Origin of the sequence: Bartonella sp. AA168HLJHH, from assembly GCF_042197365.1 — a bacterium.
GTDB lineage: Bacteria > Pseudomonadota > Alphaproteobacteria > Rhizobiales > Rhizobiaceae > Bartonella.
Window position 1 is genome coordinate 1 of record NZ_JBHIRS010000009.1, and the last position, 57,671, is coordinate 57,671.

The 57,671-nt window shown below is 37.5% G+C and carries 49 protein-coding genes, 1 tRNA gene and 4 pseudogenes (1 of these 54 running past the window's edge); 18 read left to right on the top strand and 36 right to left on the bottom strand.

From position 1 onward, the window contains the following. The 4 genes and pseudogenes from ACFINM_RS06485 to ACFINM_RS06500 all read left to right on the top strand — a co-directional run. Window positions 1-285: hypothetical protein (locus tag ACFINM_RS06485; protein WP_375640936.1), on the top strand; the 285-nt coding region annotated here is incomplete at its 5' end. A 71-nt stretch (window positions 286-356) separates the two neighbouring features. Further along, window positions 357-803: pseudogene (locus ACFINM_RS06490) on the top strand (DUF488 family protein). 103 nt (window positions 804-906) lie between these two features. Further along, window positions 907-1,074, top strand: coding sequence for a hypothetical protein (locus ACFINM_RS06495; RefSeq protein ID WP_375621083.1), 168 nt, complete (start codon window positions 907-909; stop codon window positions 1,072-1,074). 135 nt (window positions 1,075-1,209) lie between these two features. Continuing rightward, window positions 1,210-2,112: pseudogene (locus ACFINM_RS06500) on the top strand (tyrosine-type recombinase/integrase); the annotation flags it as partial. A 56-nt stretch (window positions 2,113-2,168) separates the two neighbouring features. Here the strand turns inward: ACFINM_RS06500 and ACFINM_RS06505 are convergent. The 6 genes and pseudogenes from ACFINM_RS06505 to ACFINM_RS06530 all read right to left on the bottom strand — a co-directional run bounded on the left by ACFINM_RS06505 (window position 2,169) and on the right by ACFINM_RS06530 (window position 6,780). Next, complete coding sequence (locus tag ACFINM_RS06505) at window positions 2,169-2,468, bottom strand: HigA family addiction module antitoxin (protein WP_375621084.1); 300 nt, start codon at window positions 2,466-2,468, stop codon at window positions 2,169-2,171. Between the two features lie 17 nt (window positions 2,469-2,485). Beyond that, window positions 2,486-2,766: pseudogene (locus tag ACFINM_RS06510) on the bottom strand (type II toxin-antitoxin system RelE/ParE family toxin). Window positions 2,767-2,971: 205 nt separating this feature from the next. Beyond that, window positions 2,972-3,607: a ribonuclease HII gene (locus tag ACFINM_RS06515; protein ID WP_375640937.1), complete on the bottom strand. Its 636-nt coding sequence runs from the start codon at window positions 3,605-3,607 to the stop codon at window positions 2,972-2,974. A 198-nt stretch (window positions 3,608-3,805) separates the two neighbouring features. Further along, window positions 3,806-4,714 (bottom strand): 4-(cytidine 5'-diphospho)-2-C-methyl-D-erythritol kinase, encoded by a 909-nt coding sequence (locus ACFINM_RS06520; RefSeq protein ID WP_375640938.1) that lies wholly within the window; start codon window positions 4,712-4,714, stop codon window positions 3,806-3,808. Window positions 4,715-4,951: 237 nt separating this feature from the next. After that, window positions 4,952-5,800, bottom strand: coding sequence for a S49 family peptidase (locus ACFINM_RS06525; protein WP_375612095.1), 849 nt, complete (start codon window positions 5,798-5,800; stop codon window positions 4,952-4,954). 191 nt (window positions 5,801-5,991) lie between these two features. Beyond that, a complete protein-coding gene (locus ACFINM_RS06530; protein ID WP_375629548.1) occupies window positions 5,992-6,780 on the bottom strand; it encodes a tRNA1(Val) (adenine(37)-N6)-methyltransferase in 789 nt (262 codons plus the stop codon). A gap of 179 nt (window positions 6,781-6,959) precedes the next feature. Between ACFINM_RS06530 and ACFINM_RS06535 the strand changes: the two genes are divergently transcribed. The 4 genes from ACFINM_RS06535 (at window position 6,960) to glyS (ending at window position 13,081) form a co-directional block, all read left to right on the top strand. Continuing rightward, on the top strand, window positions 6,960-8,036 hold the full coding sequence (locus ACFINM_RS06535) for a polyprenyl synthetase family protein (protein ID WP_375621088.1): 1,077 nt from the start codon (window positions 6,960-6,962) through the stop codon (window positions 8,034-8,036). Window positions 8,037-8,131: 95 nt separating this feature from the next. Continuing rightward, window positions 8,132-9,826, top strand: coding sequence for a tetratricopeptide repeat protein (locus ACFINM_RS06540; protein ID WP_375612092.1), 1,695 nt, complete (start codon window positions 8,132-8,134; stop codon window positions 9,824-9,826). A 91-nt stretch (window positions 9,827-9,917) separates the two neighbouring features. Beyond that, the gene (locus ACFINM_RS06545; protein ID WP_375621090.1) at window positions 9,918-10,859 is read left to right on the top strand and encodes a glycine--tRNA ligase subunit alpha; all 942 of its coding nucleotides are present in this window, start codon (window positions 9,918-9,920) and stop codon (window positions 10,857-10,859) included. After that, window positions 10,859-13,081: a glycine--tRNA ligase subunit beta gene (gene glyS, locus ACFINM_RS06550; protein ID WP_375621091.1), complete on the top strand. Its 2,223-nt coding sequence runs from the start codon at window positions 10,859-10,861 to the stop codon at window positions 13,079-13,081. The genes ACFINM_RS06545 and glyS overlap by 1 nt, the downstream gene beginning before the upstream one ends. Window positions 13,082-13,205: 124 nt before the next feature. Here glyS and ACFINM_RS06555 read toward each other — a convergent pair whose 3' ends face one another. The 8 genes from ACFINM_RS06555 to ACFINM_RS06590 all read right to left on the bottom strand — a co-directional run bounded on the left by ACFINM_RS06555 (window position 13,206) and on the right by ACFINM_RS06590 (window position 21,394). Further along, complete coding sequence (locus ACFINM_RS06555) at window positions 13,206-13,700, bottom strand: F0F1 ATP synthase subunit B (RefSeq protein WP_375629554.1); 495 nt, start codon at window positions 13,698-13,700, stop codon at window positions 13,206-13,208. Window positions 13,701-13,711: 11 nt separating this feature from the next. After that, a complete protein-coding gene (locus ACFINM_RS06560; RefSeq protein WP_375621093.1) occupies window positions 13,712-14,278 on the bottom strand; it encodes a F0F1 ATP synthase subunit B in 567 nt (188 codons plus the stop codon). A gap of 142 nt (window positions 14,279-14,420) precedes the next feature. Beyond that, a complete protein-coding gene (locus tag ACFINM_RS06565) occupies window positions 14,421-14,651 on the bottom strand; it encodes a F0F1 ATP synthase subunit C (RefSeq protein WP_005773968.1) in 231 nt (76 codons plus the stop codon). 54 nt (window positions 14,652-14,705) lie between these two features. Further along, a complete protein-coding gene (locus tag ACFINM_RS06570; RefSeq protein ID WP_375606478.1) occupies window positions 14,706-15,464 on the bottom strand; it encodes a F0F1 ATP synthase subunit A in 759 nt (252 codons plus the stop codon). 7 nt (window positions 15,465-15,471) lie between these two features. Beyond that, window positions 15,472-15,906: an AtpZ/AtpI family protein gene (locus tag ACFINM_RS06575; RefSeq protein ID WP_375640939.1), complete on the bottom strand. Its 435-nt coding sequence runs from the start codon at window positions 15,904-15,906 to the stop codon at window positions 15,472-15,474. A 1,040-nt stretch (window positions 15,907-16,946) separates the two neighbouring features. After that, window positions 16,947-18,371: a ribosome biogenesis GTPase Der gene (gene der, locus ACFINM_RS06580; protein WP_375640940.1), complete on the bottom strand. Its 1,425-nt coding sequence runs from the start codon at window positions 18,369-18,371 to the stop codon at window positions 16,947-16,949. 4 nt (window positions 18,372-18,375) lie between these two features. Next, entirely contained in the window at window positions 18,376-19,047 is a 672-nt protein-coding gene (locus ACFINM_RS06585; protein WP_375621095.1) for a tetratricopeptide repeat protein, read from the bottom strand. Between the two features lie 574 nt (window positions 19,048-19,621). Continuing rightward, entirely contained in the window at window positions 19,622-21,394 is a 1,773-nt protein-coding gene (locus ACFINM_RS06590; protein WP_375621096.1) for an SLC13 family permease, read from the bottom strand. A gap of 353 nt (window positions 21,395-21,747) precedes the next feature. Between ACFINM_RS06590 and ACFINM_RS06595 the strand changes: the two genes are divergently transcribed. From ACFINM_RS06595 to ACFINM_RS06605, 3 genes are all read left to right on the top strand, one after another. Next, complete coding sequence (locus tag ACFINM_RS06595; RefSeq protein WP_375621097.1) at window positions 21,748-23,454, top strand: hypothetical protein; 1,707 nt, start codon at window positions 21,748-21,750, stop codon at window positions 23,452-23,454. A 146-nt stretch (window positions 23,455-23,600) separates the two neighbouring features. After that, window positions 23,601-24,959, top strand: a complete 1,359-nt coding sequence (gene nhaA / locus ACFINM_RS06600) for a Na+/H+ antiporter NhaA (protein ID WP_375613536.1) — start codon at window positions 23,601-23,603, stop codon at window positions 24,957-24,959. Between the two features lie 961 nt (window positions 24,960-25,920). Beyond that, window positions 25,921-26,169: a hypothetical protein gene (locus tag ACFINM_RS06605; protein WP_375629565.1), complete on the top strand. Its 249-nt coding sequence runs from the start codon at window positions 25,921-25,923 to the stop codon at window positions 26,167-26,169. A 1,396-nt stretch (window positions 26,170-27,565) separates the two neighbouring features. Here the strand turns inward: ACFINM_RS06605 and ACFINM_RS06610 are convergent. Then, window positions 27,566-28,822 (bottom strand): aspartate kinase, encoded by a 1,257-nt coding sequence (locus tag ACFINM_RS06610; RefSeq protein WP_375612083.1) that lies wholly within the window; start codon window positions 28,820-28,822, stop codon window positions 27,566-27,568. A gap of 188 nt (window positions 28,823-29,010) precedes the next feature. Between ACFINM_RS06610 and ubiG the strand changes: the two genes are divergently transcribed. Further along, complete coding sequence (ubiG, locus tag ACFINM_RS06615) at window positions 29,011-29,754, top strand: bifunctional 2-polyprenyl-6-hydroxyphenol methylase/3-demethylubiquinol 3-O-methyltransferase UbiG (RefSeq protein WP_375629567.1); 744 nt, start codon at window positions 29,011-29,013, stop codon at window positions 29,752-29,754. Between the two features lie 20 nt (window positions 29,755-29,774). Here ubiG and grxC read toward each other — a convergent pair whose 3' ends face one another. Both grxC and ACFINM_RS06625 read right to left on the bottom strand, forming a co-directional pair. Next, window positions 29,775-30,029, bottom strand: a complete 255-nt coding sequence (grxC, locus tag ACFINM_RS06620; protein WP_375612081.1) for a glutaredoxin 3 — start codon at window positions 30,027-30,029, stop codon at window positions 29,775-29,777. Window positions 30,030-30,076: 47 nt separating this feature from the next. Further along, a complete protein-coding gene (locus ACFINM_RS06625) occupies window positions 30,077-30,862 on the bottom strand; it encodes a ComF family protein (RefSeq protein WP_375613539.1) in 786 nt (261 codons plus the stop codon). A 196-nt stretch (window positions 30,863-31,058) separates the two neighbouring features. Here ACFINM_RS06625 and ACFINM_RS06630 point away from each other — a divergent pair, with 196 nt between their 5' ends. Continuing rightward, complete coding sequence (locus tag ACFINM_RS06630) at window positions 31,059-31,937, top strand: methyltransferase (protein ID WP_375621101.1); 879 nt, start codon at window positions 31,059-31,061, stop codon at window positions 31,935-31,937. 7 nt (window positions 31,938-31,944) lie between these two features. On the opposite strand, the gene ACFINM_RS06635 is transcribed toward ACFINM_RS06630, so the two are convergent. Next, window positions 31,945-33,300: an L-cystine transporter gene (locus ACFINM_RS06635; protein WP_375640941.1), complete on the bottom strand. Its 1,356-nt coding sequence runs from the start codon at window positions 33,298-33,300 to the stop codon at window positions 31,945-31,947. A gap of 828 nt (window positions 33,301-34,128) precedes the next feature. Between ACFINM_RS06635 and ACFINM_RS06640 the strand changes: the two genes are divergently transcribed. After that, window positions 34,129-34,566, top strand: a complete 438-nt coding sequence (locus ACFINM_RS06640) for a type ISP restriction/modification enzyme (RefSeq protein WP_375640942.1) — start codon at window positions 34,129-34,131, stop codon at window positions 34,564-34,566. 1,128 nt (window positions 34,567-35,694) lie between these two features. On the opposite strand, the gene ACFINM_RS06645 is transcribed toward ACFINM_RS06640, so the two are convergent. Together ACFINM_RS06645 and ACFINM_RS06650 are read right to left on the bottom strand one after the other, a co-directional pair. After that, window positions 35,695-37,068: a glutamate--cysteine ligase gene (locus tag ACFINM_RS06645; protein ID WP_375621104.1), complete on the bottom strand. Its 1,374-nt coding sequence runs from the start codon at window positions 37,066-37,068 to the stop codon at window positions 35,695-35,697. Window positions 37,069-37,136: 68 nt separating this feature from the next. Next, window positions 37,137-37,880, bottom strand: coding sequence for a 16S rRNA (uracil(1498)-N(3))-methyltransferase (locus ACFINM_RS06650; protein ID WP_375621105.1), 744 nt, complete (start codon window positions 37,878-37,880; stop codon window positions 37,137-37,139). A 235-nt stretch (window positions 37,881-38,115) separates the two neighbouring features. Between ACFINM_RS06650 and ACFINM_RS06655 the strand changes: the two genes are divergently transcribed. Continuing rightward, complete coding sequence (locus ACFINM_RS06655) at window positions 38,116-38,259, top strand: hypothetical protein (protein ID WP_273790383.1); 144 nt, start codon at window positions 38,116-38,118, stop codon at window positions 38,257-38,259. A gap of 315 nt (window positions 38,260-38,574) precedes the next feature. Here the strand turns inward: ACFINM_RS06655 and ACFINM_RS06660 are convergent, their stop codons facing one another. Then, window positions 38,575-40,455, bottom strand: a complete 1,881-nt coding sequence (locus ACFINM_RS06660; protein ID WP_375621106.1) for an AsmA family protein — start codon at window positions 40,453-40,455, stop codon at window positions 38,575-38,577. Between the two features lie 315 nt (window positions 40,456-40,770). On the opposite strand from ACFINM_RS06660, the gene folD reads away from it, so the two are divergent. Next, a complete protein-coding gene (gene folD, locus ACFINM_RS06665; RefSeq protein ID WP_375640943.1) occupies window positions 40,771-41,670 on the top strand; it encodes a bifunctional methylenetetrahydrofolate dehydrogenase/methenyltetrahydrofolate cyclohydrolase FolD in 900 nt (299 codons plus the stop codon). A 66-nt stretch (window positions 41,671-41,736) separates the two neighbouring features. Here folD and edd read toward each other — a convergent pair whose 3' ends face one another. From edd to ACFINM_RS06700, 7 genes are all read right to left on the bottom strand, one after another. Further along, window positions 41,737-43,560, bottom strand: coding sequence for a phosphogluconate dehydratase (gene edd / locus ACFINM_RS06670; RefSeq protein ID WP_375640944.1), 1,824 nt, complete (start codon window positions 43,558-43,560; stop codon window positions 41,737-41,739). Window positions 43,561-43,616: 56 nt separating this feature from the next. Next, window positions 43,617-44,369, bottom strand: coding sequence for a 6-phosphogluconolactonase (gene pgl, locus ACFINM_RS06675; protein WP_375640945.1), 753 nt, complete (start codon window positions 44,367-44,369; stop codon window positions 43,617-43,619). Window positions 44,370-44,379: 10 nt separating this feature from the next. Further along, complete coding sequence (zwf, locus tag ACFINM_RS06680) at window positions 44,380-45,852, bottom strand: glucose-6-phosphate dehydrogenase (RefSeq protein ID WP_375640946.1); 1,473 nt, start codon at window positions 45,850-45,852, stop codon at window positions 44,380-44,382. A gap of 120 nt (window positions 45,853-45,972) precedes the next feature. Next, the gene (locus tag ACFINM_RS06685) at window positions 45,973-47,256 is read right to left on the bottom strand and encodes an NAD(P)/FAD-dependent oxidoreductase (RefSeq protein WP_375629621.1); all 1,284 of its coding nucleotides are present in this window, start codon (window positions 47,254-47,256) and stop codon (window positions 45,973-45,975) included. 11 nt (window positions 47,257-47,267) lie between these two features. Further along, entirely contained in the window at window positions 47,268-48,695 is a 1,428-nt protein-coding gene (locus ACFINM_RS06690) for a glutamine synthetase family protein (protein WP_375618430.1), read from the bottom strand. Window positions 48,696-49,153: 458 nt separating this feature from the next. After that, window positions 49,154-49,450, bottom strand: coding sequence for a class I SAM-dependent methyltransferase (locus ACFINM_RS06695; RefSeq protein ID WP_375621148.1), 297 nt, complete (start codon window positions 49,448-49,450; stop codon window positions 49,154-49,156). Between the two features lie 155 nt (window positions 49,451-49,605). Further along, window positions 49,606-50,172 carry a hypothetical protein gene (locus ACFINM_RS06700; RefSeq protein WP_375621149.1) on the bottom strand — a complete coding sequence of 189 codons (567 nt, stop codon included), beginning with the start codon at window positions 50,170-50,172 and terminating at the stop codon, window positions 49,606-49,608. A gap of 449 nt (window positions 50,173-50,621) precedes the next feature. Here ACFINM_RS06700 and ACFINM_RS06705 point away from each other — a divergent pair, with 449 nt between their 5' ends. Both ACFINM_RS06705 and ACFINM_RS06710 read left to right on the top strand, forming a co-directional pair. Continuing rightward, entirely contained in the window at window positions 50,622-52,043 is a 1,422-nt protein-coding gene (locus ACFINM_RS06705) for a coproporphyrinogen-III oxidase family protein (RefSeq protein WP_375640947.1), read from the top strand. 10 nt (window positions 52,044-52,053) lie between these two features. Further along, complete coding sequence (locus ACFINM_RS06710) at window positions 52,054-53,274, top strand: MFS transporter (protein ID WP_375621112.1); 1,221 nt, start codon at window positions 52,054-52,056, stop codon at window positions 53,272-53,274. 975 nt (window positions 53,275-54,249) lie between these two features. Here ACFINM_RS06710 and ACFINM_RS06715 read toward each other — a convergent pair. From ACFINM_RS06715 to ACFINM_RS06750, 8 genes and pseudogenes are all read right to left on the bottom strand, one after another. Then, window positions 54,250-54,399: a hypothetical protein gene (locus ACFINM_RS06715; RefSeq protein WP_375640948.1), complete on the bottom strand. Its 150-nt coding sequence runs from the start codon at window positions 54,397-54,399 to the stop codon at window positions 54,250-54,252. A 65-nt stretch (window positions 54,400-54,464) separates the two neighbouring features. Then, on the bottom strand, window positions 54,465-54,638 hold the full coding sequence (locus tag ACFINM_RS06720) for a hypothetical protein (RefSeq protein WP_375640949.1): 174 nt from the start codon (window positions 54,636-54,638) through the stop codon (window positions 54,465-54,467). A gap of 424 nt (window positions 54,639-55,062) precedes the next feature. Beyond that, window positions 55,063-55,248 carry a hypothetical protein gene (locus ACFINM_RS06725; protein WP_375640956.1) on the bottom strand — a complete coding sequence of 62 codons (186 nt, stop codon included), beginning with the start codon at window positions 55,246-55,248 and terminating at the stop codon, window positions 55,063-55,065. Window positions 55,249-55,319: 71 nt separating this feature from the next. Further along, window positions 55,320-55,526: pseudogene (locus tag ACFINM_RS06730) on the bottom strand (NAD(P)H-dependent oxidoreductase); the annotation flags it as partial. Window positions 55,527-55,774: 248 nt separating this feature from the next. Next, a complete protein-coding gene (locus ACFINM_RS06735) occupies window positions 55,775-57,118 on the bottom strand; it encodes an MATE family efflux transporter (RefSeq protein WP_375640950.1) in 1,344 nt (447 codons plus the stop codon). 122 nt (window positions 57,119-57,240) lie between these two features. Then, entirely contained in the window at window positions 57,241-57,396 is a 156-nt protein-coding gene (locus ACFINM_RS06740; protein WP_375640951.1) for a hypothetical protein, read from the bottom strand. Window positions 57,397-57,406: 10 nt separating this feature from the next. Continuing rightward, window positions 57,407-57,483 (bottom strand) — tRNA-His (locus ACFINM_RS06745). A gap of 139 nt (window positions 57,484-57,622) precedes the next feature. Further along, window positions 57,623-57,671 carry the 3' end of a quinone-dependent dihydroorotate dehydrogenase gene (locus ACFINM_RS06750; protein WP_375640952.1) on the bottom strand. 1,034 nt of this gene lie beyond the right edge of the window, so the window shows 49 of its 1,083 coding nt (coding positions 1,035-1,083); the start codon falls outside the window, past its right edge; its stop codon occupies window positions 57,623-57,625.

Consider the following 57,671-nt stretch of genomic DNA (forward strand, 5'->3'; position numbering starts at 1 on the left):
AACATTCTTGGCAATGTTTTTTATCGTGTCATTCCCAGAAAGGCTAAACCCATGGCTGCTGGCTTTAGCATGGGCACCGTTGCTGATATCACTGGTGCTAATGCTTCCAGTGGTCAGGCTGTTTTTATCTGCCGGCGCGGTGCTGGCAATGATGCCTCCGGTCAGCGTTGTTTTGTCTTTAACAATGATATTAAAGCCGCCATCACCCGCTTTGATGCCCGATTGCTCCACAACACTATGATAATCGCTAGAGGATTTATCCCTTTTGGAAAGAGGCGCTCATAGAGCTCCCACCTATTTACTAAGGAAATTAAACGTGTGTAACATCAAACATATCATCATACAGCCTGCTAAAGATGAGAGCTTTGTTTTTTACCATTGGCTATGAAAGAAAATCCTTTGAGGACTATTTCAATCAACTTATCAAAAATAATATTAAACTTTTGTATGATATTCGTAAAAATCCAATAAGCAGAAAATACGGATTTTCAAAAAGACAATTAGAGAAAGTTGTAAACAACATTGATATTGAATATATGGCATATGCCTGAACTTGGAATTGCCTCTGAAAAACGAAGAAATTTGAAAACACAAAAGATTATGATCGCCTTTTTGAAGATTATCAAAATACAACTCTCAAGGATAATTCTTGTGCAATAAACAAATTATATCAAATTTTTTTAAACAAAAAGCGCGTTGCAATCACCTGTTTTGAAGCTAATGTATGCATGTGTCATAGAGGACAACTCGCATTAGCTCTCATTCCATTGCCTGATTGGAAATATGAAATTAAGCACATCTAAAAAAATAAATTTGCATATTTTTAAAAAATGGGAGTGCCCATATGCCTCCCAGCCCCCTACCCATTCCTAATAACTTTTAAGTGATGCATGATTCACGCTACGGGTGAATTCTGCGCAAATCAAGGAAAAGAAATATGAACTGACTGATGAAACAATTGAGGTTGGTGGATACATTACACTTTACTGCATCCGTGCTTTGAGAGACTTTGGAGATGTAAAGGCAGGTGATCTTGGCGCTTTTATACAAAAAGAAGACAATCTAAGTCGATAGCAATTGCTGGATAAGTGATGATGCAAAAGTCTATGGTTATGCCAAAGTTTTTGGGGATGCACAAGTTTTCGGTGGTACATTTATTAGTGGAAAAGCTAAAATTTATGACAGTCCATTGATTTCCATCAGAGCAAATATACGCTGGCTATTAAACAAGCGCAAAATGGCATCTCCAAGAAAATAAACAGACTTACAAAAGGCTCTTTCGATTGGTTATTGCATCAGTATTTACAAAGCATGCAATGGCATAATCAATTAGAAACTACTAAAAAATTAAGTATAGAATTCTGAACAATGTTTCTAAAAATATTGCTGATCGTGCACATAAAAGCATAGAAAAACACCACATCCTTGACGCCGTAGACAGAAGGCGAGCTACTCTCGCAGCGGCAAAATATTTTTTGACCTCTTTAAACAATCTCTTTAATTGGACGGTTGATAATGCCCTTTTAAATAGAAATCCTGCCTTTAATATAAAAGCACCAAAATCTTTAAACAGTGGGGGATTGCTGCCATAGCTAGAAGAGGACATAGACAAATATTATCACCATTGGTCACACGGTACACATGAACGCGTCTGGATTGATGTTCTTCTTTCACAGGCTTGCGTGCGCGCGCCGTGATGACACCGTTCGTATCAGCTGGAAAGACGTCAAAGATAATATCATTTATCTCAAAACAGAAAAGAGCCAATTTAAAACAGATGTTTTTCTTCCTATTTTACCAAAACTAGAGGAAACCCTTAAAATTGGTCCCATAGGTGATGAAACATTCATTTGTGGTAAAGGTGGAAATAAGCTTGTCAAAGAAAGTTTTGGCAACCTCTTTCGTGAAGCATGTAATGCGGCGGGTATTAAAAAATCAGCGCACGGATTGCGAAAATTAGCAGCAACACGTGCAGCCAATGCTGGTGCGACAGTTTCGCAAATGAAAGCGCTTTTTGGCTGGACCGAAGATAAAATGGCATCCCTTTGTACCAAAACAGCCGATAGAAAACGACTTGCAATAGAAGCAATCAAAAAGCTACAAAAAAGCTAGAGCAACGGGCGGAAGCTAAAAAACAAACCAAAGCACCATCAAAATTATTAACGAAGTCAAAGCGGCGTTTGAGGTGTATCAGAAACAAGAAGAGAAATAGGTGGTTGTGCCTGTTGCTTTGTTTGCCATAAATTATAGTTTGTTTGCATATCCAACCAAAATTTTGCTTTACTAAAACCAGCTAATTCTAATTTCACTGCAAGTTCGGTACTTATAGAAGCATGTCCGTTAATCACTCTTGATAAAGAAGCTCTTGTCATATGGAGATGATCAGCTAATTTTTGTATTGTTATCCCCATTTCTTCTAAGAAAGCTACTTTCAGAACTTCACCGGGATGTGCGGGGTTATGCGTCATTTTTTTCATTCCTCTCATCAATGGTAATCTTGATAATCAACAAGCTCCACATCTGTTCCTATAAAGCGAAAAGTAACACGCCAATTTCCATTCATCCATATATAATAGTACCCTGTAAGAGCACCTTTAAGAGGGTGGATTTTAAAGGCAGGCGCTCTCAACATTTCAGGCGTAGTAGCACTTGTTAAAGCCGTTAAGATAACGCGTAATTTTTTAAGTGATCTGATCAAATAGCCTTTGTGGAACCTGTTGTATAAAATAATTTTAAGCCCTTATATTTAAAACTAACAATTGCCATTACCGCCCCTTATCGTATATCGTTGCTATACGGTTAATAACAATAAGAGTCAAGCCCATGTTAGAAATATCTAATTCTATATCTGGAAAAAATGGATGGGAATAAGTGATAAAAAAGCTTCAAAAAGGTTAGGGATAGACACCCAAAAAAACATAACAGAATCAATGATTATAAAATCCCTTACTCTTGTAATAAATTATTGATTTTAATTGCCTTTTTTACACTCTTTTAGTGGTGCAAAACTATAACGATGTAATCCTATAACTGGTCCATATTTATCAAGAGCTGTACGATGCGCTAGCGTTGCATAACCTACATGCTTCTCTAAACCATACCCTTTATAAACTTGTCCTGCACATTCCATCATCTGGTCACGCGTTACTTTCGCAATAATGGATGCGGCTGCAATTGAAACCGAACGCTGATCGCCCTTAATCAACGCCATTGCAGGACAGGACAACTCAGAAGGAATATCACGCCCATCAACAAGGACATAGTGGACTGGAATGACTAATCCTATAATACAGCGACGCATTGCTTCTAAAGTTGCTTTTCTAATATTGGATTGATCAATTGTACGAGCACAAAGACTGGCGACTGAAACCGCTAATGCACTTTGCAAAATTTCATGATAAAGTCTATTTCGTTGGAGAAAAGAAAGTTTTTTTGAATCATTTAACCCATTAGGAATACAATCTTTATCCAAGATAACCGCTGCTGTTACCACAGGTCCAGCGAGAGGCCCCCGTCCTACTTCATCAACACCTGCTATATGACAAAAACCCTGTTTTTGCAAATCCAATTCGCACGAAAAATTTGGTTGAAGCGGCAAATTAAACATCTTTGATACATCACAAATACAACAAACATACATCTATTTCTGTAGCCTGATCATTTTTTGCAAGCATTACAGTTTTAAATGGCTCTTCAAACATTCCACGAATTCTTGCACAAAAAATAAAAAACACATTTCTTTGGTTACCCTCTTTCATTATGTATAATAAAATCATGATGAAATAAAAGCTTTTATATTTATTTATCAAATATTTCCTAAAGTCATGATAGGTTTTACAAACCAATTTGGGTGCATTGATTTGATAAAAAGAGCTGCTTGTTGCGCCGTTTGTTTATTTTTAAAAATGCCAAAGCAAGTTGCTCCCGTTCCAGACATACGGGAAAAAAGAGCCCCACATTCATCTAATATAGATAACACTTCAGCTAACTGAGGTGCTATTTTTAATGCAGGAGAAAAAAGATCATTACGCGTTTCTTGTAAAGCTTCAACCAATAAATCAACATTTTTTAAAGCCTCTGTATTAATTTTTAAAGAAGGATTATGACGCTTCTCTAACGCTTTAAAAACAGCTTGTGTTGAAATCTCTTGTCCATGATTAACCAATACCATTGCTAATGAACAAGCTTCTTTTAGTCGTATCATCTCTTGACCAATTCCTTTAACCAAAAGCGGCTGCTGATATTCTAATGCACAAAGGCACATGGGAACATCAGCACCAAGAACTAAGCTCTTTTTTGCTAATTCTTCGTAAGGACAATCAAGATTCCACTGTTGACGCAACATGCTGATAACCCCAGCTGCATCACCTGAGCCGCCACCAATGCCTGAAGCAACAGGTAATGTTTTTACAAGCCGAAAAAAAGCAGGTTGAGCACATTCCGGAAAAGTCTTATGCATAAAGTCCCGTGCGCGAATAACCAAATTGTCTAAATGGGAAACAAGTCCTTTTGCAAACCACCCCGTCAAAACAAACTGATTATTTTCACAAGGTGCATAGTGTAGACAATCACCACTAAGACTAAAATAAACCAAACTTTCTATTAAATGATACCCATCAGCACGTTGCCCCACAACATGTAAAGCTAAATTCAATTTAATAGGTGTAAATAAATAGGAATGTCTTTGGAACGAAGTTTGTACATTTGATATCATATGACCTAATATTCACTTACATAGGGTTCTTTTAAAAATTCCCCCCTTTTACCCATACTTTTAGCACGAGCCCTATAAACAGCTTGGAATATTCTTAATCGTTTTCTAAAAAAACAATAAATATAAAGAGTTCTCATACAAAATAAATGACATGTTCTCATTCGTATCATTGCAAGCCTTTTTCCTTCTAGCATCTGTTTTTAGATAAAATCTCTCTGGCTTGAATGATCCTTTCCATCACAAACCATAACGCTGCCAAAGAGCTCGCTCTTCTGCTGCCATCAATGCACTATCAACGACTGTATAAACCGTATGTGCCGTCACTCCTGAAGGCGTTTTAGGTCCTAAAAAACTTTTTGGAGGCATAATAAGTCGAAGTTTTGCATCATTACCAAAGCGCTCCTTAATAACAGAACGTACATCATTCAATCCATCAACCAGACCAAGCCCAACGCTTTGTTTTCCACTCCAAAACATTCCTGTAAAGAGATTCGAATCATCTGATAATTTTTCAGCACGCCGTTCTTTAACCAAATCGATAAAAGTTTGATGCACTTCAAGTTGGAGAGATTTCAAATGCTCAATATCCGCCTTTTTTTCTGGCTGAAATGGATCTAATGTAACTTTGTTCTTTCCTGCTGTGTAGACACGCCGTTCGATACCAATTTTCTTCAAAAGTTCCGGAAAACCAAAGGAAGCTGAAACCACTCCAATGGAACCAACAATTGAAGAAGGATCTGCAAAAATTTCATCCCCTGCACAAGCAATCATATAACCACCAGATGCTGCAATATCTTCAATAAACACAAGAACCTTTTTATTTTTTTCTTCTGCCAAGTCACGAATGCGCTTGAAGATAAAACGCGATTGTACAGGTGAACCACCAGGAGAATTAATAATAAGTGCAACAACCGGTGACTTTTTGTGTGCGAAAGCCTTCTCTAAAAGATTTGCACACCTACTGAGGGAAAGGGTACGAGATATAGATGCTGATGAATCCATAATTGCTCCTTGAAGGCGCACCACAGGAATTTCAAGTTTATCGGAAGAAAAACGGCGTGGAATAAAACTTTTAATAAAATCCATCAAAACAAAATCTCCTTATAAATTAAGAACAATTAAATAGGCAAGGACAACAAAAAGGAAGAACGCGATAACATCCAAAAGCGCCAATCAATCCCCACATTACAAGCAGAAATATAATTTCACCCAAAGTCAAACCTCCCTAACAACAAAGTGTAGACTTTAAATAATAAACTAAAAAACACAAGATACTATTAGAAAAGTTCCCACAAGCTTATATATCCATTATTAATTGCATCAACTCGGGGTGAAAAAGTATGGTCATTACCTTCATGTATAACCAATGCCGGTAAAATAGATAAAGCTGCTCGGCTTCCTCGTTTTGCGTAAAATAAAAGACGAATTGCTGCTGTTTTCGCACGAGCATGCACAGGAATTATACAAATACCACCAAAACGCCCTTCTAAAGCACGCAAGATATCTGACAGCGATTGTGGACGCGCAATGAGCCCTAAGTATCCACCTGGCTTAACAATAGCTGCTGCACTCCGCAACCAGTTATCAAACATTGCTTCAGACATAACATGTGCTTCAGATTTTTGTTTATCAGGTGTCTTACGATCGGTGGGATTATTAAAAGGCGGATTCATAATCGCAAAATCAAAGCTATTATCTATCAAACCTGCTTTTATACGGGCAATCCCTTTGAAGGTAACATCTGCTTCTAGCAAACAAATTCGGCTAGCAAATTGTTTATTTTGTTTTAGCATAAGCGTTTTTTGAGCGTAAGATACCATAAAAGCTGAACGTTCAACTAAGGTAACATGAACTTTCAGACAACGCGAAGCAACAGCCAAACCCGCAGCTCCAGCACCTGCACCTAAATCAACAACCTTGCCCTTTAAATCACTTGGAACCAAACTAGCTAATAACATCGCATCCATTCCAGAACGATGACCATATTTATGGGGTTGAACCAAATAAAATTTCCCGCGGTGAAAACTGTCAATTGTTTCACCACTCTGATTCGCTGCTTTATCCATTTAAAAGCCTAATGCTCACCTTTATAAACTGCATTTTTGCCATTCAGCTGCTATTTTAAATTTTTTATTATTTCATAACAATAAAATTACACTCGCTAAAGAACATTTCTTGCCAATAACATTCCAAGCTAACACTTTTAAACGACATCAAAAGCTTGAGTCAAAACCAAACCCCCTTTATGCTAATGAATAAAGTAAATTTTATATATGTCCATTGCAATACTCTAGGAGTAAACACATTGAGTGCAGCTATCAAACCAAAACAAATAAGAAATAATCAAATTTCTCTTCAATCTCTTGTCAATCTTACTCAAAAAGATATGGATTGCGTAAATCAATTTATTCTCTCTATGGCAAAATCAGAGGTTGAGATGATTCCTGAAATTTCTAACCATCTTATTTCATCAGGTGGAAAGCGATTACGCCCAATGATTACGCTCGCTTCTGCTCATATGTTCGGTTATCAAAGTGACGGGCATATAAAACTCGCAACAGCTGTTGAATTTATGCATACAGCAACATTACTACACGATGATGTGATTGATGAAAGTAATTTACGACGTGGAAAATCTACAGCACGGATGATTTGGGGGAATCAAGCAAGTGTACTTGTTGGTGATTTCCTATTGGGCCAGGCCTTTAAAATGATGGTCGATGTCGGTTCCATAGAAGCGCTCTCTGTCCTAGCCAACGCTGCTGCAATTATTGCTGAAGGAGAAGTTATGCAACTTTCTGCCGCAAAAAATATAAAAACCAGCCCTTCAGAATATCTCAAAATCATCAATGCAAAAACAGCAGCACTTTTTTCAGCAGCCGCTGAAGTAGGACCCATTATTGCTGGCTATGGAAATAAAGAGCGTTCTTCATTACGTGAATATGGAACATCCTTAGGTTTAGCTTTCCAATTAATTGATGATGCACTTGACTATAGCGGTAGTGCTCAAAACTTAGGAAAAAATATAGGGGATGATTTTAGAGAAGGAAAAATCACAATGCCTGTTATTCTGGCATATGAGCGTGGGAATATGGTAGAAAAAGATTTCTGGAAAAAAGCGCTTGAAGATGGCAATAATAATGATGAATCCTTCGCACACGCGCAACACTTAATGGAAAAGTATGATAGTATCACAGATACAATAGAACAAGCACGCATCTATGGAAAATATGCAATTGATGCTCTTGTTCCCATGAATGAAAATCTTGCTTATAATGCTCTCGTTGAGACTGTTGAATTTTGTATTGCGCGCGTAAACTGAATTCTTTGCAAGAATCGCAGTATTTCTCAACACAGTAATGAGATATGATCTATAAACAACACCATCAATTGATTATCTTGAAAAGGATTAGCTCCATGTGCTCTGCAACGGTATCTCGACTTTTTGCCCTCTTTATCGTGGGTATCATGCTGATGCCATCCCTCACCTACAGTAAAATAAGTGCAGCAACTCATACAAGCTCATTTACAGGTGCTTATTTAGCTGGAAGGGTTGCAAATCATGAAAATAAAACAGAACTTGCTATCAATTATTTTAAACAAGCACTGGTTTATCAACCTGATAACATTGAAACACAAAAAGAGCTCCTTGAAGCTATGCTCTCGGTCGGAAACTTTAAAGAAGCTGTCCAACAAGCCCAAAAACTCAAAGAGAACGATGTTATAACTCCCTTTGTTTCCTTAACTTTGTCAGTAGAAAGTCTCATCAAAAAAGATTATAAGAATGCCAAGGCTCTTCTGAAATTAAAGGAACTTCCTACGTCCAATAATCCAATACCTGAACTCATCGGCGCTTGGATTACATTTGGATCTGGACAAAAATCTCAGGCAATCGATGATCTTAAGAAACTCAAAGGTCCTGTCTGGTATGATCTTTTTATATCTTATCATCTAGCACTTATGAGCGACCTTGCAGAACGGCCAAAGGATGCAAAAAAATATTTCATTAAAGCACTGAGTAACAAACAGGGAACTCTTATCGCTCCTAATACTTATGAGCGTATTATCATAGCCTATGCCTCATTCCAATTGCGCCATAATATGCGCAACCAAGCTCTTCAAACAATCCAGCATGGCGAACAAATGTTGTCAGGTCGAGAAGTCCTTAAAAACTTTCAAGAAAAAATTGAAAAAAATTCTTTCTTAGAGAGAGTTATTAAAACACCTCAACAAGGAGCAGCCGAGGTATTATATAATTTTGGAACAGCCCTCAACTACAAAAACTCGGGGCGAATTGCACGTATTTTTAAGCAATTATCTTTCGCATTATACCCTCAAAATGACGCAACACTGTTTCAGCTCGCACACATTTCTGCTAAATTGAACGATCCACATCAAGCAATTAAACTTTATCGCGCTTTATCCCCTAAATCTCCTTATTATAAAGATGGACAACTTCATCTTGCATTCCTTCTTGCCAATAACAACAATTACAAAGAAGCAATAAAATTACTCACATTGTTAAATAAAAAATTTCCCAATGATCGTAATATTTTGATAACGCTCGTTGCTTTTTATATGCAGGATAATAAATTTCTTGAGGCCATTAAAACTCTAGACTACGCTATTACAAAGATAAAAAACTTTCAGCAGGACGATTGGAAACTCTTTTATCAGCGTGGTATTGCTTTTGAACGTTTAAAGCAATGGCCAAAAGCAGAACTTGACTTGCGAAAATCACTTGAATTTTTCCCAAATCAACCGCAGGTTCTTAATTATTTAGCCTATTCCCTTGTGGAACGTGGTGAGAAGCTTGAAGAATCGCTCCGTATGCTACAAAAAGCCTCTGCTTTACAAGCTCACAACAGTCATATTCTCGATTCTTTAGGGTGGGCTTATTATAAACTAAAAGAATATAATAAAGCAGTGCAAATATTAGAAAATGCTGTCAGATTACAACCTGAGGACCCAACACTAAATGATCATTTAGGGGATGCCTATTGGAAAGTTGGGCGTAAACGTGAAGCAATCTTTCAATGGAACCACGCAATTGACGGAAAACCAGAAAATTCTGAACAAATTCAAGAAAAGTTGAAATTTGGTTTGCAATAAACGATGCTTAACCATAAACCACATGAAATAATAAATAGAGAAACTAAAATTACTTTGTTTTTTGTTTAGTTCAATATAAAGAGTATAAAGCGTGAAACTGCCTGAACATCTTAACCCCAAACGTTCTTTTCAGGGACTAATCTTAACTTTGCAAAATTATTGGGCACACTATGGGTGTGCAATTTTGCAACCTTACGATATGGAAGTCGGAGCTGGGACTTTTCATCCAGCAACAACATTACGCTCTCTAGGACCACGCCCTTGGAAAGTTGCTTATGTCCAACCCTCTCGACGTCCAACAGATGGCCGATATGGTAAGAATCCAAATCGTTTACAACACTATTATCAATTCCAAGTGCTTCTCAAACCCTCTCCGCTCAATCTACAAGAACTTTATATAAAGTCGCTACAAGCTATCGGGCTTGATACAAAACTGCATGATATTCGCTTTGTTGAAGATGATTGGGAAAGTCCCACTCTTGGTGCTTGGGGGCTTGGATGGGAATGTTGGTGCGATGGAATGGAAGTCTCTCAATTTACTTATTTTCAACAAGTGTGCGGCATTGAATGCACTCCTGTTTCAGGGGAACTCACATACGGTCTTGAGCGTCTAGCGATGTATATCCAAGGGGTTGATAACGTCTATGACCTTAACTTTAATGGTTTGGAGGGAGAAAACAAAATAAGTTATAGAGATATTTTTTTACAAGCAGAACAGGAATACTCATATTATAACTTCGAATTTGCTGATACAAAACTGCTCCATCAGCACTTTATCGATGCAGAACGCGAATGCAGCGCACTTCTTGATGCTGGAAAACCAAATAAAGAAAATGTATTCCATCGCTGTGTTTTTCCTGCCTATGATCAATGTATTAAAGCGAGCCATATCTTTAATCTTTTGCAAGCACGTGGCGTTATTTCTGTAACCGAACGACAAAATTACATTCTTCGCGTTCGTAATCTTGCGCGCCGTTGTGGGGAAGCCTTCTTACTCACAGAAGCTGGACAAATATATACTGGAGAAGCCTAATGTCTGATCTTCTTCTTGAACTTTTCAGTGAAGAAATCCCCGCACGTATGCAACGAAAAGCTGCTGCTGATCTTAAGAAATCTGTTACAGATCAACTTGTGAATGCTGGATTGATCTATGAAGCTGCTCGTGAATATTGGACACCTCGTCGGCTAACATTGGACATACGCGGACTTTCCACACGCTCCAAAGATGTCCATGAAGAACGCAAAGGTCCCAGTATAAAATCACCACAGCATGTAATTGATGGTTTTCTACGTGCAACAGGATTAAATGATGTTTCTGAAGCGCATATTGGACATGATGATAAAAAAGGTCATTTTTATATTGCTAAAATTGTTAAAAAAGGTCGAGCTGCAGAAGAAATTATTGCCGATATTTTACCGGATATTATCCGCAACTTTCCATGGCCGAAATCTATGCGTTGGGGAAAAGATTCAGCACAAAGTGGTACTTTGAAGTGGATTAGACCTTTACAAAACATTCTTTGCATCTTCGGACCAGAAATTGGTGAAACACATGTTATTCCGTTTACAATTGGTTCTCTTAAAAGCAATAATTTAACTTATGGTCATCGTTTCTTAAGTGATGGAGAGCCATTTCAAGTGCGCCGCTTTGATGACTATGTTACTCAACTTGAAACCCATAAAGTCATTCTGGATGCCGAAAGACGAAAGAATATTATTTTAGCTGATGCCCAAAATCTCTGCTTTGCAAACGGTTTAGAATTGGTTCAAGATAATCCCCTCCTAGAAGAAGTTGCTGGTCTTGTTGAATGGCCTGTTATCCTGATGGGTGATTTTGACAAATCATTCCTTGATATTCCTCCAGAAATTATTCGTTTGACCATTAGAGCCAATCAAAAATGTTTTGTCACCCGTAAACAAGGAGAAAAAGTAAAACTTTCTCATCATTTTATTCTCGTTTCTAATATTCTTGCAAATGATGAAGGCAAAGAAATTTCGAAAGGAAATAGTAAGGTTGTCCGTGCCCGTCTTTCTGATGCACTTCATTTTTGGCAAACCGATCAGCGTGATTTGCCTGATCTTCAACAATTGGAATCTTCTATAAAAAAATTTCAACTTGATATAAAAAAACCTCTCGATCAAAGAATGGCGCGACTTGATCATTTGAATGTAACTTTTCATGCTAAATTAGGTACACAAGGAGCAAGGGTAGAACGCATTGCTGCACTCGCACAAGAAATTGCCCCTTTGATACAAACAGATCCTCTTTTAGCAAAACGTGCAGCCATCCTTGCAAAAGCTGATTTGCAAACAGAAATTGTCGGAGAATTTCCTGAACTACAAGGTGTTATGGGGCAAAAATACGCCCTTCTTCAAGGGGAAGATCCTCGCGTAGCTGTAGCAATCGAAGACCATTATAGACCTCAAGGACCAACAGATCGTCTTCCACAAGAACCACTTGCTATAACCGTTATGCTCTCCGACAAAATTGACATGCTCGTTGGCTTTTGGCTCATTAATGAAAAACCAACGGGCTCAAAAGATCCCTATGCGTTAAGACGAGCAGCATTGGGAATTATTAGGCTTGTACTTTCGCGAGATTGGAAAATCAATCTTATGCCGCTGTTCCAGTTAGCAACGAATCTTTTCTTACAACAAAAAAATAAATATGAAATCTCTCAAAGAGAAAATTCACAATTGCAGAATCTGATTCCAGAAAAAACAGAATATATTTTATCAGATCTGTTATTCTTTTTTCATGACCGTCTGAAAATCTATCTAAAAGAGGAAGGCGCTCGTTACGATGCCCTTGAAGCCGTTTTAAATAAAGATTCTGATGATTTTTTATTGGTTGCACGTCGTGTCGAATCCCTTATCGCTTTTATCAACACCCATGATGGAATGAACTTTGTAGCCTCTGTAAAACGTACTGCCAATATTCTTGAAAATGAATTTCAAAAAAGCACAACAATAGCGAATGTAATTAATCCTGAGCTCTTTGTCGAGAAAGAAGAAAAGCAGCTCTATCATGCAATCTGTGAAGTAGAAAGAAAGGTTCTTGCTCCCATCAATGCAACAAATTTATCATTTGCACTCAGTGTGCTAGCGCCACTTGGAAAATTGATTGATATATTTTTTGAAAAAGTATTGGTGAATGATAAAAAACCTGATGTTCGTGCTAACCGTCTTGCTCTTCTCAAACGCACTCACATTGTTACACAATCGGTTGCAGACTTCTCAAAACTTGTCATTTAAAATCAAAATACCCTATTAACTGATAAAAATAATGAAGATAGTTTTTTCTTTTTTATGACTTTTATTAATTAATATTGAGAAAATTATGCAACCAAAGAGACTGTTCTTTATCTCTCAAATATCATTAATTAAGATATGTTTTCATTTTGATAAATGATTCTTTCTCAAGAGACTCTTTGATAAGTTCATCTGCCTTATTAGAATCTATTTCCCTTGCAATAAGGGTACGTGCTGTAGAAATTGCCAAATCAATCGCTGATGAAGAAACCATGCGTATTGCATCCGCTTCTGCTTGGGCAATTTTTTGTTCTGCCAATTTATTGCGGTTTTTTACATATTCTTCTGCTTTTGCACGGGCCTCAGCAATAACAGATTCAACTTCATGCTTTGCTGCTGCAATAATTTCTTGCGCATCTTTTTCTGCTTCTGCATGTTTGCGTTGATATTCAGCCAATATTTCCTGTGCCTCTTCACGAAAACGCAGAGCCTCATCCAGTTCATCTTTGATACGTTTCGCACGCGCATCAAGATGGCGTATAACCCTCTGTGGAATTTGGAAATAGACTAAAAGAGCCAAAAAAAGAACTAACCCAACAAATGCCCAAAAAGTATCAGTCATCTTTGTCTTCCTCAATAATCCGCAGTTTTAACAACTGAACGAACAGCCTCTTTGCTGATATCAACGTCAATCAATTTTTTCACAATTTCAAGAGCTACTTCTTCAGCGATAGAACCAACATTTTGCATCGCTTTATCCCGAATTTTTGTTATCTGTTTTTCAGCATCTGCGAGTTTTTTCTCTAGACTCTCTTCAATTTCTTTCCGTTTAAGCTCTGCCTTTTCTTTTAATTCTTCACTAGCTACCTGCGCTATAGCCTGCGCGTTCAAACGCGCTTCTGCTAATTTCCGCTCATAAGTTCCAACAACAATGTCTGCTTCTTGCTTCATGCGCATTGCCTGATCTAAATCAGATGCGATTCGATCTCGCCGTGTTTCAATAACACCGCCAATACGTGGTACAATTACACGGGAGATAAAAAGATAAAAAAGTCCGAAAGAAATTGCCAACCAGAAAAAATGCGAACCAAAATGCACAAAATCAAAAGGCGGAAACACACGATTTGCATGCTCTGCCACCTTTTTAATATGTTCTATCGACGTTTCAGTGTTCTGTGCATAAGCGCTTGAAACAAACATCTTTTTTCATCCTTTAAATAGCTTATTAAAGCACTCTATAACCGATGATAACTGACAAACACCTTTCTGGCATCTCTCTTGTTAAGAGCTAAAAGGGTAAATCTTTCCTCATGAAAGAACAGACATACCCTTTTGATGATGATTAAACCCCAAAAAGAAGTAATAAAGCAATGAGCAATGAAAAAATTCCCAAAGCTTCTGTTACAGCAAAACCAAAGACGAGACGTCCAAACTGACTATCTGCTGCTGATGGATTTCGTAATGCACCAGAAAGATAGCTACCAAAAATATTACCAAGTCCTAAAGCTGTTCCAGCCATACCAAAGCAAGCAAGACCAGCGCCAATATATTTTGCTGCAAGCACCATTTCCATGTTATTCTCCTTTAAAGCGAAATTGCATTATTCGACGGAAAACCGCCAGTTCTATTAATGTCCTGGATGAATTGCATCATTAAGATACATACAAGTTAAAACCGTAAAGACGTAAGCCTGAAGAAATGCGACCAAAAACTCAAGAGCAGTAATTGCTACAGTCATAATAAGCGGTAAAATCGAACCACCCACACCTACGAGTCCTACCCCAATCATTGAAACAACAAATCCAGAAAACACTTTAAGCGTAATATGACCAGCAAGCATATTCGCAAAAAGACGAAGAGAAAGACTAATTGGACGGGAGAGAAAAGAAATAACCTCAATCATTGTCACCAGAGGTAAAACCACAACAGGAACTCCACTGGGAACGAACAATTTCAAAAAACTGACCCCATGCTTATAAAAGCCATAACCAATCACCGTCAAAATTACCACCATTGCTAACGAAAACGTGATCATGATTTGAGACGTAACCGTATAAAAATAAGGAAAGAGACCAATAAAGTTAGCAACCAAAATAAAAGTAAACAGAGAAAAAACTAAAGGAAAAAACTGCATTCCCTGCACACCAGATGATTCCCGCAGAGTCGATGCTACAAATTCATATGCCATTTCCGAAAGAGACTGCATCCGCGTTGGAACCAATCCACGACTCGATGATGAAATAAAGAGAAAAATAGAAGTTACAACAACCGTGAGGACTGTAAACAATGATACATTTGTAAACGATAAATCCATATTTCCTATGGAAATCTTAATCAGCCTTAAAACCTCAAACTGATGAATAGGATCTGGAGCGTGCGCTGTCACTTCAACCTCATTTATCGGACCTCTCATTGGCCCCTTTATTTTGTTTATCTTGGCGCAATACGCCTTTTTTTCCTAATTGACTGGAGGAAACATACCCCACAGACCGAAGAATACTCAATACACCAGCAGCAAATCCAAAGAAGAGAAAAAATACCAATCCCCACGGCCATGAACCTGCTAACTTATCAAACCCCACCCCCAAAACAATACCAACTATAATACTTGCCAGAAACTCACTGGAAAGCTTAATTGCACCTGCCATCCTTCCTTGTGATTTTTCCCGCTTATTCCTATGCTCCTGCTTCTTTAATGCTTGCTTGCGCACTAAAGCTACGCTTAAGTTCCTACTACGACATTCCAAATCCTCTGAATGAAGACACTCTCCTTGCTTTTCCTCTTCAGCCTCCTTACGGCTCATAACGGGTTTCTCGCCCATCGCCATCATTGGCTCCTTAATTAAAAAGCAACATAAGAATACATTTCATAAAACCGTGTGCATCATATTGTTCCCGAATTTATTCGTCAAGATACTAAAAGAAATCTATCACAAGTTATCGTATAAATTTTATTGTAGAAATAACGTATTTTTCAATTTACATGCTTTCTTAAAAAGATATTCCAAGCACCTAAACCGATTTCACGACAGCACCCGTGAATGTATAACGAAAAGTTCACGTGAATAATATAAAACTCATAGAACAACCATTTTTACGCTTAACAAAAGGTGTAAACTAATACCATCTTATTTTCCGACTCCCAATGTTATATCAGTCCTAGTTTTGAAAGAGAACATAGAAAGCTAAAAACAGTATGAGAGCGTTAATTTTCCCCTTTCATTCGAATAAACTTGCACTTTTTAGTTTATGGAAATGATAATAATCAATGGTTTCTATATGATCCTATTCGCAAAGTATTTTACATCCGCCATTACAGACCACATCACGAAATGAGCTTGAGGGTATTAAGAGAAGGTCCTTTAAATACAAAATATTAATAAATCCAAAATTTCAAATAGATTAAGCCAATAAAACACAATAAAATTTAAACACGATTACCATACTACTTTATACAATTTTAATCCACTTTTATGAATTTCGTTCTTTACAATTGAATATCCGTAGATTCAGCAAATATTTTTGCTTTTTATTCAGACAAACTACCGTAAGCAAAAGCGCTTATTCATAAGCTTTATTTTTATGAAACGATAATCTAATGCTGTTTTCAAACAAGCATCATAATTATATTCCCCTACCCTCATATTGCATCTATTCTTGCACTTAAATAACCCATTAAGAAGATTATGTACTCTTTCTTAAATACTCCCTATCACACTCTTCTCATGCCATGCAAATAAGTGATTATCAATAAAATTAAAACTTTAGCAAATAAAATTTTAATTTTATGAAAAGAAAGATCATTGAAAAAACTTATTTTTAAGATTCTTAAGTATAGATTTCATTCACTTAAAAAATTAAAGAGTTATCATTTCTTCTTAGAACGTGTCGCAAAAGGATTATCAGAGGCTCGTAATGATATGCGAATGGGTATACCAGACATATCAAATGTTTCACGTACCCCATTGACAAGGTAACGCAAATACGACTGAGGCATACTTTTGGGGCGCGAGCAGGAAATCATAAATCCAGGAGGACGTGTCTTAACCTGTGTGATGTATTTAACCTTAAGTCGACGTCCAGAAACCGCAGGAGGTGGATGATGTGCCACAACAGTTCCAAGCCATTGGTTCAATTTAGCCGTCGAAATGCGACGATTCCATACACGGTGCATCATCATGATATTTTCCATCAGTTTATCAATCCCTTGACCATATTGTCCTGATAAAGGAACAGCTCTCAAACCACGAACTTGAGGAAGAAATCGCGCACATTTTTCATGCAAATCAATCAATGTGGTCTGACTGTTTTCAATAAGGTCCCACTTATTGAAAGCAATAACTGGAACACGCCCTTCACGAATCACAAGATCAGCAATTTGTAAATCCTGCTTTTCAAAAGGTATCGTTGCATCAAAAACAATGACCACCACTTCTGCAAAACGAATAGCACGCAAAGTATCTGCAACAGATAGTTTTTCTAATTTTTCTTGAATTCTCGACTTTCGACGTAAACCTGCAGTATCAAAAAGTTTAATATGACGACCACGCCATTCCCAATCTACAGAAATAGAATCACGCGTGAGTCCTGCTTCTGGTCCTGTTAACAATCGCTCTTGTTTCAACATACTATTGATAAGAGTGGATTTTCCTGTATTGGGACGCCCCGCAATTGCAATCCTAATGGGCTTACTTTCATCGTAAATAAGCTCCTCTTCGTCCAAATCCTTTACATCATCACCAACAGATGTAGGTTGTATCATTCTATCTTCTTCTTTGTTGTTGCCAAAAACATGCTCTGACCCAACAGCATCTATAATTGCATCACGCAGATCACTAAGTCCCAAACCATGTTCAGCCGATATTGGGCATGGCTCCCCCAAACCTAATGACCACGCCTCATACTCTCCTCCTGTTGCCGCTCTTGACTCAGACTTATTGGCAACAAGCACAATTGGCTTTCCTGATTTGCGAACCAATGAAGAAAAATTTAAATCACTTGGTGTTATTCCGCTCTTTGCATCAAATACAAATAAAATAAGATCCGCTTCATCAATTGCAACTTTTGTATGAGAACGCATACGCCCCTCAAGTGTATGATCACCTGCTTCTTCCAGCCCAGCCGTATCAATCACATCAAAACGTAGATCTTGAAGTTTTGCCGCATGAATACGCCGATCACGTGTTACACCAGGCTTATCATCAACCAAAGCCAATTTTTGCCCAACCAAACGATTAAATAGCGTTGACTTCCCAACATTGGGACGACCAACGATAGCAATGGTAAGGCTCATCGATTTATTCCTTATTTGTCTTGCCCTCAGCTTGTATAAGCTCAAGCATCATTCGAGCCCGATCTGTTATTTTTAAACCCAAAGAACCTTCTTCAGAAATTTTCTTAAAATAATAAACCGCCTCATCCATTTTATCCGCCTTATAAGCAGCTAAGCCTAAAGCTTCTCTTGCAGACATACGCATAGGATCGGTATCACTTGCCATATCTTTAATGCGCTTTTCAACATCAGCTAATGTCCCTGTATCAACCAGAATATAAGCCGCCCGAATTTTTGCAACTTTCTGCAAAATCTGCGGTGCTTTCTCATCCGCTGCAACAGAATCAAAGATCTCCACTGACTTAATAATATCACCTTTCTCCATGAGTAAAGAAGCCTCACGTAAACGAGCAAGAAAAGGATATCCCCCAAAATGAGAGGTTTTAACAGTTTCTAATTGCTTTATCGCTTTATCAAAATCACGTGTATCCACAAGATCAAGACTCTTTACAAATGCATCACCAATATAACTAGCTTTCTTTATTTGTGTATGATGATAAACTTGATAAGCAACTATCATGAATATAAAAAGAATAGCTGCTCCAATAATTGAAAAACCATACCGTCTCCAAAAAGCAAGCGCCTTTTCCTGACGAAATTCTGCATTCACTTCAGCAATAAAACTATCATACGACATATATCATACCTTGAAAAAAGTTACTTCACCTGTGCTTTTACGCATAAATGGATAAAGATGGTAGCCCTAATTAACTAAAAATCTTTAAATTACTCGTTTATTTATTTTAAATCAACATGTAGCCAATTCAATCAGATTTTTGCAACAGTCTTAATCGAAAATGATGTAAGCACCCTGTTTGTTCACATTACAGCTTTTACATATTATGAAAAATTCACTGCCTTAATATTTATCATGATTGCCTATCATCTCAAGCGAACTTTCTCTCCATTATATAGAGGGATAATCTTTTAAAGTCTTCAACCGCAATCGTTGGTTGTATTGGATTATACAATTTATAATAGAAAAACCAATTCTTGAAAAAACTTGAATAAACAGTAAATTTCCATGAATATCTACTAAAACCAAATAGATAAATTTTTATCTGTATCCAAAATACCGAAGCGCCATGATTACAGTGTGGTATAATTCCAAATCTTCAGTTAAAGCTCTTTATATAAAGTATATCCCTTCAACTTATCTTCATACGATTAACAACCTTTTATAATTGATCCTTAAAGTTTCTAAAAATATCCTATTGTAAGGGCCAAACCCACATAAGCATTGGAACAGCAATAATAACGATCAACACCGCCAATGGAGCACCCAAACGTGGATAATCACTAAAACGATATCCTCCTGGCGCCATCACGAGCATATTACTTTGATGTCCAATAGGTGTAAGAAACTCACAGCCCGCACCAATTGCAACAGCCATCAAAAAAGCTTCAGGCTTATAATGAAGGGAATGAGCAAAACTTGACGCAATTGGTGCTACCATCATCACTGTTGCTGCATTATTCAAAAATGGCGTGACCAACATAGCTGTCACCAACATAAGCGCTAAAGCACCGGATGGCGGGAAAAATATTGCCAATTGGCTCAGCCATTGACCAATGAGATCAGTACATCCTGTTTTCTCTAACGCTTCACTCACTGGAATAAGAGCCGCTAATAGCACTAATATTGGGCCATCTAATGCCTGATACAGATCACGCGCGGGCAAAACACGAAAGATCACCATTGCAGCAGCAGCAGAAAAGAAAGAAAAAGCAACTGGAACAATATGAAAAGCTGTAAAAATAATTGCTATAAATAAAACAGCTAAAGAGATGAAACCATGTCGTAAATTTCCAAACACAATATTTCGTTTTGCTAGGGGCAAGCATTTCAATTCTCTTAATAAATTTGGAATAACTGCATCCTGTCCTTGCAAAACAATCACATCTCCAAGATGGAAAATAATATCATCAAGTCTTCCCCGCACCCTTTCATGTTGACGACTTAACGCAAGCAAATTTACATTATAGCGATCAAATAAAGAAAACTCTTTCGCACTAATACCGATAAGAGGTGAATTATGGGTAATGACTGCTTCAATAATATCAATATCACTGTCCTTATCACCTGCAACAATAGTTCGCCCCTTAGAAAACTCTAAACGAGCAGAGTTCATCACGCTATCTAACCCTGTATGTGATCCTTCCAGCAAAATAATATCATTTTCAGACAAAACAAAATCTGGTAATGGTGAAATAGATACTTTGTTTCTGATGATTTGAATCACCATAACATCACCACTTGATGGCTTAACCAAATCAACAATATTTTTTCCCACAATCGGTGAATTTATTGGAATATGTACTTCTGCAACATAATTACGAATATCAATGGCATCATCAAACGATACACCCGAACGCACACGCACAGGCAAAAGCCAATAAAAAAGAACCAAATATACAACACCAGCCGTCGCAACAACCGCACCAACTGGTGTAAAATCAAACATAGTAAAAGGTGTTCCTGCTAAACGTTCTTGCATCGCTGAAATAACAACATTGGGAGATGTTCCTATCTGTGTCATAAGCCCCCCCAACAAAGAACCAAAGGCCATGGGCATCAAAAAGACAGAAGGAGAAACCTGAGAACGACGTGCAAACTGAAAAGCTATCGGAAGCATAATCGCCAAAGCACCAATGTTTTTAACAAACATTGATAATACGACAACAGAAAGAACCAAAAAAGCTAATTGAAGACGCACCGATTTCACGTCTGGCCATATCCGTTGGATAATAAATTCCATTATACCAGAGCGAGATACAGCAGTACTGACAACAAACACACTCCCCACGATAATAACGATATCATTACTAAAACCGCTAAAAGCTTCCTTCGGACTGACAAGACCAAGGGCACAAGCTATTAATAAAGTACAAATAGCAACAAGATCATAACGAAATCGATCCCAAATAAAAACAACCATCATGAGACCAATGATCGAAAAAGCCATTATTTGATTTTCTGTCATAACACTTACCTCTCCCCATTAAATTATAATGAACAAGAACATATTTTTTATGTTTTAAATATTCCTATAAACAGCAGCAAGATAAAAGCAGACATCGAAATATTTTAGGATAATTTTAAAGTGATAAAAAATTATGATGCGCATAAACTTGCCTCTCCTTATTATGCGTGCTTTTCTATAAAGTGCTGAACCCAAAGAAAATTGATAAAAGTTGATAAAGCTATATTGTAAAAAAGATGAGAATAACTCTAATATAGAGAGTAGATAATTGTTGAAACTGGTACACGCTATATTTAAACCTTTGTCGTTGCTTAAAAGAATTTATCTTCACTCTCAATTCAAGAGTGGTAAAAATGAAAGAAGAAAGAATGGTCAATCTTAATAGTGGGTATCAAAGTAACCTCAGATATTGGCTCACTTGCATTATTGGATTTGTTGCTATCTTAGCAATTATAATTGTTGGTGGATTTTATATTGCAAAACCCTATCTTGACAGTTTTGTAAGAAAAGAAATAGCCCGTCATTCCATAAAAGCCGAAACATCTGAAGTAAGCATTCTAGGTAAAATCAATTTGAAGAATGTGACATTACCTGTTCCAGCTGGTACATCACTTAAAATTGGTGCCATTTCTGCCCGTCCTCCTCTTTCCTTTATTCCCGGAACTTTTACATTTTATAATGTTGATTTAAAGCATAATAATATTCACGTGCAAATTCCCCAAATTTCTCTTCGGAATGTATCCTTAAAAGAAAAGGATAGAACGATAACATCACGTCTTTTACAATCAATGATGCGTATTGAGCTTTCCTCAATTATTGCTCCCAATATACAACTTTCTATAGAAAATAAAAATAACCGAACAGAAACGGTTGAAATCAAGAATTTCCAGCTTTCTGATTTTAGAAATAACCATATCCATTCAGTTAGTATCAAAAATATGGATCTTAAAACGGTCGTAGCAAATGGTGCCAAACAGATGCAACTTATGGCTAAAAGTGATACAATAAAAGCCCATGATATCGATATCAACTATGCCTACTCTATCATTTTTGGAAAAAACAATGCTCTCAATCAAGGTAAAACCGTTACTGGCCCCATTTCTTTGAATAATATAAGTGTCGATATTTTTGAAGAGGCAGAAAAAAACAGCTCTTTCTTCCTTGGACAGTTTAAAACATCTGGTTTAAAGATGAAACCGCTTGAACAAACTCCTGAAAAATTAATCAAAGCTTATCTTAATGCAAGAAAAGAGAATAATAAAATCGCTGAAAAAGTAGCACAAAATGGTCTTCTTCTAAACATACTGCTCGCCATTACCTCAGCGGATGCCAAAGTTGATAATATCACCGTTGATATACCGCAGTTGAAAGCAACGCTCGAATCATTCCAATTCAAACCAAGTTTGTGGAAACAGCCTATCCCTAAAAAGCTTTTTCTTTCTCTCAATAACCTTTCCGTTTTACCTAAAAAAATGAATGAAAAAGACTTAAATTTGCTTAAAAAAATCAATCTTGAGCGCTTTAATGTTTCAGGAAAAATTGATATTTCTTACGATGAAAAAAAACGTATGCTCTTTCTTGATACAATGTCTTTCAATATGAAAAACGTTGGATCTGGGAACATATCTGCTAAGGTTATTGATGTTGATGAAAAGCTTTTTTCTGGTCAGAAAAATATAATGATTGCTGCGTCTCAAGACCTTGGCATCAATGAAATTAATATACAATATACGGATGCAGGTTTCATTGATAAGCTTTTTTCTTATCTTGCGCAAAACCTTAATGACAGCCAACATGATCTAAAAAAGGAACTTTATGACGATTTCTATCTAATGATGACGCAGACCCCAAAAATTCTTATAAAAAATCATGACGAAGCAGAAAAAATTTCAAAATCCTTAGGAGAATTTGCTAAAAATTCACAAACATTGATCGTTAAAATTAAAGCAAACGATAATAAAGGTCTCGCAATAGTTGATCTCGAATCTGCTCTACAAAATGATCTATCCAAGGCTTTAAGCAAAGTACATCTCACTATTAAAAATGAAACATCACCTTAAACATTTTGTGCTTTAAACATGATGATCTTACCTATAAATTAAGAACTTTATTCCTCTTTTTTCTTTTATATGATACAGAAGGTATCACACAGAGTCATTTATACAGAGAATATAGAATCTAAAATTGTCGATTCTTGGAGTTGTTCATGTCTGATTTATCTTCAAATCGCCTGCCTAATCGCGCTTCTCGTGTCACCAATCAAGCGCTTTCTGCTATCGAGCGTTTTCTCCATATTGAAGCTCTTAGTGGTGTTGTTCTTTTATTAGCTGCTGCTGCTGCACTTATTTTTGCCAATTCTAAATATGCTGCTTTCTATGAATCTTTTTGGCATACACCTCTTGGCTTTAATTTGGGTCATTTCACTCTTTCATGGGATTTACATTTCTGGGTTAATGATGCCCTTATGACTATTTTCTTTCTCGTCGCAGGAATGGAAATTCGACGCGAAATTCATGAAGGTGCTCTTGCCGATTTTAAACAAGCAATCTTACCAATTGTTGCTGCAATAGGGGGCGTTTGTGTTCCTGCAATTATTTACTTTATCTTTAATTTTAACGAGGGACATATCCGCGGTTGGGCTGTGCCAACAGCAACAGATATTGCCTTTGCTCTAGGTATTCTTGCTCTTCTAGGAAAAAAAATTCCTTCTAATCTTCATATTATTCTTCTATCATTAGCAATTATTGACGATATTATCGCTGTTCTTATTATTGCTTTTTTCTACTCAACAAACATTGATCCTAGCGGTTTAATGATTGCAGGAGCGGGTATTGCTTTGGTACTATTTTTTCAGTGGATCGGGCTTGCATCAGCATGGCTTTACATTTTACCTGGTGCAATCATTTGGTGGGGTTTAATGGTAACAGGTGTTCACCCATCGCTTGCTGGCGTAATCTTAGGGATGATGACTCCCGTTCTTCCTACCCGTACTCTTGTAGCGCCACTCACCATGCTCAGTAACGCTATGCAAATTCTTCAAGAAAAAAATACAAAAACAGATCTGCATCATATTTCAACAGCATTGAAAAAGATGCGCAAAGGACAACGGGCCATGATTGCCCCAGTAACACGTGTTCAAAAAGCATTGCATCCATGGGTTGCATACGGTATCATGCCAGTTTTTGCCTTCGCAAATGCAGGAGTAAGTTTTGCAAACTTTGATCTTTCTTCTGACAAATCATTCTTGATTGTTCTGGGTGTTGTAATTGGTCTTTTCATCGGTAAGCCTCTTGGTATTATCACTGCCAGTTATATAGCTGTAAAATCAGGGCTATGCCGCCTACCCCCTCATATGACCTGGACAGGCGTTTTACTCATTGGTTTTTTAGCAGGAATTGGCTTTACAATGTCTATTTTTGTTTCAATGCTCGCTTTTAAAGATATTATTCTGCTTGATGCGGCAAAAATTGGGGTCCTTTGTGGCTCAGGTTTATCTGCCCTTATCGGTCTGGGATATGGATTTATTTATATTAAGCGCAATAAAGGAATTTCTCATAGTTCCTAACAAACTAACTGAAAATACATTTTTATGCAGAACTTTTAAAAAACGATTTCGCTCATTTGTTGGGTTCGGACGATATTTAATGTAAAAGCTGTTGTCTCGCCTCATCTTTACACTTATGAAGGAGAAAACTAACATCATCATACTATTTACGAGCCTCTAATGTTACAACACCTTTGACTCTTAAGAAGACTTATAAGAGATATTTTTATTTCTTTCTTCAATATTCTTTTACTCATGCACCAGCTCCACTCATGATATGCACAGAAATGATTTTAATTGTTTCAATATAAAAGGCTTCGTGGTTTCAGAAAAGCTGCCTTTCGTCAGGACTATTATTCACTATAAAAAAATTAATTATTATGAATCAATATCTTATGTTTAATCATACGAAACAGATAAGAATAAGCAAAATTCAATAATCAGTTAAGTAATTCCATGGTTTATTTTTTTCCAATAAACCACCCTCCTCGTTACTGATTTTATTGCGGTATTCTAAATAACTTTAATTTTTATCTGCTTAAAAGCACATTATTTTTGGATAAAAAATATTTAATTTATCATTATAAATCTTGAATGGAGTTCAAATATCGTATGATTTCTTCATTTCAAATCTGTACATGATAAATCAATCAAGACTATTCTCTTACACGTCACAAGCCGAGGAGAAATATGGATTATTTGAAGAAAGAAGACTGCTTCACCATATCCATACAAGAGTTGTTCAACACGAAAACTAAAAATTAAATGATGACGGCCAACTGACACCTTTGATCTAAGAAGGAGATGGGGCGCACAATGGCTTTACCGTTATACCATTCATGGTCGGTGCCGTGAAATGGACTTGGGGGGCTTGAGAGATATTTTTTCAAAACAAGCGCGTAAATTGGCACTATAATAGCGTTTTGTTTTACGTGAAAGGTATATACGATTTAAATAACGCAATAAACAAAAACGTGAACCAATGTGTAATATCCATTATTTAAAAGATATTGCTGTCAATACCTTTGAAAATTGTAAAGCAGAATTAAAAGGAAGTTGGTTTTCACTTTTATGGCTTCATATTCTCACCCAATTAGGTTTTATCTCCATTTCAGAAATTACCCCACTAGGTATACGCAACATCCTTATTCCTATCTGGCATACAAAAACAGGAGTTGCTCGTAGGCCCCTTATCCGTCTCAATATACCATCAAATATGCATCTGCTCTGACATTAGATATTGATACAGGTAACAAAAAACAAAAGATTTATTTGGAATAACAACGTCATAACATCACTATTAAATTGACAATGGAGTGGAAAAATATTCCCGTTTTTTATCATCGACACATCGCTTGTCTCACTCCATGAAAGAATTAAACTTGAAGCATGCTTTCATAGGGAGCACTCTAGTTTACGTAATTAACTCGCGGGAAAAAAGAAACCCCTAGTCATTTAGACTATTCTAAAACATATGATTGATGGAAAAATAGAGCATATATATCGTTGTTCTCCCCTTTTTCCGCTCTTATTTGATATTTATTTTCTTTTTGTTTAAAGAGGTCGCTCTATATTTCTTGATACCATAAAATACTCTTCATAGATAATTTAAAAAGCAATGTTTCCGAGACTTTCGAATTTATACAACGCCACATAAAATACAAGAAGAGTAAAATAATATGGCTATATTTCTCACAAGAAGAGCTTTACTTACAAAGACCACCATTTGCAAAATATGTAAAAATGATAAGAAACTAGCACAATATACTGCAAAAACGAAAGAATGTATTTCATGTGTGATTGGCAGTATGACACAGAAAATACTTATAATAGAGTAGTTAAGGGAAGAAAGTTAACCTAAAGAACATATGGAGGTATCAAAAACTTTGTAAATCTTAATCATAATTCAAAAAAGAGAAATAGACATGAAAAAAATTTAAGTAATAAAATCATAAAAGCAACACACTGTAACATTATCATTAATTTTGATCTATATTTACATGATTTTATGAAAAGTACTTCTGAAGAAGCTATAAACGCATAATACATGGTAATTTTATAACTTATAGTGCAACATAAATATTATCTATAGAGATATATTTTTTATTGCCTCGTAATACGGAAAAAATTAAATTTTCAAGATATACATAAAGTCATAAACAATCATTTGATGACAAACTAAACATCTCTAGAAAATACATCATCAATTCTATTTTGGTAATTCCGTCACTAATCCAATGAGCTCCCATTTCTCTAAGATTTATAATATTAAATCTGTATTCACGAGGCTGTCCCTCATGTAACATGCATTCTTTGAATAAACGCAGTGCATTGTTCCTTAGTTCTATTAAGGCTTATCGTAAAGTCTTCTCCATCTCACTCTATAGGCTCTAAAACGTTTATAGACGGCATATTTTATATCCCTTCTTAAACCGTTTTTTACCCAAACATCTTTCTCTTGTAATGTATAAGTGACCATTTTAAATTCATCATGAACAAGTTTAAAATGAGAGAGTCCTGCTGTATTAAATATTCCATTTAAGTTAAAATATAAATATCCTTAACAAAAATTATTAATATATATTAAAGCTTTACGTTATTGAAACTCTGTTGAAACTAAAAAATACTTATCCCTTATCAAGTGCATAAACAGCATGTAATGTTCTAACCGCAAGTTCAGTGTAAGCACTATCAATCAAAATAGAAATTTTAATTTCTGAGGTCGTAATTGCTTGAATGTTAATACCCTTTTCAGCCAAAGCCTTAAATGCTGTAGCGGCAACACCTGCATGGCTACGCATTCCAATACCAATCACAGATACCTTGGCGAGATCGCTTTCAAACTGGAGAACATCAAATCCAATTTCTTTGCGATTCTTTTCAAGAAGTGTAACGGCTTTTTCTACATCTGATGATGGTACAGTAAAAGTCATATCAGTTTTTGAGCCATCTTCAGAAATATTTTGCACAATCATATCAACATTAATGCTTTCTTCAGCCAAGGGACCAAAAATTGCTGCCGAAATCCCTGGACGATCGGCAAGCCGACGAAGGGAAATTTGTGCTTCATCCTTAGCAAAAGCAATACCAGTAACATTTTGTTGTTCCACAATTTCATCCTCATCGCAAATAAGTGTTCCAGAAGAACTCATTGGATCCTCCATGCCTAACGCATCAGGATCCTCAAAACTTGAACGCACAAAGGTACGAACCTTATGAACCATTGCCAATTCAACAGAACGAACCTGTAAAACCTTTGCACCAAGAGAAGCCATTTCTAGCATTTCTTCAAAAGCTACTTTTGGTAAACGACGCGCTTTCGGCTCTATACGTGGATCCGTTGTATAAACACCATCCACATCCGTATAAATATCACAGCGATCAGCTTGTACAGCAGCGGCTATAGCAACAGCACTTGTATCTGATCCCCCACGCCCTAAGGTAGAAATCCGGTTATCCGGAGATAACCCCTGAAAACCAGCAATAACGGCAACCTGACCTTCCTGAAAACACTCGATTAAAAAAGATCCATCAATATTAGTAATACGTGCACGGCCATGCGCATTGTCTGTATGAATAGGAATTTGCCAACCAAGCCATGAACGTGCATTCACCCCCATTTCTTGAAGTGTCAAAGCCAACAAACCTGACGTAACCTGTTCACCAGAAGCAACCACAACATCATATTCACGAGCATCTCTATGCATAGAGGAAGCATCACTTGTCCACTGAACAAGTTCATTTGTTTTACCAGCCATCGCAGATACGACAACGGCAACCTCATTGCCTGCATCAACCTCTCTTTTGACATGCCTTGCAACATTATGAATACATTCAATGTTTGCTACAGATGTTCCACCAAATTTCATGACAATGCGCGCCATTAATAACACTCTTACCTTTACATCTCTTATCTCAAACAGTAATGAGAATTAGATGCTGTATCAACTAACCATTTTCTCGACATAGCGAATATCTATCATTTGTGCAAGTTTCATTATGATTATATTAATTTCTCTTGACTTTGTATAAAATCTACTTGACCTGATCATTAAAAATAAAGGAAGGCAACATGATCGATGAAACACAAACGACTATTGATCAAAGTGAAATTGATCATTTTTCACGTATTGCTACAGAATGGTGGAATCCACAAGGAAAATTTCGACCTCTTCACCAATTTAACCCAACACGCCTTGCTTACATCAGAGAAAAAATCTGTTTAGAGTTTAATCGTGACCCTTCTTCACTTACGCCCTTTCACAATTTGAAAATTCTTGATATTGGCTGTGGAGGAGGCTTGTTATCTGAACCAATGGCACGTCTTGGTGCTATAGTTGTAGGCGTTGATGCTGCACAAACAAATATTGAAGTCGCAAAAACCCATGCAGCTCAAAATGACCTTTTAATTGATTACCGCACGACGACAGCAGAAGTACTTGCCAATGAAGGAGAAAAATTTGATATCATCCTTAATATGGAAGTTGTTGAACATGTCGCTGACGTTAATCTTTTCATAGCAGCTACAGCAAAAATGTTGAAACCACAAGGGTTGATGTTTGTCTCAACACTCAACCGCACATGGAAAGCATGGGGGCTTGCTATTGTAGGCGCTGAATATATTCTACGTTGGCTTCCTAAAGGAACCCATGATTATAAAAAATTCCTAAAACCTCTAGAACTTAAAAATTTCTTATCAAAAAACGCTCTGACTGTCGTTGATGAGATAGGTATTACTTATAACCCATTAAACGACAGCTGGAATCGCTCAAAAGACATGGGCGTTAACTATCTCCTTCTTGCAAAACGGTCTTAAGAATATGTAATTTACAAATATTATATGCCTTGTAATAAAGAATTGAGCTTTCCCTCAGCCTCTAAAGCATAAAGATCATCACAACCGCCAACGTGATAATCACCTATGAAAATTTGTGGAAATGTATTACGTCCATTTGCACGCTGTACCATTTCTTGGCGAAGGGATGTGGAAGCATCAATATCTGTATACTTTACGCCTTTTTTATTAAGCAAATCACGTGCTTTTGTACAATAAGGACAGTTAGGGCGTGTATAAATTATTACCTCTTTCATAGTATTATCCTCCAATATTTTTTAATAATATTCATTTTAAATTCCTCTTAAGAAGAGGGAAAAATAGAATCTTCTTTGAGAACACGCGAAAATGTTAGCACATCAACCTGTCGTGCACCTGCATCTTTTAATGCAGCAGCTGCTGCTGTAACTGTTGCACCCGTTGTAAATACATCATCAATCAGCAAAACAGAACATCCTTTGAGATATTTTTTAACTTTATGCGAAACCTTAAAAGCATTTTTTACGTTAAGTTTTCTCTCTCTCGAAGAAAGACTAACCTGCGGACGGGTATGCCGACAACGAACAAGCCAACTCGGTTTTAAAAGCTTTTTTTGTGATGCTGCAATATAACGTGCAAGCTCAGCAGATTGATTATAACGCCTCTCCCAAAAACGACGAAAATGCAATGGAATGGGAATAATAACATCACAATCATCAATAACCTCGCGTCCAGCAAACATCATCCAATTGGCCATAAATGATGCCAATTCTATATGATCACCATATTTTAAGCGCGTTACTAAAGTTCGTGCAAGCCCTTTATGAACAATGACTGAGCGAACACGTGAAAAAGGATGGGAGTTACGGAGTGCTTCACCACTAAGAAAACCATCCCCCATATCACAAACAAAAGGAGTCCCCATAACAGGACAATAAGGTTTCGTGATAAATTGAAGATCTTTCCAACATTCGGAGCAAATCGTACCATAAGTAGAAACATTTTGCTTACATCCAGGACAAATTGGTGGATAAAGCATCGTTTTCAAGCGTTCAACGAACTTACTTAGTATATCTCCGCTATTTAACGCCGCTTCTCGAAAATACAACATTATAAATTTAGGCTTTTACAAGTTTCCCTCAGAACAAAAGTTCCTTTGTATTTCCTAAACTTATAATTTTAATTCCTTTAAAAACTCTTACCTTCTATAAATTTATTTTCTTTCATATTATAAACTTGACAGAGCTTGCACAAATAATGAACCTTTTCAAAATATATTCTTTCATAGATCGAAAGTGTTCTACAATATGTCGCATCCTTTAATTTTTGATCATAACCGCATTGAACAATTCCGAAAACGTGCCTTTCAAAAAGCAAAAAAAGGATGTGACTTTTTACTCTCTCACATGGCAGAAGATCTCTATAAACGCCTTAGCACTGTTGATCGCCTCTTTACATTAGCTCTCGATTTACACAGCCATACAGACCTTGCTGCGCAAGCTTTAATGAAATCTGGAAAAGTTTGTTCCATAGAACGCATTGAGACCGATACGCTTTATCAAAGCCATGATAAAAAATTTCATTTACGTCATCGAGAATTTCTTGATTTACCTCAAAGTTACTGTGACCTTATTGTTTCACTTCTTTCATTACAATTGACCAATGATACCCCTGGTGTTCTAAGCCAGATAAAAAATACTCTTAAACCAGATGGCTTATTTCTTGCTGTTATGGCAGGAGCTGGTACATTAAGAGAATTGCGGGAAAGCCTGCTGCAAGCTGAAAGTGAAATTTATGGTGGAGCAAGCCCTAGAATCTACCCTTTTGCCAACATTCGTGATGCAGGCGCTCTTTTACAGCGTGTTGGCTTTGCCCTGCCTGTAGCAGACGTTGAAGATATCACAATACGTTATAATACAATGTTTGACCTTATGCACGATCTTAAAGCTATGGGAATGCAAAATGCACTCATCAATCGTTCACGACGCCCTGTATCCAAACGTTTTTTTCTCCGCGCAGCTGAAATCTATGCACAACAATTTAGTGATCCTGATGGACGTATTCGTGCACATTTTTCTTTCATCTGGCTCTCTGGTTGGGCTCCTCATCCCAACCAACAAAAACCCCTACAACCTGGTTCAGCGCAAATATCTCTTACAGATGTTTTACAGCCCCAAAAAATATAATCTAAAATTATTTTTTAAAAATACTTTTATCTGTTGTCCGTAATATTTGACTAGTGACCGTTCCAGCTATCATTGAATCGCTCACGTTTAGAGCAGTACGTCCCATATCAATTAGCGGTTCAATAGAGATAAGTACAGCAACCAAAGTAACAGGAAGCCCCATAATTGGTAACACAATCAATGCAGCGAAAATAGCACCTCCCCCCACACCAGCAACACCAATAGAACTCAACGTTACAACACCAACAAGCGTAGCAATCCAAGTGGGATCAAGAGGATTAATACCCATAGAGGGTGCAATCATGGTCGCAAGCATTGCTGGATAAAGACCAGCACAACCATTTTGTCCAATTGTTGCCCCAAAAGAAGCTGCAAAACTCGCAATGGATTGTGGTACACCTATCCACTGTGTTTGCGCTTCAATATTCAAAGGAATACTTGCAGCACTTGAACGACTGCTAAAAGCAAATGTTAAAACTGGTAAAACCTTTTTGAAAAAACGAAAGGGATTAATCCCAGAAATACCAAGCAATACACCATGAATTCCAAAAATTAAAATAATACCGACATAAGAGGCAATGATAAAAACCAGTAAATTTAAAATATCTGTAATACGCGATATTGCTCCTACTTTCGTCATAAGTGCAAAAATACCATAAGGCGTCAAAGCAATCACAATACGGACTAACCGCATAATCCAAGCTTGTGCCACTTGAATAAATAAAAGCGCTTTTTCTCCTTTTTCTGGCTCATCTTTCTTTAAAAGAAGAACCGATGCACCTAAAAATGACGCAAAAATAACAACACTGATAATTGACGTACGTTTAGCTCCACTCAACTCAGCAAATGGATTTTTAGGAATCATAGACAAAATCATCTTTGGTATATTCATATCTCCAAGTTTAGAAATATGACCTTCAAGAAGAGCAGAAACATTTTGCCCTTCATGCACCAAACCATCGGTTGTTAATCCAAAAAAATTAACCACAAGCACACCAACCAATGCTGAAAGAGCCGTTGTAAAAAGCAATATTGAAATTGTTATTATACTCATCTTTCCAACAGCATAAACAGAATGTAAATGAGCAACTGCTGAAACGATAGAGATAAAAACCAATGGCATAACAATCATTTGCAACAATAAAATATAGCCCTCACCGACAATGTTAAACCATTCAACGGATTTCAATAAAGTGCTTTCACCCTCTCCATAAATAAACTGCAAAACACTTCCAAAAATCAAGCCAAGGATAAGCCATAGCATAACACGTAGTGAAAGACTCCATTGCATTTTCTTACTTTGAGAAACCAATAATAAAAAAATAACAAATAGAAATAAATTGACGAAAAAATTAAATGTCATTGTCTATACTCACTATTATTATGGTTGACATAAATAATCTGCATAATTCAAAATCAATGCATGATATTTAAAATTAACCTATAAAGCTTACAAGGCTTTTACAAAATCATTATTTTTTTAATTTATAGATTAAAAGAGAATTTTTTATCTACTAATAACTGTTTAAAGAAAATAAATAAAATTATTTTCTTATTCTTTAAATTTTCACTCTCATAAAATATTTAAAAAAGAGAAATATAAGCAACATTCATTGCATCTTAATACTGAATAATTACAGCATATCTTATCCTATAAATCTCCTTACCTCTCTCTTTTTCTATTTGAACTGAAGCGGGCTTTCCAAGCAAGGATGAATTAACAATTGAACATTCATGATTTTTCTAGAAAATACACCAACAAGCTACTTCTGCTCATTTTATGGACTGCACTCTCAATAGCTTTGATCAGCACTTCAAATATAATTATTTTATTGAAAATACTTTTTATACATTCTTTCTTTGCTCTCAATGAAAGCTTTTTTATTTTTCAAAACTCTTTTTATAGTCATAAAAAGGCTTTGAAATACAACATGTTGATTTATAATCATAATTTACTGTTTTGCATATTAAATTTGCATATTAAATGAGAGTCCCGAATAACGTAAGATTCTCTCATTTCAAACCTGTTTATCTTGAATCAATCAAAATCATTTGCTTGCACGTCACAAGCAGGGCTGGCGTATGGGTAAAAATGTATAAGAAAGGAGTAAAAAGACCTTTTATGAAACATCTTAATGCAAGAGCTGTCGCAACATTGGAGGGCGGAGCTTGAGCAGCAAATATAAATAATATGATTGCTTTTTATAATAGCGCAGTAAAACGTTTTAACGATACCTATTCATATGCTGATCGAACAACACGTGCACATGCTATAGATAATTTTGCCACTTTAGATATAAAAAAGATAAGTTGGAGTTATAATCTTACGCAAGAACTAATAAGAGGAAAGGTTTTTGAATTTGAAGAGGCATGCCTCACTCAGAGTTCATATCATCCTTTTACGCAACAGTGGTTTTATTGTAATCGGAATCTCAACGATGGAATTTACCAAATGCCTCGTATAGTCCTGATAGGACAAAAAGTTGAAAATAGGATGATACAAATTACAGGCATAGGAGCACGAAGCGTTTTTTCTGTATTGATAGCTAAGAATTTGCCTAATCTAGATGCAATAGATACAGATCAATGCTTTCCACGGTATCTTTATAAAAACGTTGAATCTCTGTAACTGTTCATGATGAAAAACAATCCCATTTGTTTGCAAATTCAATAAAGGAAAGAAAAACATCTGGTTTACAGAGGCGTGATGCCATTAGGGATGAAGGACGAGCACATTTTAAAGCTGCTTATCCTAGTGAGAGCATAACAAAGACGATTACAAATTTCTAGATAATGAAAACAATGGAAAAGACTGAGGATATATGATTAAAATGGGAGGCTTTAAACCTAAAAATATTATAAATTTTATGAATAATACAGTTTAAAGCATTAAAAGCAGTCTTACAGTAGATTTACAATGTATGGGGATAATTAATTGCCTATAATAAGTTGCGCTCATACTGATAAAGATTATTCTGCTATAGAAATGTTGTGCTTTTTTGACTTTTTGTGCGTATTCAAACACTCATTCGTTGCAAATTCAATCTCTTTATCTCGTGCCTCTTTATCAAGAATAATAGTATTTTAATATAATACCCCTTTGCATACAAATAGTTATTTCTTATCTATGAATAGCTTATAATTTCATATAACTCTATGAAGATAATATTTTTTATTTATCAATATTTAATGATGTAATTAACACATTCATTATATATATATAATAATCTTTATTTCTATCTATTTACATAATATATTTCTTTTTTTATAAAAATAAAATTGAGTTATACATACATCGATCTATCGGTATTTTTTCTACTTTCTTTTTAGCGCACTGAAAGATTGATATCGTAATTTTTGTATAATAAAATACTCTTTCATATAAGCATCGTATATTGAATTATAATAATTGACTATTAACGGCAAATTATATTTTTTTATCCCTTTTAAAAGTAAAAAATATTATTTTCAGACCTATTCATAAGTAGGCTTAGCCAAGTGAATAAAAAATGTTTGATAATAAGCTTTATCTCTTATGAACTATCTTTTGTACAAAGGGACAACATTATGATTACGGAAATATCGTGATATTATTAGGTATAAAAATCACACTCCCCAAGAAATTTTTGTATTGTATCCTTTCCGTTATGAGAAATGTTAAAAGCAAGATAGGGTATGCTCTCTAGAGCAAATGAGTGAATGAACCACCACGGTGATATGTATTTTTAAAAAAATAGGAAGTATCTTTGCTTCAAATTTAATAGGCACATTCTAAAAATAAAGGTTCTACAGACTCATTCCAAATAGAATAGTAATGGGACAAATATTTTTCAGCATCTGTTTGTCCCATTGCAACAACCTCTTCTAAAGGATTAAGAAAATTTGTTTCATCAAAACCATTCGTATCATACTGTTTGCGATTTTTTAAGCCTTTGCGAGCAATAGTAAGAGCTTGACGTGCTAACTCTAAAAGAATAGTTTGACGAAAAGGAGTTCTTAACCCTTCTTTAGGAACACGTTGGCGCAACTCTAAAACTTCTTCAAAACACCAATCTTTTGTCAAAGCCTCTGCCTCATTAAGTGCTTCCCTATCATAAAGAAGCCCAACCCAAAAAGCTGACAACGCACAAATGCGCTTCCAAGAACCACAATCAGCTCCCCTCATTTCTAAAAATCTTTTTAATCGGACTTCAGGAAATAACGTTGATAAGTGATTAATCCAATCTCCCATGTTTGGAATTGAATTTGCAACTTGTCCTTTTAATGCTCCATTCATAAACTGACGAAACGTTATGTGTGTACAATCATAATAACGACCATCACGCACAACAAAATACATTGGAACATCAAGGGCCCATTCAACATAATCAGCAAAACCAAAACGCTCAGAAAATACAAAGGGCAGAACGCCTGTCCTCTGATTATCCGTATTACGCCAAATTTCAGAACGCCACGATAAAAAGCCATTTGGGCGCCCTTCTGTAAAAGGCGAACTTGCAAATAATGCCGTTGCAATGGACTGTAACTTCATGGATACTTGCATTTTTCGCCGCATATCACTTTCAGATGAAAAATCAAGATTAACCTGAACTGTTGATGTGCGATACATCATATTAAGACCATTATACCCCACTTTAGGCATATAATCAGTCATAATCTGATAACGTGATTTAGGCATTCGCGGCGTTTCAGCTAAAGTCCACTTTGGACTAGCTCCAAGACCTAGAAAACCTATACCTAATGGTTCTGCAATTTTTTTGAGAAGAGTTAAATGCTCCATCAACTCGTAATATGTATGGCTTACTGATTTTAATGGTGCACCAGATAATTCAAATTGTCCCCCAGGTTCCAAAGAAATGGCTCCCTGATCAACTGATCCTACGAGCCCAATAATATTCTCTTCATCTAAAATAGGTTTCCATCCTAAGGCGCTTTGCATCCTCTCTAAAAGCGCTCGGATTCCCCTCTCTCCTTCATAAGGAACAGGGTGAAAACCATCTCTATAAAACGGAAATTTTTCATGTTCTGTACCAATGCGCCAATCATCTTCTGCTTTATACCCCCCTTGGAAATAGCTAACCAAAGAATCTAAGTTATAAATTTCACTTTCATCAGTTATATCAAGCGCCATAACTTACCGTATCCTATAATTGGTATCATCATCTTAAATAAATTGTTTAGAATGATTTTACAGATTTCTCAATCCATTGCCCAATCCCCCACGGTAGCATTAAGAAGAGCCAAAGCAGCAACAGCGGCAGTATCAGCGCGTAAAATACGCGGACCTAGTGATATTGGAACCACAAAAGGATGTTTTTTTAAAAAGCTCCGCTCTTCTTCACTAAAGCCACCTTCCGGTCCAATAAGAATACCAGGTGTTGTAACGTCACGCTTTTTAAAAAAAGGTAATGGATTATGCGATTTATGCTCTTCATCACAAAAGAATAAAGGCTGTGTCTCATCCCACTGTGCTAAAAGTTCTGCTAATGATAGAGCCGATACGCATTCAGGAAGAGATAAAATTCCACACTGTTCAGAAGCTTCAATAACATTGGCTTCCATACGCGCCATATTGATACGCGTAACCTGCGTATGATGCGTTATAACAGGCTGCAAAATCGATACCCCCATTTCAACAGCTTTCTGCACCATATAATCCAACCGCGCATTTTTGAGTGGAGCAAAGCAATAAATAAGATTGGAATGCGTCGTCTGTAATCTTTCTTGATGGATAAGCTGAACCACAACAAATTTTTTCTTAACAGTGATAAGTTTAGCAAGCCACTCACCATCCTGTCCATTAAAAAGTAAAATTTCTGCTCCTTCTTTCATACGCAAAACATGCATAAGATAAGAAGCTTGTGCCCCCTCTATCTTTATTTCTTCATTCAAAGCCAATGTCTGTCGGATAAATAATCTTTTAAGTTTATAATTTATGCGCATAAAAATTTTGCCAATGCTCACTATCGTCATCAAGAAAATGAAGAAAAATATATAGCAAAAAGAAAAAATTATATCTATAGAACTATAATATATTAAAGAATTATAGAGTTTTTTTAGCTTTATGAGATAATAATAGGAACTTATAGATCCTTAAGTGATTCTGCTTTCATAAAAGTTTAAATAATGCACCATTCATCTTTGCATTCAGTCATTGATGCATCCGTGGAGGAAAAATATGTCTGCTAAAAAAGCTACAATTATTACGATTACAACCCTCTTAGCCTTTATTTTGATTACAGTGGGAATTGGTTCTGTTGGAGCCGACGGGAAGCATACAATTACCAAAGATGGCTATGGTATTTCTTCTGCGATTCAATAAGCACTGGCCAACATCCTCCTTAAAATTTTAATGTTTTTTAGCAATTTTTATAAGATTAGCACCAATATTATGAATCTCTTGTATTTGAAAGATTCCATAAGAAGGTTTTTTATTCCTCTCTTCAGTCATTTATCTATACCAACCTCACTTATTATGACGGTGAGGATGGTTTTTACTGCTTCACGACGAACGGATTTAAAATGAGAGAATCTTCCGATAATGGGAGCTCTGATTTAAATTTAAAAGACAATTTTAAGTTGCAAAAAGACGAATTACCATTACAGGATAGAATATTATACAGATGAAAAACGATACTCAATCTGCGTCAATATCTTTTGTAACCCAAAAATCACCATGATTTTGTCCTTTAGAGCTTAGAGAAAAAGTAAAAGGCCATGCAAGGCTATTAGCAAGACATTGGACATCTTTACATAAAGTTTCTGATCTATAGTTTTTGCGTAGTTGTGCCTGTAATATCAGTTCATTTTCCTTCCCTTGCGCAATAGCAGTTGCAATGGTTCCTTGAATGGATAAGCTCAAGTCTGCTGTACGCATTAATGACTCTGTTACCTTCATCATACCTTCTGAAAAGCTTGTCTGAATATCCCAGTAATCAAATGTTGTTAAAAAAGTATCATTATTCATTAAAAGAAATTGTTGTTTATTTGAAAGTCTTGTTTGTAATTCATTCAGATCATACCCTAATAGCCGACCAGAAGACATCTTCAGTGTTAACTCACCCTGCATTTTCGTAAAAATTTCTGGCCAAGAATCAGCAAGTGTTCGTACCGTTGCAGTAAAATTCGTTTTGCTTTGTATAAATGGAATAAATCCCCAAATTTCTAAAGTCTCCTGCATATCAATAGAAGCGCCTGAAATATTTCCTCCAATACGCACTTTCTGTCCAGCTGACGTAACTTCAATATTACTTTGCACGGATCCACCAAAAATATTCGCATGTCCAAGATCAAAAATACCATGCCCATCTCTTATTTGTATTGCAGCAGCTAAATTTGTGAGTGAAATATTTCCTATTTTAGCTTGTGGCGCAGAAAGTCGTATATCCACGCCAATACGATCAAAAATTCTCATGTCAAAGCAGGCATTTTTCTTTTTACCTGAAAAAAACATTGAACCCAAGAGGCTAAGGTCTAGGTTATCAAAAGCTAAAGAGCCCATGAGATTTGGTACATAATCTTGAAAATCGAGTTTCAAAGCTCCTCGCGCATTGGCTTTCCCCATCGTAAATGTAACATTGTTCATTTGGATATGCATTGGCTGCGCTAAAAAATGAGATTCCCATACAATGGGTATTTTTAATTTATGTCCCCAAAACTGATTTCCACCAACCCAAGACAATGTCTGATTCCATCCAGGAGAACGCATCGACACTTTTCCGTCAAAAATATAATATTCAGATAATCGAGCCTTTCCTGTAAAAGTTATTCCCCCACGTACAGAATTGAGACTTGCCCTAATATGACTTTTGCCTCCTGCAAGAAGCAGCAATGCTTGAGAAGCATCAAGTGATAATTTTGTAAATTCTCCGCGCCAACGCGCATCTGCACGTAACCGTACTTCCTGAGTTGATTCCGGCCAATCTAAAGTTGCATTTAATCCTGTTATTTTTTCTGCTACTCCTGAAAAACTATCGTGATACACAAGAACACCATTTTTAATGACAATCCGTCCAAAAGGTTGTTTTAAAAGGTGCTCTATCTCTGGATGCTCAGGATTATGTTTTAATATTTCACGCGTATTACGTATAGCCACCCCTAATGCACCTTGTGAGCGAGAAAACCGATCAAAAAAATCTGCTATTGTTTTAACAGGCTTTTCCATAACAAATTGAGGACGCATAATCCGCGTCTCTGAAAAAGAAATATGTCCCCAAAGAAGATCGACGACAGAAAGATCAACTTCTATTGATTCAGCTTCCATTAATGGCGCAACATCATCCATTTTTGATGTTAAAGTAACGCCAGAAAGAAATGCTTTAGGATAAGGAAAAAGATGTAACCGCGGTGGATCACGCAATTGCACATTGTAACCCGTCCATGCACTTAAATCCTGCGCTAAACGAATACGAATCGCATCTGTAGAAATAAGATAAGGTAAAACGAGAATCCCCACTCCAAATAAAAAGATAATTGTAATAAAAACTCCGCTCAAAAATTTTATTATTCTGATGCGCACATTATCCCTCTATACTTATCCCCCTATAACAGATTAAAAACAAACTTAAATGATCATAAAAAGTTTTTATAATCCTATAATTCACTATATCCACTTTGTATCTTCATTATTTTTGTTCTTTATCCAAAATTTATTCAAACAGCAATGTTGCTGCTTCTTTATAAAGCAATTATTTAAAAGTCTTCAAAACTATAAATCCACAACATTATAAAACCATTCTTACTGTTCTCATATGAATATTGCTATAAAACTCTATCGTATTATTAGAAAATGCTTTACAAAAAAAACAAACAGCCTTACCGAAAGGATCTCTGAATGAATAATATTATCGACGGAAAAAAACTTGCTGAAGAGATTATTGTGAAAGTTAAGGCCGAAACAGCAAAGCTCCGCCATCACTATAATATACAACCTAGTATCGCTGTTATTATCGTTGGAGATGATCCTGCAAGTCAAGTATATGTCACCTCAAAAAATAAAAAAGCCGAAGAATGTGGGTTTCTTTCAATCAAACATGTCGTTTCCAAAGAAACGCAAGAAAAAGATCTCCTTCAACTTATTACAACATTAAATTCTGATCCCAAAATTCATGGTATTTTGGTACAGCTGCCTCTCCCTGCTCATATGAATACAAATCGCATAACACAAGCCGTTGCTTTCCAAAAAGATGTTGATGGTTTTCATTATATTAATGTAGGAAAACTCGCGGCAAACGCACTTGAAGATGCGATGATTCCCTGCACTCCAGCTGGTGCCATGATGATGATTGAACAACACTGTGGGCAAGATTTATCTGGACTTGATGCTGTCGTTGTTGGACGCTCTAATATTGTTGGAAAACCTATGGCTGCCCTTTTAACAGCAGCCAATGCCACTGTGACAATTGCCCATAGTCGTACCCGTGACCTTGATGATGTGTGTCGAAGCGCTGATATTCTAGTAGCAGCTGTAGGCCGCCCACAAATGATTAAAAAAGACTGGATAAAAGATGGTGCAATTGTTATTGATGTCGGTATTAACCGCGTTGCTGCACCAGAAAAAGGTATAGGGAAAACACGTCTTGTTGGTGATGTCGATTTTGAAAATGTAAAAGAAAAAGCTGCTGCGATCACCCCTGTTCCAGGAGGCGTTGGACCAATGACAATTGCCATGCTTATGGTTAATACACTCAAAGCGGCCGCACGATCATACAATCTGCCTATACCAAAATTCTAAAAATTGTAACAATTCCTTGTATATGGTTTAATTGTATATGATTCAGCTTATTTATTTTTGCATTTTTCATGTCATAAAAACAGATGCCCCTTGATCTGCACGATTAACGGATTGACGAAAAACATGAAAAAGTTCGCGTCCAACACCATGTTCGTTTTTTGAAAGATCCGGAGATATGATTTTTCGCGCGTTAAATTTTGCTAAATCCTCCAAAAGGGTTAATTTACCCTCATGAGCATCAAGAAAAACAATATCACCATCCTGCAAACGTGCAATGGGGCCATTATCCACTGCTTCTGGTGTCACATGGAGAGCAGCAGGAATTTTTCCTGACGCTCCTGACATACGCCCATCGGTTATCAATGCTACCTTTTGACCGCGATCTTGTAAAACGCCTAAAATGGTCGTTAATTTATGAAGCTCTGGCATACCATTGGCTTTTGGTCCTTGATAGCGAATGACAGCGATAAAGTCTTTATTATGCAACACTCCAGATTTAAAAGATTTTTGTAGTTCCTCTTGATCATTAAAAACAAAGACTGGTGCTTTAATCTGCCAATACTCTGGTTTAACAGAGGAAACTTTTATAATAGCTGTTCCCAAATCTCCTGATAAAACACGAAGACCACCATCAAGCTGAAATGGCTTTCTCCACCCCGCTAACACCTTATGATCACCACTTTCCTTAAGAGCCGCTTCACGCACCACATGACCATCAGCAGAAAGCTTTGCTTCAATTGCATAAGCATTGAGATCTTTACCAAAAACCGTAGAAACATCTTCATGGACCAAGCCTGCCTCGATAAGCTCGCGAATAATAAATCCCATTCCCCCCGCAGCGTAAAAATGATTAATATCTGCTAAACCGTTAGGATAAATGCGCGCTAAAAGAGGCACAACGGATGAAATTTCTGCAATATCATGCCATGTCAATTTAATACCGCAAACAGCAGCCATAGCAATCAAATGAATCGCATGATTGGTAGAACCTCCTGTTGCATTTAATCCTACAATGGCATTCACAAAAGAACGCTCATCAATGATCATACCAAGTGGACTATAATGATCACCAAGATCTGTCATTTCAAGTACACGTTTCGTAGCTTCTTTTGTTAAAGCATCACGCAACGGTGTATTCGCATTAATAAAAGAAGCTCCAGGCATATGAAGCCCCATCATCTCCAGTATCACCTGATTAGAGTTAGCTGTTCCATAAAATGTACATGTTCCTGGCCCATGATAAGAACGTGCTTCTGATGCTAAAAGTGTTTGGCGATCTATTTTATTTTCCGCGTAAAGTTGACGTATCTTCGCTTTTTCATCATTACCTTGACCACTTGTCATGGGACCAGCTGCTATAAAAATTCCTGGTAAATGACCAAATGTTAGGGCACCAATCAATAAACCTGGCACAATTTTATCACACACCCCAAGATACAATGCTGCATCAAAGACATCGTGTGATAAGCTTATAGCTGTTGCCATTGCAATTACTTCACGCGAAAAAAGGGAAAGCTCCATCCCCGCATTTCCCTGCGTAACACCATCGCACATCGCGGGAACACCACCTGCAACCTGTGCAACACCACCAACCATACGGGCCGACTCTTTAATTAAGTGAGGAAATTTTTCAAAAGGTTGATGTGCTGAAAGTATATCGTTATATGCCGTGATAATGCCAATATTCCCAACGATATTTCCCTTCAAGCGCTCTTTATCTATTGCACCACAAGCAGCAAAGCTATGAGCCTGATTGGCACATCCTAAAAAACTCCGTTTGGGGCGATGAACTTGTGCTTTTGCAATACGATCTAAGTAAATTTCTCGTGTTGATTGAGACCGTTCATAAATCCTTCGTGTAACTGTGGCAATTGTCTTGGAAAGTGCCATATTTCTCTCCCCCTTTCATTGTTTCTTCCCCTCATTCATTGAGAGAGATTACGTTTTTATTCACCTTGTGTCGCATATTTTGATTCACTTATTTCATTTTCTGCAGGCGACCAATAAACCTGAACGAGATGAGGGGAATTACGCAAAATTGCCCGAATAGGCATTTCTGTTTCAGACCCGTCTTGACAAGCTTCCTCAAAACAATCGCGTTTCTGAAGACCCTCGAAATGGAGAATAATGCAACGAGATTGCATAATAACTGGCAAAGTTAGTGAGAGTCTTGGCTCAACAGCACTCTTAGCATGAAGGGGTAAAACAAGTGCTTGTGTTCGTAAATCAAGCGCTTGCTTTAAACGATCAGCATCAGGAAAAAAAGAAGCCGTATGTCCATCCTCCCCCATTCCTAAAACAACAACATCAAAGGGTTTAGGCAAAGTATTAACACGACTCGCCGCTGAAAAAGCAGCAAGTTCAGCAGTAATTGCTTTATGATAAAGCCCTACAAAACGTGCTTTTGCGGCAAAATTTTGTAACAAATGACACCGTACCATATGTTCATTTGAACGTTCATCGTGTGTAGGGACAAAACGTTCATCGACCAACGTGATAATAATCTTTTGCCAATCAATATCCGCTTTTGACAAATAATGAAAAAACAATTCTGGTGTTTTACCACCAGACACCGCTAAAACAGCTCTCTTGCGCTCAAGAACAGATACACTAAGCTCTGCTGCTACTCGATCTGCTAATGCCAAGGCTAAAGTCTGAGGGGTTTCAAAATCTAAACGGTCAATATTCATTCTATACATACTTATTGCTCTAAACTAAATTGTTCCATATACGCCCATCACGTTCCATGAGGCTCATCGAAGCAGACGGCCCCCATGAACCAGCGTTATAACTGTGAACAGGCTGTTTTATTTCTTCCCATCCCTCAATGATTGGATCAATCCAACGCCAAGCAGCCTCAACTTCATCACGACGCATAAACAGTGTTTGATCTCCACGAATAACATCCATTAATAAACGTTCATAAGCATCAGGATTACGTTCAGAAAATGCGGAAGCAAAACTCATGTCTAATGGAATGTGACGAAACCGCATACCGCCATAACTTGGATCCTTAATCATCAACCATTGTTTTACACCTTCATCAGGTTGGAGACGAATTACAAGCCGATTAGAAAAAATTTCATCTAAATCCACATTAAAAATATTATGAGGAATAGGTTTAAAAACCACAACAATTTCAGACATTCGCGTGAACATGCGCTTACCTGTTCGTAAATAAAAAGGCGTATTAGCCCAACGCCAGTTATCAATCTTAACCTTAAGTGCTACAAATGTTTCACTCTTACTCACTCTTCCCAGATCATCAAAATAAGACTCTACCGATATACCATTTGATAGACCAGAAAGATACTGCCCACGTACAGTATGCTGCCCTACATTATGGACATCAAGCGGTGTTAAAGAATGTAAAACTTTAAGTTTTTCATCGCGCACAGCATTAGCACTGTTGGTAAATGGTATTTCCATCGCAACCAAACAAAGTAATTGTAGCATATGGTTTTGAACCATATCGCGTAGAGCACCAGTGCTTTCATAATATTCTGTACGGCCCTCTAACCCTAAAGATTCAGCAACGGTTATTTGAACATGATCAATATAATTGGAGTTCCATAGCGGTTCATAAAGTGTATTAACAAACCGCAATGCCATTAAATTTTGAACAGTTTCCTTCCCAAGATAATGATCAATACGAAAGATCTGCTCTTCATTAAAGGCACTTGCAAATACATCATTAAGTGAAACCGCTGTTTTTACATCGCAACCAATTGGTTTTTCAATGATAATCCGTGTTTGTGGTGTCACCAAATCATTTTTTTCCAACTTCATCGCAATATCAGCAAAAAGTGACGAACCAACAGCCAAATAAAAAGCTCGAATATCCGCTGAATCTTGTGACAGAAGGAGGGCTAAATCCTCCCACCCGCGATTTGAGGTCACATCAACAGAAACGAAAGTTAAACGTGCAAGAAAACGATTGAGTTCTGTTGAATTGAGATCTTTTGGATGGATATGTTTTTCTAAAGAAATGCGGACAAAATTTTGATATTCTTCACGACTTAAGGAAGTGCGCGAAACCCCAATAATACGTGTTGGCTCACTGAATTGCCCAGCACACTGACAATGATACAAAGCCGGCAAAAGCTTGCGCAACGCCAGATCACCATTGCCACCAAAAACAATACAATCAAAGGAAGAAACTGGAATAATTTTACGCACCATGAACTTGTTTATTTTTCTATTCGATTATGAAATCCCATATCACTTATAAAAGCTTTCATCATTAAAGCAGACAGATACTAAATAAGCCATTAATTTTCTTCATTTCAAGCAATGTTTCCATTAAAGGCGATCCAATAAAGAAAACCAACGCATTGCTAAAAATATAAGCGGATAACGCAAAACTCTTCCTCCCGGAAAAGATGAAATCTTTAAGTCTTGGAAATAGGAAAAACGTTCATATTTTCCAGTTAACCATTCTGCGTATAATTTTCCCACGAAAGGAGCCAGCATAACGCCATGCCCTGAATAACCACCACAATAAGTCATCCTTGAAAAAATTTGGCGAACATAGGGCATGCGTTCAACTGTGATGGCAACCGTTGCTCCCCACCGATGGCTTAAATTGATAGAATGTAATTGAGGATAAATTTCAACAATTTGCCGTTTTATACGTTCATCTAAATTTAGAGGATGCTTATTATCATAACTTTCTACACCACCAAATAAGAGACGATTATCAATGCTTTTGCGAAAATAGCGAACCATAAAACGGGAATCATCAACCGATTCCCCCCCTATAAGAATTGAACTATGCTTTGGTAATGGGTCCGTTGCTCCAATATAAGAGCGAATAGAAACAATATTTTTTTCAATAAAACGCTCCAGACCAAGTTTATACCCATTTGTTGCAAGTAAAACATGCTCTGCTGTTACACTACCTTTTTCTGTTATTACTTTCCAATGTGCTCCCTTGCGCCTTACGGTCGTTACTTGTGACTTCTCATAAAGCTTAGCACCAGCATCTTGTGCTCTTTTTGCCAACCCAATAATCAATTTTAAGGGATTTATATGACCGGTATCCGCATCATAAATACCACCACAATAAAAAGTTGATCCAAGTCGCTCAAATGTTTCAGCCTTATCCATAAAAGTAAGCGCGTGATAGCCATAACGCTGCATCGCCTCAATATGCTGTTGATAAGAGAGAAGCTCACGCCTTTTATGAGTTACAGAAAGCTGTCCTCCTATCAAATCACAAGGACAATTAGGCATTGCGCATAAAGCTAAAATATCTCTTTTAGCTTCTTCTGCTAAATCAAATAGAGCCTTACTTCGCTCAAAACCATACTTTTTTTCTAATGTTTCTACCCATTGCCGTTGCCCTGTTCCCAGCTGTCCACCATTGCGCCCTGAAGCACCATCACCAAAACGTGATGCTTCAAATAAAACAACATCTACTCCAGCCTTGGCTAAATGATAAGCAGCCGAAAGACCCGTAAATCCGCCTCCAATAATGACCACATCACACTGTCTGTTTTCACAAAAAGAAGGATAAGAGGGACGTTCTCTTAAAGCATCTTCATACCAAGAAATTCCTGGAGAAATTGAATTATAATCAATCATCGTCATAAAATTTAAACATTCAGCAGGAGATATTCACGCTCCCACGGACTGATTACTTCCATAAAAGTTTCAAACTCTTGTCGTTTGATTGCAGCATAAGTACTGACAAACACATCCCCTAAAATAGCACGTATCACTGTATCTTGTTCAAACAAATTGACTGCCTCAATGAGCCCACGCGGTAACTCAATATTATCAGCGTTTACATTATTTATCGCTGGCTCATCCGGCTCAATTTTTTGTTGCAAACCAATAAGACCACACGCTAAAGAAGCCGCAAGGGCTAAATAAGGATTCGCATCTGATGAAGGAAGCCTATTCTCAACACGTCGCGCTTGAGGAGCAGAACGGGGAACTCGAAAAGCTGTAGTACGATTATCATATCCCCACCGCAAATTAACAGGAGCCGAATTATCAGGGACAAGACGTCGATAAGAATTCACATAAGGCGCAAGCATCACAAGTACGCCTGGCATATGTTTTTGCAATCCACCAATAAAATGGCGAAAACAGATACTTTCTTCACCATTTTCCTGTGTAAAAATATTCATGCCGGTTTTCTTATCAACAACCGATTGGTGAATATGCATAGCAGAACCCGGCTGCCCTTGAATGGGTTTTGCCATAAAAGTTGCATACATATTATGTTTTAGTGCTGCTTCACGAATTGTTCGTTTAAACATAAAAACTTGATCCGCTAATTCAATAGGATCACCATGACGTAAATTGATTTCAAACTGTCCTGCTCCTTCTTCATGAATGAGGGTATCAATTTCCAATCCTTGTGCCTCTGAAAATTGATAAATATCATCAATCAAATCATCGAATTCATTAACACCAGCAATGGAATACCCCTGTCCACCACCAATTGAACGCCCAGAACGACCAACCGGTGGAACTAACGGATAATCAGGATCGGGATTTTTTTGTACCAAATAAAACTCAATTTCTGGTGCCACAACAGGGCTTAAACCCATTTTTGTGTAAAAATGAACCACCGTTCGTAAAACATTGCGTGGTGTATAATCCACAACCTGACCATTTTGATACACAAGATCACAAATCACCTGTGCCGTAGGAGCATCTTCCCATGGCACAATGCTTAACGTAGAAAGATCAGGCTCAAGGCGTAAATCACCATCTGCTTTAGGATATTCAAAACCATGACCATCTTCAGGATAATCCCCTGAAATTGTTGCCATAAAAACTGCTGAAGGCAATGCCAATGATGTTTCCGATGTAAATTTTTTAGAAAGCATCATCTTGCCCCGTGGTACCCCTGCTTGATCAGGCGTAATACATTCAATATCCTCTACCTTACGAAAAGCAAGCCATTGTGAAACTTGTTCCCAATTGCGCACACCACGTAAACTTTTGAGAAAACGAGAGACAGGTTTAAAATTCTTACTTTTCGTTTGTTTACCATTTTTTACAGCCATAACATACCAACTTTAAAAACAATCAAGTCCTATTCTTATTGTATCAGCCCATGCATAAACGACACGAAAAAAATTTATCAACTGATATTTTTGAAGAATACTATAAGATCTATCAAGGTAAAAGAACTTTACGCTCAAAAAGCTATCCTATCACCATAGTGAAAAAATTGATATTGCACCCGATACATCGATGCGAACCTTCTCCTTATATAAAACAGCGAGAAATACCATATTGTACGTAACCTAATTCCGATTCAAATAATCATATATAAGCAAACATTGACGAGAATAATAAAGGCGAGATATTTAATTTCCTTTTGGTTGTAGCAATGCTTCATATTAAAAGAAAAGAAACTTTTCTTTTAATATGAAGCAAGTTTTGTAACTCTATTGTTATCCACATAGAAGTAAACACCCTAGGATGGTGAGTAACCTTTACAGCTAGTGCTTACAAACACTCACCCCGCCATAATATGCGTAAATGTATTTTCAGGATAAGTCATACGCCCAGCATTTCCGACATGAAACTTAACCATCGTCTGCATAACAGAGCTATCAACCTTGTTCTGAGTGGATGGTACAGACTCTGCACTTATATCAATTCCCACCGCTTGACATTGCACTTCGCACACAATATTTAGAGCTGAGAATCCAGTAGAGCATACCAAATCCAATAGATAGGATTTTTTGCTAATTGCGCCATGCGTGATCCAACATTTGATAGTCTCCAGCCCACTAGGAGGTGTGTTATTTATATCTAAAAAGCCAAAAAATCAGGATATGAGAACACAATAATATCAATTTCCTTTTAACTAACGTCCTTTATCGTCGATCTTCCACCATCGTAAAATCTATTTTGTATCAGTTGCTTTCACATACTTTGACTTATGATCTCGTGATACTGGGCAGACTAAGTACACATCCCCAGAGCCCAGATTATAATTAAGTTCGTACCATTCTGCTCTTTTATAGAGCTAATATTTGAAAATAAATAACCATAATCTTTAGATATAATACGCCTAGGTTCAATAATTACCGTAAGCTTATGTAAATCACAACCCAATTGTGATAATGCCTCATAAATTTTACGAGGGTATTCGTCATTGACCGTCACGGCATCGCAAAACGCTGTGGAAGTCGGATATCCTCCGCCTAGACTGATAAAACTTTTTTGATCCTTCAATGCGTAAATATCCTTTCCAGCCTTAGTTAAGGTGGATACTATTAACTCAGTCGAATTCAAATTAGAGCCCACATGCAAAGGCACCCCATTAAGCCTAATCCTATTGGATTCTAGCAAAGATAATGCGGCACGTAACTTCGCCGCAGTCATACCAAAACACGATCTATCCCCGTTTGCCAGTACATGGCACAATCTCAATGAGATTTTAGGTAATATATCAAAATGGCGTGCAAGAGTGATGATGTCATGTAATTCGATAATATTATCACACTGGATATTTATATGTTTTCTAATAGGATAATTCTATCTCTTCTCGAAGTTTTACAGGGATATAAAAAATGTATCTCTACCTTTAAAACCATCTTTTTGCGCTAATGATATTTCATAACCAGACGCAAATTCCAAGTCCTAACAACATAACAATGATGCCCCGCACATCCATTAAAATACCCTGCTTTTTCTCGCTCTAGGCATTCATAGCCGGACCACGTAAAACAGGATACCAATTACAATATCAGACCATAAGGCTGAAAGAGAAAGTTTTTTTATATTTTTATCTTTACATTGCCTCTTAAACAAGCTGGCCTGTTCATATAAGAAGTTATATGTATAATACATATAACTTCTACAAAAGGAGGATTCATTATGTTCCGTGAAAATCTTTGGTAATACACTCGGGTGATTGGGTCACCAGTCGCCCGTCAATAATATAGTGCGAGTTAAGAAATTGGGGGAGGTAAGCTATGCAACTCGTGGATCATCCTTTTGTGAAGTTCGATCAACTCAAGCCGATTTACAACTTCACATATCCGTTATTTCGCACTATTTCAAATGAATTTTACGATTACCTAGACTTTAATAAACTAGCGCACAGTAAGCAGATTCCACAAGCGCGTACCATTTCTCTTTATTTGCATATTCCCTTTTGCGAAACCATCTGTTCCTTCTGTCCCTTTCAGAAAGGGGCCTACAAGCACGTTAAACAAATCGAATCTTATATTTCAGCGCTTACCACAGAGATCAGAAACAAAGGAAATTTCATTCGCTCGCTTAGAGGTCCCATCCGCAGCATCTATATAGGGGGTGGCACACCGTCGCTTTTGTCCGCAGATAATATCCGACACATCGGAAAAGTATTGCATGCCGAATTTGAGCTCTCTTCCTTAGCCGAATTTACACTGGAAAGCGAACCGAAGAGCGTCACACGTGATAAACTTTATGCTGCCCGTGAGATCGGCGTTAACCGGATCAGCTTCGGTATACAGAGTTTCATTGAGCGTTTCCGATCATTGTTTAACCTCACCTCAACACGTGAACAAATCAACAATACCGTGGCTTGGTCACAAGAGATAATTGGACATGTCGGTTTCGACCTACTATATGGCATACACAGCCAGCAAGCCGAAGAACTATTATACGATTTGAAGCAAGCCAGCGAGCTTCACCCTGAAACCATCAACCTCTATGCAATTAACAATCTGGCTATCACGTCGCAACTGCATAAGTCTTACGCACAAAAAGGGCTGAAACCGTCCAGCCTACAACATCGACAGATGCTTCGATTATTTAGCGACATCGTTATGCGCAGCTGCGGCTATGCGCCGTGTAATGGGCATTCCTATATCAAAATTTCCAATAACACTCCTCTAACGCTCGCTAAAACGAGTTCAGCTAATTATTTCCGCTATCACAAATATTTGCATGGTTATCATGATGATTATGTGGTTGGCTTTGGGGTGTCAGCACAGTCGATTCTTGGCTCACTCGTCACTCGCGCCAATCCCAGTCGAAGCGGATACATTACCGACATACAACTTAAAGGCAAATCAAAAGTGTACTACAATTGGGTATCAGCGGAGCAACAAGCCTCCAAGGCTTTGTGTATGCGGCTACCTTATAACGGCTACGCCAAAAAAGAAAGAATTGACTGGACCGCACTTCCCTCTTTCGTATACAATAACCTACAGCAACTTATAGGTGCAGGTCTCATCGCAGAAAGTGATAACGATCTCCAGCTGACTCAGCGTGGTTGGCAATGGTATTCCAACCTTATGTATTTTCTTCTCCCTCAGGAAGACAGGAATATCTTGGACGACTATGTCGCAAACATGCTGAATACAACCGCCGTACTTGATGGACCAGCGGAAATCTGTGTGGCATCTTAAGGAGAACAGAATGTTCACGCTTTTTGCCAACAAGAACATACGCTATTTTTGCCTCACCGTTAGTCTGCTCGCCTTACTCAGCGGTGCTTTGCGCACTGCCATCCCGCTATTAGCAAGACAATCTGGATATGGCGTAGTTGGAGTAAGTTGGGCGCAAGGTCTCTTCTCATTAGCGTGGCCAATTTTCGGCATCCTTGCAGGCGTTTTACTTGATCGCTGCGACAAAATAAAACTTGCCACCTCAGCTCTCTTCATCTTCATGCTACTGCATATTGTCCTGTTCATACTGCTCATGATACAGATTACTCCAGCCGAACAAATTTTCTTCTATGCAACCATTGCTGGATTCATCGTCGTTTCTGCCGAAGCTTATATAATGACGATTCCACCACTTATCATGGAGGGAGAGCGATTGATGACCTTCTACTCAATTGTCTTGTTTTTAGATTTCGGGGTCTCCTATTTTCTTGCCCCTGTCATAACAAGCAGCATTTTAGCGCATAGCACACTGCTATTTCTCGGCCTGTTAATCGTGCTTTTTATCGCATTGATTTTTACCGCTCGCCATGCTGTTCCGACATCGCCAACACCTGATAAAGAAAACATCACTTTCCGTTATATCATTGCCGGCTTTCATTTCATTTTTTCAAATCGGCATCTTACCTCCCTTACATTACTCACATTCTTTCTATCGGTGGTATTTGGAGCATTCCTAACCTCGTTCATCTTCTTCGTTACCGACGGTCGGTATCTGGGCCTACATAGCAGCCAATATGGCGTGATGTTTGCAGCCTACGCGCTTGGAACAATGGCAGGTGCCCTATTTGCACCGCGTATACGTTATGCACCGGTGCGCCTAGCTGTTCTCACTGACGGTTTAGGAACGGTTGTCTTACTGCTGGTTCCAGCCTTTTCAAAAAGTGCTGTCGTCGTATGGGGCGTCACCTTTATCGCTGGCGTTGGAGCAAGCTTATGGTTTATTGGTGTTACCGCCTTCAGGCAGCGCCTCACACCAAAGCAACTTCTCGGGCGAGCTAATTCTGCTTTTCGAGTGATAGGCTATGCTGGAACGCCGGTCGGAAGCTTTTTGGTCGGCGTCCTTGGTTCTTTTATATCATTGCAGTTTGCTGCCACCTTTATCGCTGGGCTCCTATTGGTGGCTATCGCGATAACGCTTCCTTTTCTTTGGCAGGCTGATCATATAAACACACCCAATCCTGCCACGAGGTAACAGCTGCTTTTTAAAAAAGACACGGTCAAAAAAGGCACACATACCCTATTACGCAATCGATTGATCTGTTCTTTGGACGAGAAAATTATCACCATAGTGGCTGATAGAGCCAGCGGCACTATAGAAGCAGCCAAACAAGCGCTAAAGACAAAACAGCCCCTTTACGTTGCATTGGGCGATGATCCAACGCCTATATGAAAGATGCAGAGAGCTTATAGCGTACGAAGTGCAATTCTTAACCAAAAACTCCGCCCTAGCAATACCCACTTATACTCCAGTTAATCCGTTACCCGCTGGACATCAAATGCCTCACCCCTTTACTGCTCCTCAAAATACATTTTGCTGCACTTACGCGCCGTATTCTTCCTTTGTAATCAAAAGAGCAGCCCTCCTTTCCTAGTTTAGGATCTTTGCCTACACAACGCAGCAACAGATGCGACCATATATGCAATCACGCCTTAGGGCCTGCATAGTAGAAAGCTTAGTTCGAGAGATTCATAAAGCCTATATCCCAATAAATTTTCCACCCAATCCACCTTTTAAAAGGGCGGCTTTATATAAACCGTTAGAGCAAGCTATGAAATCCTTAGGTGTATTAGAAATAATTGGCGGTTTTACCTCAGACCAATGTTGATTGACTTTTACTCGTGCATATACGCAAGCGGTGCTACTCTTTTCTCAGATAGAAAGGACATAACCGTTACCATCTGACCTATTATTGTTTGAAAATAAAGAAAAAGTATCAGTGTGACTAATGATATTGAAGAGCTATCTCATTATGTGGCTGTACTTAATTACGGCATTGGGAAGCTAGTCACGTAATCACCCCCTTCTGCGCGCGCCTTCTGCATGATATTCATAAGATTTTATTACGCGGTAAACGCGGTACGTCCAAAAGCCTTGGCGAATTTCGCAAAGCACAAAATTAGCTTGGCGGTACGCAACTAAAGACAGCGTCATTCGTGCCGCCCACTCTTACCACAGCCCCCCTACTCTCTCTACTACCATCCCCCGCTTAGAATCGCGCCAACTCATCACCGGTGCCTCGTTAAACACCACACCAGTCTCAAGAGCGGTAAAATGCGCCTTGCCGCATTTAATCTTCAGCATTTCTTTAAGGCGCAAATCAAACTCGCTATTCGTTCCTTTTGTTTCCAGTACAAAATAAAGCTTTTGTGCGCCATCTCACTCTAAAAAAACATCCAATCAGGCGTATAAGAACCAATGGGAGTGGCTATTTTAAAACTTCTTGGCAGTTTAAAAAACAATCTTACATCAGAGTCATTATCGAGATTTTGCGCAAACTCTTTCTCAATACGGCTCTCACAAATCACATGATCATAAAGACTTTTCTCATTGACCACCGTCAGCTCTATGATCGCCTTTTCCGACCTAATTTTACAGATGTGGAATCAATCTTATTGTGATGCGCACATCCAGAGATTATTTTATCCTCTGCATTAGAACCAAAAACATGAACAATACGCAGAGGCTTCGGTAAGAAGGCCAACCGCTCAATCTCAATCTACACAAAAATACATGTGCAGGCGAATGCCCTCCATAATATGCAATATTTCAAGCCCGTCCATAGTGGTACCCTTTTTAAAAATTGTGTCTATGGCTTATAATAATCTCCAAAATATACATTTAGCCCTTGTCTGAAATAGCTCAATTTTGGATTGATGAGAATAAAAACGCGCTGCGATAATCACGTTGTTCAGCCCTCATGACCGGCAAAAGGGCGCCAATATTCCTGTACTACCAACGACTAACTAACGGTATTTCTTATCATTTTTGATCATATCCTCCACCCTTATTATTTAAAAATTTATACATTTCATCAACAAGATGTGCGCAGCGAGCCCGTACATCTTCACTGTTCAATCTCCATGTACGGCCTGCATTCTCAGACACAAAATCATCTTTAGCCGAAGCAACTTGATATTGCAGAGCTTGTCTATAAAGCGTATGCACAACTGGTACCAAATATTTACATGACAGTAGCGCATTTTTTGCTGTACTGCCATGAGAGCCCAAAAAGCATCACAATCTAAATTATCAAAAGCGTTCTTCAAAGTCTCTGAATAAGACCTGTGATAAACAGGGCTTGCAAGAATAACATCGTCAGCGTCTGCGATTGTTTTGACAAATGTATACACTTTAGCATCGCAATGGTAATAACTTATAAAAACAATAACTTTTTTAAATGACTCCTCAACGGCGTATGAATATAAGCACGTTTTTCTCGTCATTTTTTAAGGTATTAAACTCTTCCAATCTACCGAACTTACTCTTAAATTGTAGCCGAATGATTTTAATAAACCTATATTATTTTAAAAACTCAATAAATAATATTGAGACTACAATCAAAGACACTTCTTTTCAATATTAAGCAAGTTTTGTAACCTATATTGTTATCTCCATAGAAGTAAAACAGCCTCTATGGACGATGAGTAGCTAAGCCTTCACAGCTAGTGCTTTACAAGCGCTTTTATAACACTCACTCTGCCCCAAACATAGGATTGCATTTTATTAAATAACCCACGCGCATATAATTAAAGATAGAAACGATTAAGCTTGCACCAATCATGCCAAACCAATAGCCAATAAAGCCATATTCAAAAAAATGCGCCATTAGCGCTCCCCCAAATAGGCCTAACCCCCAATAACTTATTGCTACAACAATTGTTGACCAAAACGTATCAAGCAAGCCCACAAGTATGCCATTGAGCATAGCACCTAAAGTGCCAAAAGCAAAAGACAATAAGATGAACGGAAGCAACTTCCAAGAGAAAACAACAACGCGTTCTGAAGAAATATTAAAGATGGTTGTAAGGATGAATCCATAAGAGAGATAAACAATCCCTGATAAAAACAAGACATAAGTTACAGCAAAAACAGTGACATTCATACGCAATTGTTTTAGAGCCATATTATTCCTATCTGCTCTATACCACGCTGCTATTGTTGCGGCTGCGCTGGAAATCCCCAAAGCCACCACAGAAATAAGCATATCGAGACGCATCCCTATCGTATGCGCGGCCAAAGATTCGACCCCATAAACCGTAATCATAAATGCAATGACCGAAGGAAAGCCCTCCGCAATAAGAATACGTATACCAATGGGTAGCCCTACTCGCAGCAATTTTATTATTCGTGAAATCTCTAACTTTTGTCTCAAATAATTAAAGCGAAAAGAATGAAAAGCAGAATTGCGGGACAAAATTATTGCTGCTGCAATAACAATCAAAATACGGATCAAACTGCTCGCAATTCCTGCACCAAAGACACCTAATCCGCTTATAGAACCTATACCAAAAATAAGCGGCCAAGAGATAAGAAAATTCACAAGGATAGCCGCAAGCATAACCCAGGTTAACGGCTTTGGATTACCAATTGCTGACAGTAATCCCCGGCTATTCACATAAAGATAAAAAAACACCACCCCTATAGCAGCACCACTATTATATTCCTGCGCTATATTGGCAATTGTCCCATCTTGGCCGAGAAAACACAAAATATTCCTCGTGTTGAGTAAAATGATCGCACTCACCGTTCCAATCAAAAGGGAAAGCCCTATTCCTTGATCAAACCATGCCTTTAATGCATATCTATCTTGTCTACGAAAACTTTCCGCAAGTTTTGGTGCAACCGCGGTAATAATACCTAGCCCAAACAACATAACAAAACTAAATATACTCAGAGCTAACATTGTACCACTCAAGGCTTGCACGCCTAAATGCGCTACAAGCGCTGCTTCTGTGAAGGAAATCATCATCTGAGAGATAAACCCAACAGCCAGTGGCATGCCAAGAGATAGCAATTGCTTCATCACAACAAACATTGTGAATACCCTTCCATATTGAAAAGTGTATGAAGCTCGGATCTTTTAAACAAAACAATTGATTTGTTCCGTAAAATCTTTCCATCGCAAGTCTTGTGTAAAAGATGCATAATGAGAACGCATTAAGGTAAGAGGAGAAGCGCAATGCGCCTTATTGTTTTTTTTGGAATGCCATGCGTTTTTTGTACAACATTATACCCCCAAGCAGTTACAGTCGGTGATACAATACTCTTAGCAAGCGTTTGTTCGTCTTGCACATCCATTTTCAGTATTTTCAATAAAATTTTTTGGTACGGTTGGTGGGATTTGAACCTACGACCTCTGGTGCCACAAACCAGCGCTCTAACCAACTGAGCTACAACCGCATAAAAAGAAAATGTATCATAAATGTTCACGATTTCGTAAACATTTATTCTTATGCTTATGTGACATAAGGAAAATCAACAAAGTTTGCAAGCCCCTTTAAAAAAATCTCGCAATTTTTTGTGAAGAAAAAAGCGTTTTTTACAAAGGAAATTTTGCCCAATGCTCAAGACTATGATCACGATAGCCT

Coding starts and splice junctions, on each gene's coding strand:
- ACFINM_RS06610 (WP_375612083.1), bottom strand. CDS start 28,822: ATGGCGCGCATTGTCATGAAATTTGGTGGAACATCTGTAGCAAACATT.
- edd (WP_375640944.1), bottom strand. CDS start 43,560: ATGGCACTTTCCAAGACAATTGCCACAGTTACACGAAGGATTTATGAA.
- ACFINM_RS06595 (WP_375621097.1), top strand. CDS start 21,748: ATGAAAGAAGAAAGAATGGTCAATCTTAATAGTGGGTATCAAAGTAAC.
- ubiG (WP_375629567.1), top strand. CDS start 29,011: ATGATCGATGAAACACAAACGACTATTGATCAAAGTGAAATTGATCAT.
- nhaA (WP_375613536.1), top strand. CDS start 23,601: ATGTCTGATTTATCTTCAAATCGCCTGCCTAATCGCGCTTCTCGTGTC.
- pgl (WP_375640945.1), bottom strand. CDS start 44,369: ATGTATAGAATGAATATTGACCGTTTAGATTTTGAAACCCCTCAGACT.
- ACFINM_RS06535 (WP_375621088.1), top strand. CDS start 6,960: ATGCTAATGAATAAAGTAAATTTTATATATGTCCATTGCAATACTCTA.
- ACFINM_RS06520 (WP_375640938.1), bottom strand. CDS start 4,714: ATGATATCAAATGTACAAACTTCGTTCCAAAGACATTCCTATTTATTT.
- ACFINM_RS06575 (WP_375640939.1), bottom strand. CDS start 15,906: ATGGCGATGGGCGAGAAACCCGTTATGAGCCGTAAGGAGGCTGAAGAG.
- ACFINM_RS06710 (WP_375621112.1), top strand. CDS start 52,054: ATGTTCACGCTTTTTGCCAACAAGAACATACGCTATTTTTGCCTCACC.
- glyS (WP_375621091.1), top strand. CDS start 10,859: ATGTCTGATCTTCTTCTTGAACTTTTCAGTGAAGAAATCCCCGCACGT.
- ACFINM_RS06590 (WP_375621096.1), bottom strand. CDS start 21,394: ATGACAGAAAATCAAATAATGGCTTTTTCGATCATTGGTCTCATGATG.
- ACFINM_RS06735 (WP_375640950.1), bottom strand. CDS start 57,118: ATGTTTGTTGTGATGAAGCAATTGCTATCTCTTGGCATGCCACTGGCT.
- zwf (WP_375640946.1), bottom strand. CDS start 45,852: ATGGTGCGTAAAATTATTCCAGTTTCTTCCTTTGATTGTATTGTTTTT.
- ACFINM_RS06540 (WP_375612092.1), top strand. CDS start 8,132: ATGTGCTCTGCAACGGTATCTCGACTTTTTGCCCTCTTTATCGTGGGT.
- ACFINM_RS06555 (WP_375629554.1), bottom strand. CDS start 13,700: ATGACTGATACTTTTTGGGCATTTGTTGGGTTAGTTCTTTTTTTGGCT.
- ACFINM_RS06650 (WP_375621105.1), bottom strand. CDS start 37,880: ATGCGCATAAATTATAAACTTAAAAGATTATTTATCCGACAGACATTG.
- ACFINM_RS06630 (WP_375621101.1), top strand. CDS start 31,059: ATGTCGCATCCTTTAATTTTTGATCATAACCGCATTGAACAATTCCGA.
- ACFINM_RS06530 (WP_375629548.1), bottom strand. CDS start 6,780: ATGGATAAAGCAGCGAATCAGAGTGGTGAAACAATTGACAGTTTTCAC.
- ACFINM_RS06685 (WP_375629621.1), bottom strand. CDS start 47,256: ATGATTGATTATAATTCAATTTCTCCAGGAATTTCTTGGTATGAAGAT.
- ACFINM_RS06640 (WP_375640942.1), top strand. CDS start 34,129: ATGATTGCTTTTTATAATAGCGCAGTAAAACGTTTTAACGATACCTAT.
- ACFINM_RS06515 (WP_375640937.1), bottom strand. CDS start 3,607: ATGTTTAATTTGCCGCTTCAACCAAATTTTTCGTGCGAATTGGATTTG.
- ACFINM_RS06505 (WP_375621084.1), bottom strand. CDS start 2,468: ATGACGCATAACCCCGCACATCCCGGTGAAGTTCTGAAAGTAGCTTTC.
- folD (WP_375640943.1), top strand. CDS start 40,771: ATGAATAATATTATCGACGGAAAAAAACTTGCTGAAGAGATTATTGTG.
- ACFINM_RS06605 (WP_375629565.1), top strand. CDS start 25,921: ATGTGTAATATCCATTATTTAAAAGATATTGCTGTCAATACCTTTGAA.
- ACFINM_RS06705 (WP_375640947.1), top strand. CDS start 50,622: ATGCAACTCGTGGATCATCCTTTTGTGAAGTTCGATCAACTCAAGCCG.
- grxC (WP_375612081.1), bottom strand. CDS start 30,029: ATGAAAGAGGTAATAATTTATACACGCCCTAACTGTCCTTATTGTACA.
- ACFINM_RS06635 (WP_375640941.1), bottom strand. CDS start 33,300: ATGACATTTAATTTTTTCGTCAATTTATTTCTATTTGTTATTTTTTTA.
- der (WP_375640940.1), bottom strand. CDS start 18,371: ATGAGCCTTACCATTGCTATCGTTGGTCGTCCCAATGTTGGGAAGTCA.
- ACFINM_RS06565 (WP_005773968.1), bottom strand. CDS start 14,651: ATGGAAATGGTGCTTGCAGCAAAATATATTGGCGCTGGTCTTGCTTGC.
- ACFINM_RS06525 (WP_375612095.1), bottom strand. CDS start 5,800: ATGGATTTTATTAAAAGTTTTATTCCACGCCGTTTTTCTTCCGATAAA.
- ACFINM_RS06645 (WP_375621104.1), bottom strand. CDS start 37,068: ATGGCGCTTGATATAACTGATGAAAGTGAAATTTATAACTTAGATTCT.
- ACFINM_RS06585 (WP_375621095.1), bottom strand. CDS start 19,047: ATGTCGTATGATAGTTTTATTGCTGAAGTGAATGCAGAATTTCGTCAG.
- ACFINM_RS06690 (WP_375618430.1), bottom strand. CDS start 48,695: ATGGCTGTAAAAAATGGTAAACAAACGAAAAGTAAGAATTTTAAACCT.
- ACFINM_RS06560 (WP_375621093.1), bottom strand. CDS start 14,278: ATGTTTGTTTCAAGCGCTTATGCACAGAACACTGAAACGTCGATAGAA.
- ACFINM_RS06625 (WP_375613539.1), bottom strand. CDS start 30,862: ATGTTGTATTTTCGAGAAGCGGCGTTAAATAGCGGAGATATACTAAGT.
- ACFINM_RS06655 (WP_273790383.1), top strand. CDS start 38,116: ATGTCTGCTAAAAAAGCTACAATTATTACGATTACAACCCTCTTAGCC.